The organism is Candidatus Symbiobacter mobilis CR (genome assembly GCF_000477435.1).
GTDB lineage: Bacteria > Pseudomonadota > Gammaproteobacteria > Burkholderiales > Burkholderiaceae_C > Rhodoferax > Rhodoferax mobilis.
In genome coordinates this window covers 1033628-1091298 of record NC_022576.1, presented here as the reverse complement: position 1 = coordinate 1091298, position 57671 = coordinate 1033628, and the positions used below count along the sequence as shown (strand labels likewise).

The 57671-nt window shown below is 60.8% G+C and carries 41 protein-coding genes, 1 tRNA gene and 2 pseudogenes (2 of these 44 running past the window's edge); 24 read left to right on the top strand and 20 right to left on the bottom strand.

The features are described from left to right. A protein-coding gene (locus CENROD_RS12405; protein WP_022771930.1) for a PAS domain S-box protein crosses the window boundary here: on the bottom strand, positions 1-3232 show its 5' portion. It extends 1070 nt beyond the left edge of the window; the window shows 3232 of its 4302 coding nt (coding positions 1-3232); it begins with the start codon at positions 3230-3232; its stop codon lies off the left edge, out of view. A 490-nt stretch (positions 3233-3722) separates the two neighbouring features. Beyond that, complete coding sequence (locus CENROD_RS04520) at positions 3723-3929, bottom strand: hypothetical protein (protein ID WP_022771928.1); 207 nt, start codon at positions 3927-3929, stop codon at positions 3723-3725. 261 nt (positions 3930-4190) lie between these two features. Between CENROD_RS04520 and icd the strand changes: the two genes are divergently transcribed. Then, positions 4191-5444, top strand: coding sequence for an NADP-dependent isocitrate dehydrogenase (gene icd, locus CENROD_RS04515; RefSeq protein ID WP_022771927.1), 1254 nt, complete (start codon positions 4191-4193; stop codon positions 5442-5444). Positions 5445-5519: 75 nt separating this feature from the next. Here the strand turns inward: icd and CENROD_RS04510 are convergent, their stop codons facing one another. Both CENROD_RS04510 and CENROD_RS04505 read right to left on the bottom strand, forming a co-directional pair. Continuing rightward, positions 5520-7205 carry an electron transfer flavoprotein-ubiquinone oxidoreductase gene (locus tag CENROD_RS04510; RefSeq protein ID WP_022771926.1) on the bottom strand — a complete coding sequence of 562 codons (1686 nt, stop codon included), beginning with the start codon at positions 7203-7205 and terminating at the stop codon, positions 5520-5522. Positions 7206-7295: 90 nt separating this feature from the next. Beyond that, the gene (locus tag CENROD_RS04505) at positions 7296-8189 is read right to left on the bottom strand and encodes an Rpn family recombination-promoting nuclease/putative transposase (protein ID WP_022771925.1); all 894 of its coding nucleotides are present in this window, start codon (positions 8187-8189) and stop codon (positions 7296-7298) included. A 253-nt stretch (positions 8190-8442) separates the two neighbouring features. On the opposite strand from CENROD_RS04505, the gene CENROD_RS04500 reads away from it, so the two are divergent. From CENROD_RS04500 to hpnC, 4 genes are all read left to right on the top strand, one after another. Continuing rightward, positions 8443-8519 (top strand) — tRNA-Pro (locus CENROD_RS04500). 154 nt (positions 8520-8673) lie between these two features. After that, on the top strand, positions 8674-9768 hold the full coding sequence (gene ychF / locus CENROD_RS04495; RefSeq protein ID WP_022771924.1) for a redox-regulated ATPase YchF: 1095 nt from the start codon (positions 8674-8676) through the stop codon (positions 9766-9768). Positions 9769-9849: 81 nt separating this feature from the next. After that, the gene (ligA, locus tag CENROD_RS04490) at positions 9850-12006 is read left to right on the top strand and encodes an NAD-dependent DNA ligase LigA (protein WP_041194086.1); all 2157 of its coding nucleotides are present in this window, start codon (positions 9850-9852) and stop codon (positions 12004-12006) included. A 231-nt stretch (positions 12007-12237) separates the two neighbouring features. Beyond that, complete coding sequence (hpnC, locus tag CENROD_RS04485; protein ID WP_022771922.1) at positions 12238-13116, top strand: squalene synthase HpnC; 879 nt, start codon at positions 12238-12240, stop codon at positions 13114-13116. 35 nt (positions 13117-13151) lie between these two features. Here the strand turns inward: hpnC and CENROD_RS13860 are convergent, their stop codons facing one another. The 11 genes from CENROD_RS13860 to fabI all read right to left on the bottom strand — a co-directional run bounded on the left by CENROD_RS13860 (position 13152) and on the right by fabI (position 30432). Beyond that, complete coding sequence (locus tag CENROD_RS13860) at positions 13152-14852, bottom strand: hypothetical protein (RefSeq protein WP_187292335.1); 1701 nt, start codon at positions 14850-14852, stop codon at positions 13152-13154. Positions 14853-15035: 183 nt separating this feature from the next. Beyond that, a complete protein-coding gene (locus CENROD_RS12395; RefSeq protein ID WP_022771919.1) occupies positions 15036-19361 on the bottom strand; it encodes a PAS domain S-box protein in 4326 nt (1441 codons plus the stop codon). Between the two features lie 307 nt (positions 19362-19668). Further along, positions 19669-21090 carry an MATE family efflux transporter gene (locus CENROD_RS04470; protein ID WP_238551824.1) on the bottom strand — a complete coding sequence of 474 codons (1422 nt, stop codon included), beginning with the start codon at positions 21088-21090 and terminating at the stop codon, positions 19669-19671. Further along, positions 21087-22349, bottom strand: coding sequence for an aminotransferase-like domain-containing protein (locus CENROD_RS04465; protein ID WP_022771916.1), 1263 nt, complete (start codon positions 22347-22349; stop codon positions 21087-21089). The genes CENROD_RS04470 and CENROD_RS04465 overlap by 4 nt, the downstream gene beginning before the upstream one ends. Positions 22350-22351: 2 nt before the next feature. Then, the gene (locus CENROD_RS04460; protein ID WP_022771915.1) at positions 22352-22900 is read right to left on the bottom strand and encodes a hypothetical protein; all 549 of its coding nucleotides are present in this window, start codon (positions 22898-22900) and stop codon (positions 22352-22354) included. Positions 22901-22916: 16 nt separating this feature from the next. Next, positions 22917-24266, bottom strand: a complete 1350-nt coding sequence (gene hslU / locus CENROD_RS04455; protein WP_022771914.1) for an ATP-dependent protease ATPase subunit HslU — start codon at positions 24264-24266, stop codon at positions 22917-22919. A 46-nt stretch (positions 24267-24312) separates the two neighbouring features. Further along, complete coding sequence (gene hslV / locus CENROD_RS04450) at positions 24313-24858, bottom strand: ATP-dependent protease subunit HslV (protein ID WP_022771913.1); 546 nt, start codon at positions 24856-24858, stop codon at positions 24313-24315. A 103-nt stretch (positions 24859-24961) separates the two neighbouring features. Further along, positions 24962-26806: an STAS domain-containing protein gene (locus tag CENROD_RS04445; protein WP_022771912.1), complete on the bottom strand. Its 1845-nt coding sequence runs from the start codon at positions 26804-26806 to the stop codon at positions 24962-24964. 38 nt (positions 26807-26844) lie between these two features. Then, on the bottom strand, positions 26845-27912 hold the full coding sequence (gene dksA / locus CENROD_RS13020) for an RNA polymerase-binding protein DksA (RefSeq protein ID WP_022771911.1): 1068 nt from the start codon (positions 27910-27912) through the stop codon (positions 26845-26847). A gap of 190 nt (positions 27913-28102) precedes the next feature. Continuing rightward, positions 28103-29431, bottom strand: coding sequence for an argininosuccinate synthase (gene argG / locus CENROD_RS04435; RefSeq protein ID WP_022771910.1), 1329 nt, complete (start codon positions 29429-29431; stop codon positions 28103-28105). Positions 29432-29646: 215 nt separating this feature from the next. Further along, entirely contained in the window at positions 29647-30432 is a 786-nt protein-coding gene (fabI, locus tag CENROD_RS04430; protein WP_022771909.1) for an enoyl-ACP reductase FabI, read from the bottom strand. Between the two features lie 144 nt (positions 30433-30576). Here fabI and CENROD_RS04425 point away from each other — a divergent pair, with 144 nt between their 5' ends. The 10 genes and pseudogenes from CENROD_RS04425 (at position 30577) to typA (ending at position 45434) form a co-directional block, all read left to right on the top strand. Further along, positions 30577-32400: an extracellular solute-binding protein gene (locus tag CENROD_RS04425; RefSeq protein ID WP_022771908.1), complete on the top strand. Its 1824-nt coding sequence runs from the start codon at positions 30577-30579 to the stop codon at positions 32398-32400. Between the two features lie 8 nt (positions 32401-32408). Further along, positions 32409-33437, top strand: a complete 1029-nt coding sequence (locus CENROD_RS04420; protein ID WP_022771907.1) for an ABC transporter permease subunit — start codon at positions 32409-32411, stop codon at positions 33435-33437. Positions 33438-33441: 4 nt separating this feature from the next. Continuing rightward, complete coding sequence (locus CENROD_RS14280; protein WP_051360420.1) at positions 33442-34521, top strand: ABC transporter permease; 1080 nt, start codon at positions 33442-33444, stop codon at positions 34519-34521. After that, a complete protein-coding gene (locus CENROD_RS04410) occupies positions 34518-36245 on the top strand; it encodes an ABC transporter ATP-binding protein (RefSeq protein ID WP_022771905.1) in 1728 nt (575 codons plus the stop codon). The genes CENROD_RS14280 and CENROD_RS04410 overlap by 4 nt, the downstream gene beginning before the upstream one ends. An 85-nt stretch (positions 36246-36330) precedes the next feature. Further along, positions 36331-37191: an LSm family protein gene (locus tag CENROD_RS13015; protein WP_187292333.1), complete on the top strand. Its 861-nt coding sequence runs from the start codon at positions 36331-36333 to the stop codon at positions 37189-37191. A gap of 120 nt (positions 37192-37311) precedes the next feature. Next, complete coding sequence (gene nusA, locus CENROD_RS04395; protein ID WP_022771903.1) at positions 37312-38826, top strand: transcription termination factor NusA; 1515 nt, start codon at positions 37312-37314, stop codon at positions 38824-38826. A gap of 70 nt (positions 38827-38896) precedes the next feature. Next, positions 38897-42118 carry a translation initiation factor IF-2 gene (gene infB, locus CENROD_RS04390; RefSeq protein ID WP_022771902.1) on the top strand — a complete coding sequence of 1074 codons (3222 nt, stop codon included), beginning with the start codon at positions 38897-38899 and terminating at the stop codon, positions 42116-42118. 67 nt (positions 42119-42185) lie between these two features. Next, positions 42186-42533: pseudogene (gene rbfA / locus CENROD_RS04385) on the top strand (30S ribosome-binding factor RbfA); the annotation flags it as partial. Positions 42534-42633: 100 nt separating this feature from the next. Beyond that, on the top strand, positions 42634-43599 hold the full coding sequence (truB, locus tag CENROD_RS04380) for a tRNA pseudouridine(55) synthase TruB (protein ID WP_420795898.1): 966 nt from the start codon (positions 42634-42636) through the stop codon (positions 43597-43599). Next, positions 43596-45434, top strand: a complete 1839-nt coding sequence (gene typA, locus CENROD_RS04375) for a translational GTPase TypA (protein WP_022771899.1) — start codon at positions 43596-43598, stop codon at positions 45432-45434. Before truB ends, typA begins: the two co-directional genes overlap by 4 nt. 60 nt (positions 45435-45494) lie before the next feature. On the opposite strand, the gene ruvA is transcribed toward typA, so the two are convergent. Next, entirely contained in the window at positions 45495-46067 is a 573-nt protein-coding gene (gene ruvA / locus CENROD_RS04370) for a Holliday junction branch migration protein RuvA (protein WP_022771898.1), read from the bottom strand. An 84-nt stretch (positions 46068-46151) separates the two neighbouring features. After that, positions 46152-48164, bottom strand: coding sequence for a methyl-accepting chemotaxis protein (locus tag CENROD_RS04365; RefSeq protein WP_022771897.1), 2013 nt, complete (start codon positions 48162-48164; stop codon positions 46152-46154). A 362-nt stretch (positions 48165-48526) separates the two neighbouring features. Between CENROD_RS04365 and CENROD_RS04360 the strand changes: the two genes are divergently transcribed. The 7 genes from CENROD_RS04360 (at position 48527) to CENROD_RS04330 (ending at position 54813) form a co-directional block, all read left to right on the top strand. After that, positions 48527-50332, top strand: a complete 1806-nt coding sequence (locus CENROD_RS04360; protein ID WP_022771896.1) for an NAD(P)H-dependent oxidoreductase subunit E — start codon at positions 48527-48529, stop codon at positions 50330-50332. Then, the gene (locus tag CENROD_RS04355) at positions 50329-51066 is read left to right on the top strand and encodes a 2Fe-2S iron-sulfur cluster-binding protein (RefSeq protein ID WP_022771895.1); all 738 of its coding nucleotides are present in this window, start codon (positions 50329-50331) and stop codon (positions 51064-51066) included. The genes CENROD_RS04360 and CENROD_RS04355 overlap by 4 nt, the downstream gene beginning before the upstream one ends. Further along, positions 51063-51632 carry an NADH-quinone oxidoreductase subunit B family protein gene (locus CENROD_RS04350; RefSeq protein ID WP_022771894.1) on the top strand — a complete coding sequence of 190 codons (570 nt, stop codon included), beginning with the start codon at positions 51063-51065 and terminating at the stop codon, positions 51630-51632. The genes CENROD_RS04355 and CENROD_RS04350 overlap by 4 nt, the downstream gene beginning before the upstream one ends. 71 nt (positions 51633-51703) lie before the next feature. Further along, a complete protein-coding gene (locus CENROD_RS04345; protein WP_022771893.1) occupies positions 51704-53194 on the top strand; it encodes a Ni/Fe hydrogenase subunit alpha in 1491 nt (496 codons plus the stop codon). 58 nt (positions 53195-53252) lie between these two features. After that, the gene (locus tag CENROD_RS04340; RefSeq protein ID WP_022771892.1) at positions 53253-53723 is read left to right on the top strand and encodes a hydrogenase maturation protease; all 471 of its coding nucleotides are present in this window, start codon (positions 53253-53255) and stop codon (positions 53721-53723) included. Positions 53724-53756: 33 nt separating this feature from the next. Then, positions 53757-54356, top strand: coding sequence for a hypothetical protein (locus CENROD_RS04335; RefSeq protein ID WP_022771891.1), 600 nt, complete (start codon positions 53757-53759; stop codon positions 54354-54356). Continuing rightward, positions 54340-54813: a GNAT family N-acetyltransferase gene (locus tag CENROD_RS04330; RefSeq protein WP_202961175.1), complete on the top strand. Its 474-nt coding sequence runs from the start codon at positions 54340-54342 to the stop codon at positions 54811-54813. The genes CENROD_RS04335 and CENROD_RS04330 overlap by 17 nt, the downstream gene beginning before the upstream one ends. A gap of 20 nt (positions 54814-54833) precedes the next feature. Here the strand turns inward: CENROD_RS04330 and CENROD_RS13855 are convergent, their stop codons facing one another. Beyond that, entirely contained in the window at positions 54834-55007 is a 174-nt protein-coding gene (locus CENROD_RS13855) for a hypothetical protein (protein WP_187292332.1), read from the bottom strand. A gap of 187 nt (positions 55008-55194) precedes the next feature. On the opposite strand from CENROD_RS13855, the gene CENROD_RS04320 reads away from it, so the two are divergent. Next, a complete protein-coding gene (locus tag CENROD_RS04320; protein ID WP_022771888.1) occupies positions 55195-55578 on the top strand; it encodes a type II toxin-antitoxin system RelE/ParE family toxin in 384 nt (127 codons plus the stop codon). Then, positions 55562-55864 (top strand): helix-turn-helix domain-containing protein, encoded by a 303-nt coding sequence (locus CENROD_RS04315; RefSeq protein ID WP_022771887.1) that lies wholly within the window; start codon positions 55562-55564, stop codon positions 55862-55864. Before CENROD_RS04320 ends, CENROD_RS04315 begins: the two co-directional genes overlap by 17 nt. 374 nt (positions 55865-56238) lie before the next feature. Here CENROD_RS04315 and ubiA read toward each other — a convergent pair. Next, positions 56239-57102: pseudogene (gene ubiA / locus CENROD_RS04310) on the bottom strand (4-hydroxybenzoate octaprenyltransferase); the annotation flags it as partial. A 3-nt stretch (positions 57103-57105) separates the two neighbouring features. Continuing rightward, on the bottom strand, positions 57106-57671 hold the 3' portion of the coding sequence (locus tag CENROD_RS04305; protein ID WP_022771885.1) for an NUDIX domain-containing protein. Its footprint extends 37 nt past the window's final position; only the last 566 of its 603 coding nucleotides appear in the window; its start codon lies beyond the right edge, outside the window — the gene reads right to left on this strand; the stop codon is at positions 57106-57108.

The following is a 57671-nucleotide window of genomic DNA, read 5'->3' as shown; positions in this document are numbered from 1 at the left end:
GCTGTAGGCGCGCTCGGGCAGCCTCCCAGTCGGGAGCCATCGCCACCGTCGCGCCCACACTGCGCAGGTAGACCTCGAAGAGCGTCACATGTGCCCTGTTGCGGGTGACGGCTAGGACGTGTACGCCCTGCAAGTCGGGGCGCGTGGGCGATTGGCACCCTAAGGGAGGGTCGGAAGCCAGGCACGGTAGTTCCACCGTGAATTCGGAGCCAAACCCCACGCTGCTTTGCACTTTGATCTTTCCGTGGAGTAGTTCCACCAAGCGGTGGGTGATCGATAGCCCCAGCCCTGTTCCGCCAAAACGGCGCATCGTGCTGCTGTCGGCCTGGGTGAAAGGCTCGAAGAGCTTGTCCATCACTTCCTTGCTCATCCCGATGCCGTTGTCGCTGATCGACATTTGCAACGCGGAGGGGCCTTCCGTGCGCAAGACGGGCTGTACGTTGACGACCGCGTGGCCGGACTTGCCCGAGACGAATTTGAGCGCGTTGCTTAGCAGGTTGAGCAGGATCTGGCGCAGTCGCGTGGGATCCGAAAGAATCCATTCGGGCAGTGTGGGGTCGATGAAGAGCGAGATTTGCGCGTCCTTGCCGCTGGCGACGTTGAGCATGAGCTGGGCCGCATCCTCGACCACCTCGCGCAACGGTGTAGGCACTTGTTCGACATCAAGTTTGCCCGCCTCGATTTTGGAAAAGTCGAGGATGTCGTTGAGGATGTTCAACAGGGATTTGGAGGATTTCTCGATCGTCGCGAGCATTCTTTTTTGTTCGGAGGTCAGCTCAGTCTGATCAAGGATGTCGACCATGCCGATGATGCCGTTCATCGGGGTGCGGATCTCGTGGCTCATGTTGGCCAGGAATTCCGATTTGGAATGGTTTGCGGCGTCGGCTTGCAGCTTGGCCTGATGGAGCTCGGTCGTGCGGACTTCGACGAGGTGCTCGAGGTGGTTACGGTGCTGGGTCAGCTCGTCGGCGAGTTTTCTCTTTTCCGTGACGTCGTTTTCGAGCGCGACGTAGTGGGTGACGATCCCATCGTGGTTGCGCAGCGGAGTGATCGTCGCCCACTCGGTACAGAACATGCCATCCTTATGGCGGTTGACCAGTTCCCCACTCCATGTTTTGCCCTGCAGCAGTGTGTGCCACATCTCTTGGTACACCGCAGGGGAGGTTTTCCCGGATCGCAGGAGCCGAGGGTTTTTCCCGAGTACTTCTTCGCGGCAGTATCCGGTGGATTGGACGAAAGCTGTATTTACATATTCGATGTTGGCGGCCAAGTCGGTCACTACGACTTTTTCCAGGGTCTGTTGCGCAACCATCGACAGGATGCGAATCTGGTCTTCTGAACGCTTGCGTTCAGTAATGTCTTCGTAGATTCCCAGTACACCGAATATGTCTCCCGATTCATTGCGCAGGGGAACCTTGGAAGTACGCAGCCAGATCAGCCCGCCATCGGGCGTGGACTGCGGTTCTTCGTAAAACAGTCTGGGTACGCCGGACTGAATAATGTTTTGGTCGTCTTGGCGATACGCGCTGGCTTGTGCAGCCCACCCCAGTTGAAAGTCGTTTTTGCCAACGACGTCGTCCGAAGCGGTTTCCCCCGCGTCGCGGGCAAAAGCTGTGTTGCAGCCCAAGTAGACGAGATCCAGGTTTTTCCAGAAGACCCGCATCGGAATGGTGTCGAGCACCGTTGCAAGCAGGGAGCGGGCGTCGCAAAGGGCCAGTTCGGCGCGCTTGCGCTCAGTGATGTCCTGCACGGTGCCGATCGATCGGATCGCGTTGCCCACGGCGTCGTATTCTGTATTGCACCGCTCCTGCACCCATTTGACGCGCCCGTCTCGCATCAGTAGCCGGTGTTCGATCTGGTATGGGGATTGGGTTGCAAGACCCTCGGTGTAGGTGTGGGATACCCTTTCGCGATCATCGGGGTGGATGGCTTGCAAAAAAGCGTCGTAGGAGGGAACGAACCGTGCGGGGTCGAGTTCGAACAGGCGAAAGACTTCTGGGCTCCACTCCAATATGTCGGTGTGATGGTCGAGTACCCAACTTCCCAGTTGAGAAATACGTTGCGCCTCGTGCAGGCGCGTGGCCAGGGTCTGCGTTGCGGTTTCGCTGTGGTGCAAAGAGATTTCTTGCTGGTGCAGGGTATGCAACAGGCAGTTGAAGCTCTGGATGAGTTGGCCTACTTCGTCATCGCTGGTTTGCGGCAGGGAGCACAGTGGTCGACGGGATTGCGCTGCTTCCAACAGGGCACGGAAGGCGTTGTGTACCGGGCGGAGCTGACGATGTAGCAGGAGCCAGGTGATTGCGCTGGCGAATAGGGAAGCCAACAACGTGGCCAATGCAAGGTTCCGGGTCAGGTTGTTGGCGGGGGCGAAAGCGTCGGCGGTGGGGAGTGTGGCGACCAGTACCCAGTCTGCCGCAGGGATAGTGCGGGACGCTGCCAGGGCAGGCACGCCATGGAAATCTTCCATGATGACGGCGTCGTCGGAACCCTGCAAGAGCTGGTCGAGCTGGGGCTGTACACCAACAGGAGGAAGGGATTGGTACACCAAGGTTTTGTCCGTGGCGGTGACGATCAACCGCCAACGCTCGGCGATGAGGACATATCCCCCCGATGTACCGTAGTTGCTGGACATAACTTGGTCGAGGAAATTGGCCCGCGCCAAGTCGATCACCCCGACAAACGCGCCAATTACTGTGCCTTGGTCGTCCCAAATCGGTGCAGCCATCGGGACGATGGGCAGTCGTAGGGTCTTGCTGATCAAGGGGCGGCCGACGGTGGATTTGCCTTCGTGCAGCGCAGCCGTAATGTGTTCCCGATCGGCGTAGTTCAGCCCCACGCGCGCGGCATTCATGGGCACCGAAGCGATGGCTATGCCATGGGCATCCGTAACGAAATACCCCCCGTTGAACAAGAAGGGCAGGGCCGGCCGTTCTTCGAGCATGACTTGCAGCGTGGCAGGACGTCGTAGCAACGATGGGGAAATCAGCCGAGTGACGGATTCGAGCGTATGAATCCGCTCTGCAATCGTGCGGTTGATGGCCTCTGCGTGGAGTGTGATGTCGGCTTGCTGTTGTTGTCCGAGCAACTCGCGCAGGTCGTTGTGGAGGGCGCGGCCGGCGAAAAAGGACAGGAGCCAGATGCTCAGCAAAAAGACGGCCAGCGTCAGCAAAGTGAGCCGCGTCTGGAGCGAGCGCCAGGAGTAGGGGGGGATGGGCTGGACTTGTTCGTACATAGCGTACTCGAGCCCAGATTTAGCCTGACCCAAGCTGAAATCTAGCCGGGAGCGACAGCAAAGTGATGGGCAGAAATTCCAGGGGGACGAAGCAGAAACCGGGAGCGTGGTCGGAATCTGGCTGCATTGGCGTGGATAGTGCCTGTAGAGTGGCCAAAACGAGGCCGGAAAACAGACATGGAACCCCGCACCGATGCATCAGATTGGATACTTGATTATGGCAAGGCGGCAGGGGCAGCAGCGCAAAGCAGGGAATGCAGTGCAGTACCTTAGGCACTGTCGTCTGTGGGCAAACATTGCAGACGATGCGGTTTGCGCTATCGTGCTGGCAAAAAAAAAGCAGGTTCTTCGTCGAAGAACCTGCTTTAGTAGGCTGGAACATGGATCGCGGTGATTACCGCAACCCAGCCCACCCCGGCGCTACGAACGCGGTGCGAGGGCGCTTGGCGCACTCACTCCGCACACGGCGCCATGGCCGGTTATCACCAAATTAGTGAGTAGCTGCTTCGGAAGCCTTGGCAGCAGCCTTTTCCGCCTTCTTTGCAGCCTTCTTAGCGGGCTTGGCTGCTTTGTCTTCGGCTTTGGCTTCTGCCTTGGCGGCATCGGCAGCGGGGGCAGCAGCAGGAGCGGGGGCTTCGGTAGCGAAGGCACCAGCGGCGAAAAGACCGGCGGTCAAAGCGGCGAGCAGTTTGTTCATTGCGTTTCCTTTGTAAAAAGACGAGATTGAAGTGGAAAAACCTCCGTAAAGCCGGAAGGCCGGGCCATAACGTGCCGGTTCCTCCTTCGGTTGACAAGGCCATCGGGGGAACTATGGGTGTTTCCATGGGGTGGAGGCAAGGCAGCGGCGCAGCGGATGCACACCAACCCAAGCTAGCGGAACAGGTCGATGGAGGTCGATGGGTGGGCCAAAGCCGCAAACTAGAATGAAAAATTCCCCTGACTACTTCCACCTTTCGCCATGTACCAGCATATCCAGGTTCCCCCATCGGGCCAAAAAATCACCGTTCGCGACGATGGTTCGCTCCAGGTTCCCGACCAACCCGTCGTGCCATTCATCGAAGGAGATGGAACAGGTATAGATATCACCCCGGTGATGATTCGAGTCGTCGACGCAGCCGTAGCCAAGGCCTACGCCGGTGCTCGCAAAATTCATTGGATGGAGGTCTATGCCGGTGAAAAGTCCACCAAGGTCTATGGCCCGGACGTTTGGCTGCCCCAAGAAACGCTCCAAGCCCTGCGTGAGTACGTTGTCTCGATCAAAGGTCCGTTGACCACCCCCGTCGGTGGCGGGATTCGCTCTCTTAACGTCGCGCTGCGCCAAGAGCTTGACCTCTATGTATGCCTGCGCCCCATCCAGTACTTCGACGGGGTGCCCAGCCCGGTCAAGGCCCCGCAGAAGACCAATATGGTGATCTTCCGGGAGAACGCCGAAGACATTTATGCCGGGATTGAGTACGAAGCGGAAACCGAGCAGGCTCGGCGCGTCATCGACTTTTTGCGCAACGAGATGGGAACGACCAAGATTCGCTTCCCGCAGACGTCGGGGATCGGGATCAAGCCTGTCTCTCGCGAGGGTACCGAGCGCCTTGTCCGCAAGGCCATCGAATACGCCATTGCCAACGACAAGCCCAGCGTGACTTTTGTCCACAAGGGCAACATCATGAAGTTCACGGAAGGCGCTTTCCGAGACTGGGGGTATGCGTTGGCCCGCAAGGAGTTTGGTGCCCAATTGCTTGATGGCGGCCCGTGGTGCGCATTCCCCAACCCCCGTACAGGGCGGCAGATCGTCGTGAAGGATTGCATTGCCGATGCCTTCTTGCAGCAGATTCTGTTGCGCCCGGAAGAGTACAGCGTCATCGCCACGCTGAACCTCAATGGGGACTACATCTCGGACGCGCTGGCCGCGCAGGTCGGGGGCATCGGCATTGCGCCCGGGGCCAATCTGTCGGATACGGTGGCATGCTTCGAGGCCACGCACGGCACCGCGCCGAAGTATGCGGGCAAGGATTACGTCAATCCTGGCTCGGAAATCCTCTCTGCAGAGATGATGCTGCGCCACATGGGGTGGGTCGAGGCTGCGGACACGATCATCGCCGCGATGGGCCGTGCGATCCTGAGCAAGCAAGTCACCTACGACTTTGCCCGCCTGATGCCGGGGGCCACGCAAGTGAGCTGCTCGGGCTTCGGGCAGGTGCTGATCGACTGCATGTAAGGCGAACGGGGCGGGTCTGTACCGGGGGGCCGATAGAAAGTCGGCCCATTCACATCTGCCATCCACATCAGCCATTCACATCTGCAAATAAAGCGGGCCTTCGCCGCCTTCCGGGGTGACCCACTCGATGTTCTGGGTGGGGTCTTTGATGTCGCAGGTCTTGCAGTGCAGGCAGTTGATAGCGTTGATGACCAGCGTGGTCTGCCCGGATGCATCGGTGTGGAATTCGTAGACTTGCGCAGGGCAGTACCTGGCTTCCGGGCCTGCGTAGCGTTGCAGGTTGGTTGTGACCGGGGTGTCGGCGTTGCGCAGACGAAGGTGGCAGGGCTGATTTTCTTCGTGGTGCGTGCGGCTGAGAAAGACGCTGCTGGCGCGGTCGAAAGTGAGCTGTCCATCCGGCTTGGGGTATTGCGGTGGGGTGCATTCTTGGGCTGGGCGCAGGCGGGCGTGGTCCGGGGCTTTGCGGTGGATCGTCCACGGTATGGAGCCACGCAGCACCCGCTGTTCTAGCCCGTTCATCAAGGTTCCGAGCAACATCCCGCGCTGGAACCAAGTTTTGAAGTTGCGGGAACGTTCCAAATCCTGCCGTAGCGGGCTGCGCTCGATGGCTTCGGGATAGGCGCTGAGCAAGTTGCTGCTCCGCCCTTGTGCCACGGCGTCCACAGCGGCGTCAGCCGCCATCATGGCGGATTCCATCGCGGAATGGATGCCCTTGAGGCGGCTGGAATCCAGAAAGCCCGCATCGCATCCCACCAGCGCCCCGCCGGGGAATACGGTACGGGGCAGGGACATCCACCCGCCGGTAGTCATGCTGCGTGCGCCGTAAGAGAGCCTGCGTGCGCAGACTTTGCCAGTCTCGTCTGCGAAGTGCTGGCGGATCTGCGGGTGCGTTTTCCACCGCTGGAATTCTTCGAATGGATCGAGATGGGGGTTGCGATAGTCCAGCCCTAGGATCATCCCCGCAGCGATGCGACGGTCGGCGAGGTGATACAGGAAGCACCCCCCATAGGTGCTGTTGTCGAGCGGCCAACCGGTGGTATGTACGAGTAACCCTGGTTGATGGCGTTGTGGGGGGGCTTCCCATAGCTCTTTGATTCCCAGCGCGTAGCCTTGGGGGTCGCGTCCGGCGTCGAGTTGGTAGTGCGAGATCAGCGCCTTGCCCAAATGCCCACGTGATCCTTCGGCAAACAGGGTGTAGCGCCCCAGCAATGCCATGCCGCGCTGATAGTTGGGCTTGCGGGTGCCATCCTTGGCGATGCCCAGATCGCCAGTTGCCACGCCAATCACTGTATCGGACTGGTCATAGAGCACCTCGGATGCTGCATAGCCGGGGTAGATTTCGACCCCCAGCGCTTCCGCCTGCTTGGCCATCCACCGTACCAGCGCGCCAAGGCTGACCAAGTAATTGCCCGCGTTGTGGCTGCATTCGGGCAGCAGGAAGTCGGGAACGCGGCGTGCAGACTGGGCGCCGAGGAATAGCATGGATTCCTCGGTCACGGCCTGGTGCAAGGGGGCGCCGCAGTCTTTCCAATCTGGCAGCAGCGCCGTCAGGGCGCGGGGGTCAAGCACTGCGCCAGACAGTGTGTGTGCCCCCGGCTCGCACCCCTTTTCGAGCACGGCGACGGAGAGCTCGCACCCACGCTGCGCCGCAGCTTGTTTGGCGCGGATTGCCGCAGCCAGCCCCGCAGGCCCGGCACCGACGATGACGAGGTCGTATTCCATCGATTCGCGTTCAGGCAAGGGGGGTGGGGTAGAGGGCATGGCGGGTCTTCGTGGAGGTAATAACGGGGTAGATTGTCCAAGAGTACGTGATGAGCCGCCATGCAAGCGCCAGCAGCCTACAACTACACCCTATTTGGTAGAAGTTTGCAATGAGTCCACGTCCAGCCCAACAATGTCCGCCACTTGTTGGATAGGCATGCCGTGTTGTAACAATCGTTGTGCTACTTCCAGTTTGCCTTCCAATTTTCCCTCAGCTTTTCCTTCTGCTTTTCCTTCTGCTTTTCCTTCTAATTTTCCTTCTTGCATGCCATTGGCATAGGCCAAGGAAATCGAATCTTTTTGCAAGATAATAAAGTCTTTGCGCTTGCTTTGCATGGCTAGTTCTTCGGGGGATAAGCCAGCCTCGTTGGCGATGGAAAAGGCTTGGGAGAGTTCTGGCAAGCAGCCGAGGGTTTCCGGGATATAGGCCAGGCTGCCTGCATTTTGGATGAAGTAGATCCACTTGTCCACGACATCGGCCAGTTCGGACTCGGTTTTGTGGAATTTTGGCAGTTCGATGAAGACGAGTTCGATATCCCCGTTGTAGCGCATCAGCCGGTCTTTTTCGAGCAATTGGAAGGTACTCAGGTATTCGGCGGAGTCTGCGAACATCAAGAAGTCGGTGATGGTCAAAGCGACGACGGGGTTGAGGAGGTGGTAATGGTCTCCCTTGATCAACTGCGTAGAGTAGGCTTTTGCGGCGTTGTACAAAACGCGCTGCTCGAATCCTGGCACGTTCAGCACTTGCATTTCGATGATGACGGAGGTGCCGTTGGAGAGCGTGGCCCGTACATCGACGAAAGTGTCTTTCATTCCCTGGATGAGGGGGATTTGGTAGGGGTCGACGATGGTGAGGTCGTCGATGACACCTAGGCCGTGGAACAAGTCGAGGGAATTGAGGAAGCTCAACAAGATATTTTTGGAGTTGTCACTACCAAAAACCTTTTTGAAAGCGTAGTCTGTTTTGACGTCGAGGAATTTCATGGGTTGATCTAGTCAGAATGAAAATATTTGTGCGGGAGAGGATAGAGTGCTATCTTGTTCCCATCATCTTGCAATCGCGCCATTGCAGCAATCCCAATTTATTCGGAAAGAGAGCAAGGGATGCGTAGCCATGGTGTTTGCCATGTGCGGCGCTGTTGGATCGGGATGCGCCGGTACTGTGTTGCACATAAGGTAGACAGGGGCTAGTGGCCATGATTCCATCCCAGGGGCAGTCGCTACAATGCAGTGCTTTCGGTGTGTGGCGCAGCTTGGTAGCGCACTTGCATGGGGTGCAAGGGGTCGAAGGTTCGAATCCTTTCACACCGACCATTTTTTACGATGCGCCGCTCGGGCGCATTTTTTTTGGGCTTTTCGGGTATTTTGCGCGCTTTTCTGAATTTTGTAGCATAGGCCGCGCAGCCCGCAGTGCTGGTGCGATGCGTGCCATATCTCTCATCCATCCTCTACTTCGGATAGGCAATTTATGAGTCTGCGATGCGGCATCGTCGGGCTTCCCAATGTGGGAAAGTCCACTCTGTTCAATGCTTTGACCCAAGCAGGCATTGCTGCGGAAAACTACCCATTCTGCACGATCGAACCCAATGTCGGGGTCGTTGAAGTGCCGGACCCCCGGCTCGACGCACTTGCTGCGATCGTTCACCCGCAGCGCATTGTGCGGGCGGTCGTCGAGTTCGTTGACATTGCCGGCCTCGTCGCGGGGGCCAGCAATGGCGAGGGGCTGGGCAACAAGTTTCTGGCCCACATTCGCGAGACGGACGCGATCGTCCACGTGGTGCGGTGTTTCGAGGACGAGAACGTCGTACACGTGGCCGCGAAGGTGGATCCCGTCTCGGACGCCGAAGTCATCCAGACCGAGCTATGTCTGGCCGATCTTTCCACCGTCGAAAAGGGGCTGGCTCGCTTCCAAAAGTCTGCCAAGTGTGGGCATGACAAGGAAGCCGCGCTAGTGGTGCCTGTGTTGGAGCGCTGCCAGGTGGCGCTCGACGAAGGCAAGCCGGTACGTGCGATGGAGCTGAGCAAGGAGGAACTGGCCCTGTTGCGCCCTTTTTTCCTGCTGACGGCCAAGCCTGCGATGTACGTGGCCAACGTCGATGAGGACGGCTTTGCAGCCAACCCTTTGCTCGATCGGCTGCGCGAATATGCCGCACGGCATGGGGCGCCAGTTGTTCCGATCTGCGCCAAGATCGAAGCCGACATGGCGGAGATGAGCGTGGAAGACCGGCTGGTGTTTTTGGAAAGCATGGGCTTGCACGAACCTGGGCTGCATCGTCTGATCCGTGGTGCGTACCAGTTGCTGGGGTTGCAGACCTATTTCACTGCGGGGATCAAGGAAGTGCGTGCGTGGACGATCCACGTCGGTGACACCGCACCGCAAGCCGCCGGGGTGATCCACACCGACTTTGAAAAAGGCTTCATCCGTGCGCAGACGATTGCCTTTGAGGACTTCACCGCCAACCGGGGTGAAGTTGGAGCGAAGACTGCGGGCAAGATGCGCGCCGAAGGCAAGGAATACATCGTGCGTGATGGCGACGTGCTGAACTTTTTGTTCACGGGGTAAGTGTTGGTTTTGATGGAAAACTCACACCGGTTTACCTACCCTACGCTCCTGACTCCTGTCGTGCAGAGAGACGACCGCACCATGGGCGATACCCCAGACTTCGCAGCACGGATCGAGCGATTGCGTGCGGTGCTGCAAGACCATGCGCACCGGTATTACGTGTTGGACGACCCCATCGTCCCCGACGCTGAATACGACCGGCTCTACGCGGAATTGGCAGCGTTGGAAACAGCGCACCCCCAGTGGGTCAGCCCGGATTCCCCCACCCAGCGTATCGGTGGCAAGCCGCTGGAAGGCTTTGGGCAGGTGCGGCATCGCGTGCCCATGCGCAGCATCCGCACCGAAACCGACACCACCCCGATGGGTGCGGCGCAGTTCGATCTCCGTATTCGCAAGGAACTGGGCCTGAGCGATGCCGACCCGCCAGTGGTCTACATGGTCGAACCCAAATTCGATGGACTGGCCATCAACCTGCGGTACGAGCATGGAGTGCTCGTACAAGCCGCCACGCGCGGAGACGGGGAGATGGGGGAAGATGTCACGCACACCATTCGCACGATCCGGCAGATTCCCTTGCGGCTGGCCGTTGCCCCGCAGCCTATGGCGGAGGGGGCGGAAGTGCAAGAAGTGCCGGAAGTACTCGAAGTGCGTGGCGAGGTCTACCTGCGGCGCAGCGTATTCCGCGAACTCAATGCCCGCGCGCAGCAGGAATCCGCTGCGGGAACCCACGGCGCCAAGGTGTTCGTCAACCCCCGCAATGCCGCTGCCGGTGCCGTGCGCCAGCTCGACCCCGCGATCGCTGCATCGCGCCGATTGAGTTTTTTTGCCTATGGGGTAGGCGAGGTTTCCCCCGTTTTTTGGGCGGGATGTACCAGCCAGTGGGAACTGCTGCAAGTGCTGCGGGGCTGGGGGTTCCTGGTATCCACGTTGGTGCAGCGTGCCCATGGGCATGGCGAGCTGGCTGCGCGCTACCAAGAGTTGGGTGTGCTACGCGATGCGCTCGACTTCGACATCGACGGCGTGGTCTACAAGGTCGATGCGCTGGCGTTGCAAGAGCGGCTGGGGTACCTGACCCGCGAACCCCGTTGGGCCGTGGCGCACAAATTCCCTGCCCAGGAGCAGATCACGACAGTGCAGGCCATCGACGTACAGGTGGGGCGCACAGGCAAGCTCACCCCCGTTGCGCGTTTGGCGCCGGTGTTCGTCGGCGGTGCGACAGTCACCAATGCCAGCCTGCACAACGAAGACGAAGTACTGCGCAAGGATGTGCGGGTCGGCGATCGCGTCGTTGTGCGCAGGGCGGGGGACGTTATCCCCGAAGTGGCTTATGTCGTCCTTGATGACCCGGCAGAGGCATCATGCGAACGGGGTGCCAACCCGTTCCGCATGCCGGTGCTGTGCCCCGTGTGTGCCTCGCACGTGGTGCGCGAGGACGGGGAAGTCGATCACCGTTGTTCCGGCGGCCTGCATTGCAGCGCGCAGCGCAAGCAAGCGCTGGCGCATTGGGCGCAAAAGCGTGCGCTCGACATCGACGGGCTGGGCGACAAGCTCATCGACCAGCTCGTGGATCGGGACCTTGTGCGCACCTTGCCAGACGTGTACCGCCTCGATCTGGACACCCTGTGCGGACTCGAACGCATGGCGGAACTCTCGGCATCGAATTTGCGCACGGCCATCGAAGGGTCGAAGCGGACGACCTTGGCGCGGTTTTTGTACGGCCTGGGCATTCGCCATGTCGGCGAATCGACGGCCAAAGCCTTGGCTCGGCACTTCGGCGGGCTGGATGCGATATTGCGTGCCACCGTAGAGCAGTTGCAGGCTGTTGACGACGTGGGGCCTACCGTGGCCCGGAGCGTGCGAGCGTTTTTCGACGAACACCACAACCTGACCGTAGTGCAGGCGCTGCGGGCGTGTGGGCTGACGTGGGAAGAGGGCGCGCCGGTGCAAGCACAAGCCCTGCCTTTGCAGGGAAAGACAGTCGTAGTGACGGGAACGCTGCCTACCCTGAGCAGGGAAGACGCGCACGCCCGCATCGAAGCCGCAGGCGGCAAGGCATCAAGCTCGGTAAGCCAGCGCACGCACTTTGTGTTGGCTGGGGAGAACCCCGGTTCCAAGCTCGCCAAGGCGCATTCGCTGGGCGTCCGGGTGATCGACGAAGCCGAATTTTTGGCGATGCTGGGCATGGGTGCGGAGCAGGCCGACGAGTCGGGAACCTTGATGCAAAAGACGTTGGTGTAGACGCCGATTGGGGAAAATGCAAACAAGCCAATAGGCTCCCACAATGTGCAACAACACAGTGCTTGGGCAGTGGTTTGATCAGAAGAACAGTGCCTTGGCACCAGTGTGATCAGAACCGCAGTGCTGGGGCAGCAGTTGTTCCCTTTTTTCTCCATTTTTCACGGTGGCTTCCGCATTCCCACCTGCAATGGCCTGAAATCCGTCTAGAGCTTCTGTATTTGTTGCTTCACGATGGCTGCCCCATCCCCAACCGAGCAGGCCCCTGCAATCCAGCACTACGAGAACTTCCCCGTTGCGTCGTGGCTTTGCCCCCGTTCCCTGCGCCCAGCAATCCGGGCGATCTACCACTTTGCGCGCACTGCGGACGATCTGGCCGACGAGGGCGCGTGCGCATCCAGGGAACGCCTGGCCAATCTGGCCGCCTACCGTGCGGCCTTGGAAGTCACAGCAACCGGTTCCCCCCCCGGCGGGCGCTGGCAGCAGGTATGGGCGGCGCTTGCGCCGTTGTTGGGTAGCGGGGCCATCCCCGTAGCGCCCTTCCATGCCTTGCTAGATGCCTTCGAGCAAGACGTGGTCTACACCGCGACGGGGCGCAGGTATGCCGACGATGCGGAGTTGTTGCACTATTGCGCCCGGTCTGCGAACCCGATTGGCAGGCTGTTGTTGCACCTGTACCGGGTGGAGGAACTGGACGCATTGCAGCAAAGCGACCAGATTTGCACTGCGTTGCAATGCATCAATTTCTGGCAGGATTTGCGCGTCGACATCGCACGTGGGCGGTGGTACCCCACCGCTGCTGCGATGGATCGTTTTGGCGTGACCGACGCCGACTTGGCCCCCGACAGCGATAGCGTCGCCGCCGCATGCATGGTCGCAGCCTATGTGCAGGAGGCGCGCCACATGATGGATGCAGGCAGCCCGCTATGCCACAGGCTACCGGGGCGCATCGGCTGGGAATTGCGCTGCGTGGTGCAAGGGGGCCTGCGCATCCTAGACAAGATTGAGGCCATGGGATGCATGAGCTGGCGTATCCGCCCTGTGCTCACAGCGTGGGACGTGCCCGTCATACTGGGCAGGGCCTGGGGAATGAAAAAACCCCCGTTGGCCTAGGGGCCAGCGGGGGTTTAGAAGCACAAACCGATTGGTTATTGACGGCAAGTGGCGGTTTGCCCGGGTGCGGGAGGGGGATCCAAAGGATCACAAAGGGGAAGCTGTGTTGTAGTTGTTACGGACGCAGTTGTTGTGGTTGTGGCTCCGGTCGTAGTCGTAGCCGCAGCGGTTGTGGTGGTTGGGGCTTGGGTTGTAGTTGTAGCCGCAGCGGTTGTGGTGGTTGGGGCTTGGGTTGTAGTTGTAGCCGCAGCGGTTGTGGTGGTTGAGGCTTGGGTTGTAGTTGTAGCCGCAGCGGTTGTGGTGGTTGGGGCTTGGGTTGTAGTTGTAGCCGCAGCGGTTGTGGTGGTTGGGGCTTGGGTTGTAGTTGTAGCCGCAGCGGTTGTGGTGGTTGGGGCTTTGGTTGTAGTTGTAGCCGCAGCGGTTGTGGTGGTTGGGGCTTTGGTTGTAGTTGTAGCCGCAGCGGTTGTGGTGGTTGGGGCTTTGGTTGTAGTTGTAGCCGCAGCGGTTGTGGTGGTTGAGGCTTGGGTTGTAGTTGTAGCCGCAGCGGTTGTGGTGGTTGGGGCTTTGGTTGTAGTTGTAGCCGCAGCGGTTGTGGTGGTTGGGGCTTTGGTTGTAGTTGTAGCCGCAGCGGTTGTGGTGGTTGGGGCTTTGGTTGTAGTCGTAGGTTTGGCAGTGGTGGTCGTGGTCGATGTGGTGCTGGTCATGGCCACAGAAGGGGGAGACTGCAAAGTTTCATCGAGCTTCGCTATGTCTTGCTGCAAGGCAGCAGCTTTTGCAGTGTCCTTGGCAAGGATTGCCTCCGTCTGCTCTAAGACAGCATAGGTTTTGTTCACGGCTGCCAAATGGAACTGCGCGTTGGAATCGGCCGCCAGTTCTTTGTTGACTGCATCCAGGGTCGCTTCGCCGCCCTCATTGGTTTTTGCAACGGCGTTGTAGACCAAGATGGCATCTGTATCGATAGCAGCAATGGCATCGGGAGGCAGTGCCCCAGTTAGCTTGAGGTTGGTATAGATGGCCGAGGCAATGTTCTGGGTAGATTGGACGCTGGTGGGGCTACCCACCACTGCAGCCATCGCGGTAACCAACGATTCGCCAAGTTTTTCGGGAACCGACTGCGCGAGCTGCTGCGTAGCCAGCGCTGCTACGGCAACCAGTCTGGCCGATGCTTCCGCGACATCGGGGTCGAGGTAATCTTTTTGCGCATCACCGGTATTCATGCCCAATACCGTTTCCACTTTTGTGCGGGCTGCTTCGACCGTCAACCCTTGGGTCACCAAAGCCTGCACAACGGTAGACACCGGATTCGCCGTTACGCTTTCTTCTTCAGTCGGCAGTTTTTCCAAGTAACTGGCAATAGGCAGATTGATGGCGGGGTTATAGGCCACATCCTGCGTGCCATCGGCCTTGGCGCCCAATGGCCGCATCTTGCCCTTGCCAGTAGCCTTGAGCTGCACAGGTTCCGTGCAAGTGACCGGAACCCAAATCGTCCCTTCACCTGGAGTCTGCTCGCCTATGGTCGCGGAACCCGTATCCCCGTTGCTGCAAGATGCTGTCATTGCCACCCCGACAAAGGGGCTGTTACCCGCGTTGACGACGTGAATGGCTCGGCCCGATCCACCGCCACCGCAGCCGGAAAGGGCGGCCACCGTGGCCAATGCAGCAGCAGCGATGGCGGATAGTGCAACAGTGCGCATGGGGCGGGAAACTTGCGTGGGAGAAGAGAGAGAGAACGTCACGGTTAATACTCCTGAGGTCGAAAAAATCGAAAAAAGTGCTGCGCAAAAAAAGGGGCCACACACGGGGAAGCACGTGACTAGCGCCCAAGAAAAAAGGGCTTTCGCCCATGTACGTAGGGCTTGCACCCGTAATGACTGAGTCTACGCCAGAACAAAGGCTCTTGGTAGGTGCAAGCTGTCACCTTACTCCTGCGCCCCTTCGGAATCGGTAGCGGGTTGTTCGCAATGGGGTTGAATCCATTGTTCGAATACTGCCCGCAATTTGGCGGGTTCGATGGGTTTGGTGATGAAGTCGTCCATGCCGCAAGCCCGACACCGGTCGCGATCTTCTTGCATGACGCTGGCCGTCATCGCCAGGATGGGGGTTTTGCGGCCGTTTTGGGCTTCGAGCTTGCGCAAGGCTTGCGTGGCGTCGAAGCCGTCGAGCACTGGCATTTGGCAATCCATCAGGATCAAGTCATAGGGCAGCGTTTCGCCTGCGTAGGTCGCTTCCACGGCAAGCACGGCTTCGTGCCCGTTGTTGACGATGTGTACTGTGTACCCCATTTCCCGAATTTGGAGCATGGCAACCTTCTGGTTGACCAGGTTGTCTTCCGCCAGCAGGATCCTGCCGTGTGTCTCGCCAGGGCGGGTGTGGTGAATCCGAACGGGAGGATGCACCGGTCTCGGCGTGAGATCGGCAATGGTCTTGCCATTGAGGCAGTCGAACAACTGCGCCTGGTGTACCGGCTTAATCAGGCACGCGGCATAACCCTGTTGCCGGGCCGCATCCCAGCGCGAAAGGTGGTTGGGCGGGTTCAGCAACACCAGCCGGGTTTGTGCGTGCGCGGAGATGGCGCGAACTTCGGCTGCAAAGGCCAGGCTGGCATCGTCCTTCTGCATCAGCCCGACGAGCACCAGGGAGTAGGGCGACTGGCAACGTAGCGCGCTATCCATCATTTGGATGGCGTCTGCGGAGTTGTCCGCTGCGGCATAGGCTACTCCCCAGGCTTCCAGATAGCTGGTGAGTACGTCGCGGTCGAGAGGTTGGTCATCGACGACGAGGACACAGCGCGCAGCGTTAGGCTCCAGCGTGCCGTAGGGGCAGGTGGGCTGCGCGGTGGGTTCACGCAATATGGGCAGGGTGAACCAGAACACCGAACCCGTTCCTTCCGCGCTCTCGATGCCGATCGTTCCGCCCATCAGTTGGACGAGACGCTTGCTGATGGCCAACCCCAGCCCGGTTCCCCCGTACTTGCGCGCCGTGGAGCAGTCCGCCTGGGTGAATGACTGGAACAGTTTGTGTTGAATATCCGCCGCAATACCGATGCCGCTGTCGCGCACAGCCAAGCGGAGCATCGGCGTCGTACTGTCCGGGCATCGGGTGACGCGAATATCGACCCCACCCTGATTGGTGAACTTGATCGCGTTGCCGACGAGGTTGAACAGAACTTGGCGTAATCGGGTGGGGTCCCCACGCAAATGCGAAGAGATGCGGGGGTCGATGAAGGAGCACAGCGACAACGATTTTTCCCGTGCCTTGGCATGAAGCAAATCGACGGTTCCTTCGACGACTTGTACCAGGGGCAGATCGGTGGTTTCGATGTCGAGCTTGCCGGCTTCGATCTTGGAGAAGTCGAGGATATCGTTGATGATCCGCAACAGGGTGTTGGAGGACTCATGCACAGTCTGGGTGTAGTCGCGCTGTTCGTTGCTCAGATCGGTGCCGAGCAACAGGTTGATCATCCCGATGATCCCGTTCATGGGGGTACGAATCTCATGGCTCATCGTCGAGAGGAATTCTGACTTGGCATGGTTGGCTTGGCGCGCAGCCAGCTCGGCGCGATGAATCTCGGTAATGTCATCGAAGGACCAGACCCGCCCGACGATGTTTTCCCCCACACGGTGCGGCAGTGAGGTCACGCGCACCACCCTGCCGTCGATCAGTTCGAAGGTGGCGGTACCCCGGCCTTCTGGCCTGCCAAACATGGCTTCCAGATGAACCAGAAACTGTTCCGGGTGCGCAAGCTTGGCCGCCACGTAGCCCAGCATGATGTCGCGGTTGGGGGTGGAAGAAAACTCGGGCGGAATCTGCCAGATGGTCAGGAAGCGCTGATTGGTTCGCGTGATATGCCCATCGTTGCCGATGACGAGGATGCCGTAGTCGGTCGATTCAATGGCCGCATCCAGCAGCGATACGGTATTGCGCAGTATTTCTTCGTTGCGTTTACTTTGGGTGATGTTGCGCCCGATGCCCACCAGTAGCGCAGTGCCCGTGGCTTCGTCGCGCAGAAGCGAACCGTTTGCGCACCCCCATTGGTAGCTGCCGTCCTTGGCGCGGACGCGGTATTCGACGCCTCCTTGGGGCTTTCCGGTTTCGACGATTTTTTGCATGAAAGTCATGCAGTGGGGCAGGTCTTCGGGGTGGATGAAGCAAGCCAGGTGTTTGCCGACGACTTCCTCGACCTCATGGCCGATGATCTTTGTCCATTGCGGGGAAACGTATTCAAAAACGCCGCCCGTGTTCATCGTGAACAGGATGTCGTCGAGGTTCTCGATCAGCGTTCGCAAGCGCTGGTGGCTGGCTCGGAGTTCGCTGGCGATGAGTTTGGCCTCGGTCACATCCGTGCGCACGGCAAAGTACCGTTGCGGTTCGCCGTTAGGCCCCTGGAAAGCCACGACGGTGGTATCGACCCAGAATAGGTGGCCATCCTTGGCGCGGTTGCAGACGATGCCATGCCATGCGCTGCCTTGGTTGACGACATCGAACATCGCACGGAAGAACCCTTTGGGATGCTGGCCGGAGTGGATGAGCTGGTGTGTCTTGCCTAGGAACTCTTCCTGCGAGTACCCGCAAATTTCGGTGAACTTCTGGTTGCCGTAGAGGATGCGGCCCAAGGAGTCCGTGATCGTGACGATGGCGTGCTGGTCGAGCACATGCTTCTGCTGCTCCAGTTCGTCGAGCGCACGTTGCGCAGTTTCTGCGCTACGTTGCAAGCTCAGGGTTTTTTCCTGTACCAGCGATTCGAGGTGGGAACGGTACTGCGTTGATTCCTGCGTATTTTCCTGGCGCTCGCTGATGTCGCTGGTGCTGCCGATCATCCGCAACGATTCCCCGGGCTGGAATCCACGCAAGATCACTCCCCGGTCGAAGACCCAACGGTAGCTTCCATCTTGGTGGCGCATGCGGTATTGGCAGAAATACGGGTTGTGGAGCCCTGCCTCCGCATCGCGCAGTGCTTCGCGCACCCTGGGCAGGTCTTCCGGATGGATGCGTGCTTCCCAGTCACGGACGGAGTCAAGCTCGTCTGTCTGCGCCATGCCCAGCATGCGCTTGCAGGAGTCGGAGACGAACATCGCGCCACTGGCAGGCTCGCGAATCCATAGCCCGTCAGACATACTTTGTACGGCGGATTGCCAGCGTGCGTCGTACTCTTGGAGCAAAGTCTGCACTGTTTCTTGCTGCGTGGCAGGCATGAGCACTGCATGGGGAGCTATCGCACTCTGCGCCACGGAGTGGCGATGTTTGGCAAGATTGAACAGGGCCACCACGCAAGCCAGTAGCAAGCTGAGCGTTGCGCCCAGGGCTGCGATCATCATGGGGCGGTCGGCGGTGGCTGTGGTGGCGAATTCCGGCAGTGCGCGCAACTTCAGCGTCCAGGTGCGTCCTCCGAAGCGCAGGGTATCGACGCTACGCAAACCCCTGTTGGGGATGGCATCGGGGGCGGAATCGAACAACAAAGCACCGTCCCATGGCGTGGCGCTATCGTAAATTTCCAGGTCGATGCCGGGAATGCCGCGCGGAAACAGCGTGCCCATCCAGGAAGCCATCGACATAGGCAGATCGACCCAGCCCCGCAGGTGGGCGCGCCGCCATAAGACGGAATCGGTGGTGCTGGCGCTATCGTAGACCGGGGCATACAGCACGAAAGCGGTGGCAGAGCGCTCTCCTATGGCGTGGCCCAGCCGGGGGGAGAGGGTGATTTCCCCTGTATCTCGCGCACGCTCCAGCGCGCTGCGTAATTGGCCAAGGGTGTGTTCTTCAAAGCCCCCCTCGTCCCGCAATGTGGTGGAAGTGCGATCCTGAATGAGGGAATACACATCGTGGTTGCCGGTAGCGTGTACGTGGTAATGGGCTGCGGTCACCCGCCGAAGGGAGCCAGCTTGTTCAAACCGCTCTGCCGACAACGGTTCCAAGTACCCCACCGCGCCGCATCCACGGGTAGGGGGTTCGTGCAGGATGTGCGCATAGAGGGCGTGGAAGGGTTCCTGGGCAGGCACCGTGGGCACCGTGGCCCTGTCTACCAGTGGCGCGAAGCTTTGGAGCATGGCGGCCTGGGCCAAGAGTTGGTCGACGATGCGGCTGCGAATTTCGGCTCCATGTTGTTGCAATGCTTCCCGTTGTCGGTCTTGTTCGACCCGGACGGCACTACGCCACAGCACTGCGGTCAACACCAACCCCAGTAGGAGCACCAGTACGGTGGGTAGCGTGACCAAATACCGGCAGAAAGATCGATGAAGCAAATTCATGGCAAGGCTACTCCCAGTACAGCGTAAGAACGCAGAAGACACGGGAAAAAATCGGACACGCGGGCAAGGGATGCGAGGCGGCAACCGGAGCCGCATTGACGAAAAAAAATGGCCAGAAGAAAACGCCCAGAGAACCATCGCCACTGCTCGTGCGAGACGACTTGGTGGACCAATGCAGCCAGTACAACGGGGCATGTTGCACCAACGCACCGAAAAAGTCTATAGATGATTTGTGTTGTTCGTGTTATCAGTGTTATCAGTGTTATCAGCATCGACGGCAATACAAGAAAAAAGTTACGGTAACGATTCAGACACATGGGCAAACCTTGTAGCCCGAAGCCTGTCGGGACACATGGCGAAGCAACGCGAGCAGCCCCAGCGCGGCAGTGGTCAGGCCGAAGATCAGCGCCATCCAAAACCCTCGGGCGCCCAAAGGCTGTTCCAGGCCCGCGACCGTAGAGACTCCGACCAGACCTAGCAAGTATCCAAGGGGGATGGCCACGCCCCAGAATGCGGCAAGGTGGATCACCATCGCCGGTCTGGTGACTTTGTACCCCCGAATGGCGCAGCTTGCCACGACCTGCAAGGCATCCGGCCATTGAAAGTACGCTGCCAAAAGCAACAGATCTGCGGCAAGGAGTACCACTGCGGCGTCGTCTGTATAGAGCCGGGCGATGGGCATGCGCAAGGAGGCAACCAGCAGGGCGCCCAGTGTTGCAAGGCCCAGCGCAAGGATCAAGCCCAGAGCGGATTGGTACGCAGCGCGGTCTGGATCGTTGGCGCCTAGCGATTGGCCCACGCGCGTGAGCAAGGCCAGCCCCAAGCTCAGGGGAACGGTGAAGATGAGCCAGGAAAAATTGAGCGCGATCTGGTGTGCTGCCACTTCGATGCTGCCCAACCCTGCGATGAGCAGGGCGATCAGGCTAAAAGCGCTTGCTTCCGCAAAGTAGGTCACGCCAATCGGCAAACCCAAGCGCAGCAAGGGGTGGATGTCTGCCCATCGGGGCGCTTCCCAGCGATCCAACCCGCAGGTATCCCGGTAGAGGGGGCTGCGGCGCATCCAGTACCACAGCATGGCCAGTTCCAGCGCCACGGTGCATAGCGTGGCCCACGCGCATCCCAGCCCCCCCAGCCCCGGCCAGCCGCCTACCCCGAACACCAGCAACCCGCTGGCGATGAAGTGGAACAAGAGTCCAAGTAGCGCGACGACCATGAGGGGGTAAGTCTGATTAATGCTGGTGCTATAGCCCACGAGTACCCGGTACATGGCGAGCAGGGGCAAGGCTGCACTGGTGATGTGGACAAACCCGGCAGCAATCGTCTGCATTGCAGGGTCGGGGATGATCACTGCGAAAAGCGGGACAAAAGCATTGGCCAACACTGCGGCCACGCCGCCTACGCCCAGCGACATCCACAGAGCTTGCCGTACTGTGCCCGGAATATCACCAAAATTGTTTGCACCGGAGAGGTGAGCGACCGCAGGATGCACGGACATGATGACACCCATCACGGTAATCATCAGCAAATTCCAGACTGCGGCCCCCAGCGAGACCCCAGCCAAGTCCGTGGCGGAGGCATGACCAGCCATGGCCACATCCACAACGGCGATAGCAACCATGGCGAGCTGACCGACAAGGAGCGGCCATGCCAGACGCAGTAGCTCTCGGATTTCGGTGCGCCAGGCAATGATGGGCGTGGCGAGCTGGCAGTGGTGGGGTGTGGCCGTCACGCCGGGGATGATGCAGCGCCGTGGGCCGAGTCTGCCGCATTGGTTGCATCTGTTGGGCAGTCGGCATCACGCAATGCGTGCAGACCAGCAGCGAGGCGGCGTACCCCTTCCTGGATCGTCGCGGTATCGCTGGTGGCAAAGCTGAGGCGTAGTGCGCTGGGGTCGGGGTCGTTGGCAAAGAAGGGGGCGCCGGGAACCATGGCTACCCCGTGATCCAGGGCAGCACGAACCAGCTCCTGCGCACGGCCTTGCATGGCCCCGGCACACCGCACCCAGAAGAACAGCCCGCCGCGCGGGGCCAGGAAGGACAGTTCCGCGCCGCACCGGGTTTGCAGGGCATCGGCCATGGCATACGCCCGCTGGGCATAGCTGCTGCGCATCCGCTCCAGTTGGCTGGGCAGCCTGCCCATTGCCAAGTACTGCGCGCAAATCGCCTGGGAGAGGTTGCTCGTATGCACGTCGCCGAATTGTTTGCACATCGTCGCTTTGGCCAGCCATTCGCGGGGGGCGACGAGCCAGCCCACGCGCAGCCCGGGGCTAAGCACCTTGCTGAAGCTGCCACAGTAGGCCAGCCATTCGCGACTGCCGGGAACCTGGGCGCTGAGGGCCAGCAAGCTGGCTGGGGGCGGGGCGTCGAAGTAGAGCGCGCTGTACGGGTCGTCCTCGACGACGATGGTTTGGGTGCGCGCAGCCAGTTCGAGGACGCGCAGCCGTCGTTCCAGGGTGAGCGTCGCCCCACTGGGGTTGCCAAAGCTGGGGATCAGGTACACGAGCTTGGGCCGGTGCGTGGCAAGGAGGGCTGCCAGCCGGTCGACGTCCACGCCATACCCATCAATGGGTACGCCAACGACGTTCGCGCCATGGAGCCGGAAACACTGGATCGCGGCAAGGAAGGTCGGAGATTCGACGAGCACGCAGTCCCCAGGCGAAATCAGCGTCTGGGCCAGGAGTTCGATGGCCTGCTGGCTGCCGGTGGTGACGAGCAAATCGGCAGCGTCCACTTCGGCACCTTGGGATCGAAGCATATCGGCGATGGCAGTACGCAGTGGAGGGTAGCCTTCGGTAGCCCCGTACTGCAACACCGCGCCCGCATCGTGGCCCAGGACGGCTGCGCTCGCTTGGGCGATGCCTTCTGCGTCGAAAAGCGTGGGGTCGGGAAACCCCCCCGCAAAGCTGACGATGCCGGGCTTGCCTAGCAGTTTGAACAGTTCCCGGATTGCAGAGGCTTCCACCCCTTGCAGACGGTCGGCAAATTGCATAGTCAACCCTTTATTGCATCCCGCAGGCTATCGGCAAAGACCCGATGGGTACGCCACCGGGCGTAGCCTTTCCAGATCACCAGCGTCACCACGGCCAGAATCATTCCCAAAAATGCCAGGCTGGGGTCGCGTCCTCGGGCTTGGATGAGGACGGGAATCCCACGGGCATCGACCCGATATCGGCTTTGCAGTAGATAGTCCCCATCGTCCCAGGTCGCTTCGTACTGCCAGGGCTGGTCCGCAACTTTGCGCCATGCCGTGAAAACATGGGCTGCACGCTGTGTTCCCTCTGCATCGAGTGGAAGGGGAACGAGATGGGGCTTGCTCGATCGTTCTTCGATCCAGGTGCCATACAAAACGACTCGTGTCGTCCCGGCCTCGGCGTCGCCGACGATGATGGGTTGCATTTTTCTCCACTGGCCCGCCTTGGCATCAAGCCATGGGTTGAAGGCGAACATGACCATCGTCCACAAGACGGACAGCAGCATGAACAGGCCCAGCCCAAGGATCCCCCGGCCCAGGAATCGGAAAAAACCGAATGCGAAGCGCATGGCGTTTGGGCTTCCCTCAAAGAATGTACCGGCTCAAATCCTCGTCGCGGCTCAGGTCTGCCAGGCGGGATTCGACCAGGGCGTTGTCGATCGTGATCGTTTGCCCGCGCAGTTCCGTCGCGCCGAAACTCAGCTCTTCGAGCAGGTGTTCCATCACAGTGGCCAGTCTGCGTGCGCCGATGTTTTCCGTGCGTTCGTTGACCTCGTAGGCGATCTGCGCCAGTCGGCGGATGCCGTCGTCGGTGAAGACGATGTCCACCCCTTCGGTTTGCAGCAGCGCCTGGTATTGCCGAACCAGGGAAGCAGAAGTCTGGGTCAGGATCGCGACGAAATCGTCGACGGATAGCGATTGCAGCTCGACGCGAATGGGGAACCGGCCTTGCAGCTCGGGGATCAGGTCGCTGGGCTTGCTCAGATGAAAGGCGCCGGAAGCGATGAACAGGATATGGTCGGTTTTGACCATCCCGTACTTGGTCGATACGGTCGTCCCTTCGACGAGCGGGAGCAGGTCGCGCTGCACGCCCTGGCGGGACACTTCCGCACCGTGGCTTTCGTTGCGGGAGGTGACCTTGTCGATTTCGTCGATGAAAACGATGCCGTTCTGTTCGAGCATCTGCAGGGCCTGCGTTTTGATGTCGTCGTCGTGGATCAGTCGCGCGGCTTCTTCCTCGACAAGCATCTTGAAGGCGTCGGCAACCCGGAGTCTGCGCGTTTGCCTGCGGTTTTGATGGAGCTGGCCGAACATGCTGCGCAACTGTTCCGTCACGTCCTCCATGCCTGCGGGGCCCATGATTTCGAGGTGTGGCGCAGCCTGGGCCACGTCGATTTCGATTTCCCGGTCGTCCAGCGCGCCGGAAGACAGCTTTTTGCGCAGGCGTGACCGAGCCACGCTTTCCGCACGTTGGGCAGAGGCTGTGTCTTCTTCGGTATCCGCACTGGCTTGCTCTCGCGGCGGGGGAACCAGGATGTCGAGAATCTGTTCGCGGGCAGCCTGTTCGGCGCGTTCCCGCACTTTGGCCGCTTCTTGTTGCCGGGTTTGCTTGACGGCGATATCGGCTAAGTCACGAATGATCGTGTCCACGTCCTTGCCGACGTAGCCGACTTCGGTGAATTTGGTCGCTTCCACCTTGATGAAGGGGGCCTCAGCCAGCCGCGCAAGGCGGCGTGCGATTTCGGTTTTGCCGACGCCGGTGGGGCCGATCATCAGGATATTTTTTGGGGTGATCTCGGCGCGCAGCTCGGCATCCACCTGCTGGCGGCGCCAGCGGTTGCGTAGTGCGATGGCGACGGCGCGCTTGGCCTTTTGCTGGCCAACGATGTGCCGGTTGAGTTCGGTGACGATTTCTTGGGGGGTCAAAGCAGACATGGCAAGGCAGGCCCGTGCAAAGACGGGCTGGGTTGATAGGGGGCTGTTAGAGGGTTTCGATGGTGTGGTGCATATTGGTGTAAATGCAAATCCCGGCGGCAATTTCGAGGGATTTGCGCACTACGTCCGCTGCGTCGATGCTCGTGTTGTGCAACAGCGCTAGCGCGGCAGCCTGCGCATAGGCGCCGCCGGAGCCGATGGCGACGACGCCGTGTTCCGGTTCAAGGATATCGCCGTTGCCCGTGATGATCAGCGATGCCGAGGTATCGGCAACGGCGAGCATGGCTTCGAGCCGACGCAGCACGCGGTCCGTGCGCCAGTCCTTGGTGAGTTCGATGGCGGCACGGTGCAAGTGCCCCTGGTGTTTTTCCAGCTTGGCCTCGAAACGCTCGAAGAGCGTGAAGGCATCGGCAGTCGCGCCAGCAAAACCGGCCAGCACCTTGCCGTGGTGCAGTTTGCGAATCTTGCACGCAGTGGATTTGACGACGATCGACGACAGGGTGACCTGGCCGTCCCCACCGAGGGCGACGCGCACCCCTTCCGGGCCGGTGCGGCGCACGCCGACGATCGTGGTGCCATGCAATGCTTCCATGAGAAAAATCCTTGTGTCTCTGGGGGATTGGGGTTGGAGAGGTGGTGAAGTTCGGCGGGAGAGGGGCGCAGGGTTTTTCCTGTGGCCCATGCATCGTGGGTACTCACGCGCTACGGACATAGCGGGAATGCACCTGGGCGTGATCGTGGATGCCCAGGAGAAAGAAAAACGAGGCAACGAGGCAGGCCACGTCCTGAAAAACGATACGGCACCCCGCTGTTTGTGCGGAGGTAGCCCAGTTGAGGATGCTCCCAGCCGCAGAAAAATCGACGCGGATGAGGTGCGAACACCGCACGTACAGCGTGGTTCCCGGTTGCAGGTCGTCATCCAGGGGCAAAAGCGCTTGCGCCATGTCCCCGGACAGTTCGCCGCCCAATTCGACCGTGACGGTGGCAGCCGCAGGCGAGGATGCAGGATGTTGTCCCTGTGGGGATTTGCCTGGTTGTAGCGTGGCGCGGTGTCGCTGTGCTTCGGCGCCTGCGAGCAAAAACCCGGATTCGGAAGTCGGCATGGTGTCGACATGTTGGCACCGAGCCTCTGCCCACGGCTGCGGGGATAGCTCGTAGGTCACGCAGTAGTCCAGCGCTACCAGCTCGTAATCATCCTGTTTGCCGAGGATGCGCAGGACATCGAGTCGCAGGTTCCACCAGCATGGGTCGATGTCTGGGGCACCAGAAGGGGTGTTTTGCTGTAACACCTGTAGCAGGCGTTGCGCAGCGACGCAATGCACGACAAACGCCTGCTCGCACAGCCATGCACAGTACTGGGCAAGCTGTGGCGCGGCGGCAGGGACGATCTGCGTCAGTCCTGTCCAGTCCAGCACGTGTTGCACCGCGCCGGAAGTCAACATGGCATGGAGCTCGGCCACTCCATCGGTATCAAGCAAGGGGGGGCAGCGCCAGCGCGTGACATGTCGTGACCCGGCAACCGGGGAGGAAACGGCGTGGCGGGTTTGGCAAGCATCGTTCCAACGGTCGGGGACGGAAAACCACGTGGGCGCAGTTTGCCCGGATTGCCGGGCGTAGTCGATGGCCAACGATTCGAAACGGTGGCGCGCGCCGGTACAGCGGTGGATATCGAACAGCGCAGCAAACCACCACCCATTGCGCTGGGCGTCCCGGTTGCCCGAGCGCAGCGCCGCTTGCAGAACATCAATGGCTCCATCGTCGTCGCCGTTCGCGTAGCGGACTGCGGCTTCCTCCAGCTCGGGATCGGTGACGATGGGGGGGGGATGGGATGGCAGGGGTTCGCGTGGCGGGGTTGCTGGGGCAGGGGGTGTTGTCGCGATATTCCGGGCTGGGCTTGGTTCCTCGAATTGGATGTCCTGTGCCAAGGTGGCACTGCCCATGACTGTCGGGATGTCATCGGCCTCGGGATCTGGTTGTGGGGGGTGGAATTGGGTCGAGGCGTAAATGGCGGAAGTGTCGAGCGCGATTTGCGAGGTATCGCGGGTGAGGCTCGGTTCGAAATGGGGCGCGGGGCGGGGTGCGGGTGGGCTTGTTGCAGGAGGGCGCGTAGGGGGCGCGGCATTTTGCGGGGCGGCGTCGGGCTGTGTGGGCTGTGCTTTCCACCATTGCCGGGACATCTGGGCTTCGATTTCGTCGATCTTCTTGAGGGTGCTCGTCCTGCCGTCGAGATCGGAGAAGTCCGTACTGTTCTGGAAAAAGGACGCTTGTGCAACCAGCTCCGGGGTGTAACCGGGATCGTTGCGGCGCAACTTGCGCAAGTAGTCGAACTCGCGTTTGCGGATGGCGTCGTCGTGGCGCTTGCGCTCGACAACGTCCTTGAGCGCCTGCCGGTGGTTGACGGCAGGGGGGTCAATAGTCGACGTGGGGACAGAATCCACCTGGGACTGGATCTTGTCGAGATCCGCCCAATCCGTGGTGGGGTTGCGGACGAACTTGGCAACTTTGGCGAGTAGTCCCGGAGGATTGGCAGGGCTAGCCATGCTGGCGATGCGGACAAAGATGCATGCGCGGCGGAGTTTCAGTCTCCGAACATCTTTTGCTTGAGTTCCCGCCGTTGCTGCGCTTCGAGGGACAGGCTCGCAGTGGGCCGTGCAAGCAGACGACGCACCCCGATGGGTTCTCCGGTTTCTTCGCAATACCCGTAGGACCCGTTATCGATGCTCGCGATCGATTGTTCGATTTTTTTGAGCAATTTGCGTTCGCGGTCACGGGTGCGAAGTTCCAAGGCATGCTCTTCCTCAATCGTCGCCCGGTCGGTCGGATCAGGGACGATGACGGTTTCTTCCCGCAGGTGCTCGGTCGTTTCCCCAGCGTTACTGAGGACATCGGCCTTCATCCGCGACAGCTTGTGGCGGAAGAACGCGAGCTGTACGTCGTTCATGTATTCCGCCTCGGGCATGGCCAGCACTTCCTCATCGCTCAGCTCTTGCGCGGGCTTGGTCTTCCAACTATCGGAGAGCGGCGCGGTGGGTTTGGCCGCAGGCTTTTTGCGGGGCGCAGCTTTGGCAGGGGGGACAGGTTCGGGCTTGTGCTCCGGCGTAGGCACGGGCACGGGCACGGGCTTCGGTTCAGGTTTGGGCGCGAGTGCGGGCTTGGGTTGGGATGTGGGTGCAGCGGGTGCAGCAGGTTCTGGCTCGACAGCAACGGGGGCTGTAGCCGGTACTTTCGCTTTGCGCGCCGGTGCTTTGGGTGGGGCTTTGGTGGGAGCCTTCGCGGATGCGCCCTTTGCCTTGCTCTTGGTAGAGGGTGCATCGGCTGTAGCGGCTACAGCAGTCGCAACCTCGGGCTGCGGTTCTGGAGCAGGCGCGGTGAGAGGCGTATCAGGATGCGTATCTGGGGGCGTATCAGGCGGCGTACTGGTCTGCGTTGCCTGCACTACCGGCGCTTTGGCTGTTTTGGCGGCTTTTGCTGCTTTGGGCTTGGATGCAGACTTTTGGGCCGGAGGCGCGGTGACTGGCGCAACCTCCACAGCGATAGGGTCGGGGGGCGTGACAACCTGTGCTGGGGGTACAGCTTTGGCGCGTGTGCGTGGTGTACGCACCGCAGGCGCAATGGCGTCGGATTCAGGAAGAGCGGGTGCTTTCATCGTGGCGCTCCAATAGTGCGTAGTGCGCGAAAGGAAGACCGCGAAAGGAACCGTGGCAGGCTTATCGATGCACAAACCACGAACCCTGCAGGCAGCCTTGCGTCGAAGGGCGCGCGAGTGTACAAGTGAACGGTAGTTGCGGTGGTTTTCTGGTTTTCCACGGCAGCCAAGATGTGTGCATACCCTAGCACTACTCCCAATGCAACGATGGAATGGCGCCCCCACTACCTTGCGCCAACAGTCCGGCATTGGCGTAGGCGCCCAGCTTGGCGCGGGTGTCCTGGATGTCGAGATTGCGCATCGTGAGCTGGCCAATGCGATCTGCCGGGGAAAAGGAGGATTGCCCCTTTTCCATCGTCAACCGTTCGGGCTGGTAGCTGAGGTTGGGGCTGCGGGTATCGAGGATCGAGTAGTCATTGCCCCGGCGTAGTTCCAGCGTGACTTCCCCGGTTACGGCGCTGGCCACCCACTTCTGCGCGGCTTCCCGCAGCATGATGGCCTGCGGGTCGAACCATCGTCCCTGGTACAGCAGCCTGCCCAGCCGACGGCCATGTTCCCGGTATTGTTCGATGGTGTCTTCGTTGTGGATGCCGGTGATCAGCCGCTCGTAGGCGATGAACAGCAGGGCCAATCCAGGGGCTTCGTAGATGCCCCGGCTTTTGGCTTCGATGATGCGGTTTTCGATCTGGTCGCTCATCCCCAAGCCGTGCCTGCCGCCGATGCGGTTGGCTTCGAGCAGCAACGCCACCAAGTCGGGGTATTCGACGCCTTGGAGCGCAACAGGGCGGCCTGCTTCGAAGCGCACCGTGACTTCCTCGGGGGCGATCGTCACGTCACTTTTCCAGAAGGGTACGCCCATGATCGGTTCGACGATGCGGATGCCATGGTCGAGCCGCTCCAAATCTTTGGCCTCGTGCGTGGCCCCAAGCAGGTTGGAATCCGTGGAATAGGCTTTTTCCGTACTCATCTTGTAAGAGTGACCGTGCTGGGCCAAAAAAGCCGACATCTCTGCACGCCCGCCCAGCTCGTCGATGAACGCTGCATCCAGCCAGGGCTTGTAAATTTGCAACGCAGGGTTGGTCAGCAGCCCGTAGCGATAGAAGCGTTCGATGTCGTTGCCTTTGAAGGTGCTGCCATCGCCCCAGATCGACACCCCGTCTTCGCGCATCGCGGCGACGAGCATTGTCCCCGTCACTGCCCGGCCGATCGGTGTGGTGTTGAAGTACGTCAGCCCGGCGGTGGAGATGTGAAAAGCCCCACATTGCAGCGCCGCAAGGCCTTCGCTGGCAAGCTGGCTCCGGCAATCGACCAGCCGCGCCTTTTCGGCCCCATAAGCCATGGCTCTGCGCGGGATGTCGTCGTAGTCCGTTTCGTCGGGTTGACCCAGATGGGCCGTGTAGGCGAAGGGGATGGCGCCTTTGTTGCGCATCCACAGCAAGGCTGCACTGGTATCAAGACCACCCGAAAAGGCGATGCCGACTTTTTGCCCGATGGGAAGAGATTGCAGAATGGTGCTCATGGCGAGGGGAAGAGGAAAAGGGTGCGATGGGAGACACCCACGGTGTGGAAGGGAGGGAAGGGGCTACGGGATGTACCCGTCTCTGGGCCGTGCATGGGCAGGGCCACATCGCGACTGCTGTCGCTCTTACAACGCATGGCTGCGCTGCGCCTGATGCACCGTGATGGGTGCATGCTGTAGGGGCGACGGAAGTCGCGATCAGCGCCTGGAGGACATCAACCGTCGACGACGGCGACGGCCATCTGGCTGACCCCGCAATCGACGTAGGAAATCTGACCGGTCATGCCGGAAGAAAGGTCGCTGAGCAAGAACGCCGCGACGTTGCCGATTTCATCGATGGTCACGTTGCGCTTCATGGGGGACGCGGCGGCGGAAATGCCTAGCAGCTTGCCGAAGTCTTTGATACCGCTGGCGGCCAGAGTTTTGACGGCCCCGGCACTCAGCCCGTTGACGCGGATCCCCCTCGCACCCAGAGCATCGGCTAGGTAGCGCACGGAGGCTTCCAGCGAAGCCTTGGCCAGCCCCATGGTGTTGTAGCTGGGGACGACCCGCACCCCGCCCAGGTACGTCAGTGTCAGCAGGGAAGCCGTGTCGCTGAGGTAAGGCAGGGCAGCCTTCGCCATGGCGGGGAAGCTGTAGGTGCTGATGTCGTGCGCAATGCGGAAGTTCTCGCGGCTCAGGCCATCGAGAAAATTGCCGGCGATGGCTTCCCGGGGGGCAAAGCCGATGCTGTGGACGAAACCGTCGAAGGTAGGCCAGTGCTGGGCCAGTTCCCGAAATAGGCGATCAATGTTCGCGTCGTCGCCGACATCGCAATCGAAAACGAGCGAGGAACCGAATTCCCCGGCAAATTCGCGGATGCGATCTTCGAATCGTTCCCCGGCATAGCTGAAAGCCAACTCGGCGCCCTGGGCATGACAGGATTTGGCGATGCCATACGCGATCGATCGGTTGGACAAAACCCCGGTAATCAACAACTTCTTGCCGACGAGAAAACCCATTTCGACCTCTTTCAATCTCTGGAGCGAGCGTGGAATCACCAGGGAAACCCCGGCGTGGCACCTCCGCGAACAGCGCTTGGGGGGCGCTTCCCCGCGCTATGCGGGGCGGGCGATGCATGACCTATGCTGGTGCAGAATTGTCGCATGTACCGTTGGATTGGGCCGTTGCTCCTCACCCTGGGCACCGCATGGGCGGGGCACGGCTATTCCTGGTGGGAAACGCTGCGGTACCCCCCGGACTTCAGCCATGTCGGCTATGTACAGCCCAATGCGCCCAAAGGGGGGGAGCTACGGCTGGCCAGCCCTTTGCGTGTCTCGTCCTTCGACAAACTCAACCCCTTTACCTTGCGGGGCAGCGCACCGGCATACCTGTCCACCTTGCTTTTCGATACCTTGCTTGCCGGAACGTATGACGAGGTGGGAACCGGATACGGCTTGCTGGCGCAAGATGTGACGATTGCGCTGGATCGCCGATCCGTCACCTTCACGCTGCGACCGCAGGCGCGGTTCCACAACGGGGATGCTGTGTTGGCTTCCGACGTGCGTTACAGCTTTGAGATGCTGCTCGGGCCCCATGCCTCCCCGGTCTACCGCACGGTGCTCGCTGACTTGGAAGGGATCGACGTCGTGCAGCAGCGGGTGGTGCGTTTTCGTATGCGCAAGCCCAACCGGGAATTGCCCTTGACTATCGGCAGCATGCCGATCTTCAGCCCGGCTTGGGGCAGGGTCGCGGGCGTGACCAAGCCCTTCGACCAGATCGTGATGGATACCCCGGTCGGTAGTGGGCCGTATCGGATCGGCGCCCTGCGTGCAGGCCGCGACATCGTGTACGTGCGCGACCCCCAATACTGGGGCCGCGACCTGCCGATACGCCGGGGTACGGCCAACTTTGACCGGATCGTCGTCAAGATTTACCAAGACAACACTGCCAGGATCGAGGCGATTCAGGCAGGGGAAATCGACTGGATGCGTGTCTTTTCCGCTGCGGACTGGGCGCGGCGGATGCGGGGCCGGCGCTTTGATGCGGGCGAGCTGGTTCGACAGGAGTTCGGGCACCGGTTGCCCAGCGGGTTTCAGAGCTATGTGCTCAACACCCGCCGTCCCTGGTTTCGCGATGTTCGCGTGCGCCAGGCGCTGGGGTTGGCGCTGGACTTTGCATGGATGAATCGGCAGCTTTTCCATGGCGCGTACCAGCGGGTGCAAGGGCTGTTCGGTAACACGGACTGCCAAGCCACCGGTACGCCCACTACCGAGGAACGCGCTGTGCTGGGGCCATGGCGCAGCCATATCCCCATTGCCACGTGGGGCACGATGCCGGGTGAAGGGGAAGGCCAAGTGCCGCTACGCCAGCGTTTGCTCCAGGCACGGGATCTCTTGCAGCAAGCCGGGTGGATGGTGCGCCAGGGCAGGCTGCGCAATGCCGAGGGGGTACCGTTCGAGGTCGAGTACCTCGACAGCAGCGAAGGCAGCGCGCGCGTCGTGTCGGCATGGGTGCGCAACCTCGACAAGCTGGGGATTACGCTGCGTCCCAGGTTCGTCGATTTCGCCATCTACCAGCAGCGATTGCAGCAGTTCGACTTCGACATCGTTTCACTGGCCTATGCTGGTTCCCATTTCCCTGGTCAGGAGTACGAAGATCTGTTTGGCTCGGCTGCCGCAGTGACGGAGCATTCGGGCAATCTTTCCGGTATCGCCAACCCTGCTGTCGATGCCCTGCTGCACCAGATGATCCACGCGCCCTCGCAAGCAGCGATGCGCACCGCCTGCCGTGCGCTAGATCGGGTGATTGCCCACAGCCACGTGCTCCTCCCCCAGTGGTTTGCCTCGGCACACCGGGTGGTGTATGACCGCAGCAAGCTCGCGCACCCGGCGCAGATTCCCCCGTATTCCCCGGGAGAAGCTTGGGCCATCGATACCTGGTGGGCGGTGCCGGACCAGGATGCTGCATCGCCAGCAGGAACCCGGTAGCCACAACCATGTGGGGCTATGTCCTGACCCGGCTGCTGTGGATGGTTCCCACCCTGTTGGGGGTGATGACGCTGACCTTCGTCATCATCCAGTTCGTTCCCGGTGGGCCGGTAGAGCAGTATTTGGCTGAAGCGCGTGCTGTGCCGGGGGCGGAAACAACTGCGATGGGCTACCGGGGCGCTTCGGGCGTGGATCCGCAGCGGCTGGAGCAGATTCGTGCCCTGTATGGTTTCGACAAACCGGTAGGGGAGCGGTACCTCCTCCTCCTCGGCCAGTGCGTTCGCTTCGACTTGGGGCAGAGTTTTTTCCGTAACGAGAGCGTTGCGCGGCTGTTGTGGCAGAAGCTGCCCGTGTCGATCAGCCTGGGCATGTGGACGTTTTTTCTGACGTATCTCATCGCCGTTCCGCTGGGTATCGCCAAAGCGGTGCGCGCAGGGTCGCGTTTCGATGTGGGGAGTACGCTGCTGTTGACTGTCGGGTACGCGATTCCGGGCTTCGTGCTGGGTGTCGTCCTGCTCGTAGTGTTTGCGGGAGGGTTGCAGTGGTTCCCGCTGCGCGGTTTGGTCTCCGAAGGGTGGGAGTCCCTATCGTGGGGCGCCCGGATCGCAGACTATCTTTGGCATATCGCCCTACCCATCACCGCGATGGTCGTTGGCAACTTCGCGACCACGGCCATGCTGACCAAAAACGCCTTTCTCGACGAGATTCGCAGGCAGTATGTGGTCACCGCCCGCGCCAAGGGCCTGGGGGAACGGCAGGTGTTATGGAGACACGTGTTGCCCAATGCGCTGATCCCCTTGTTGACAGGGCTGCCCGCCGCGTTTGTGGGGGCGTTTTTCACGGGGTCTTTGCTGATCGAGACGCTGTTTTCCCTCGACGGGCTGGGTTTGTTGGGGTACGAAAGCGTGATCCGCCGGGACTATCCCGTCGTATTGGGAACGCTGTATTTCTATACCCTGCTGGGGCTGCTGGCCAAGCTATGTTCCGACCTATCCTATTGCTGGGTCGATCCGCGAGTTCGATTCGATGGCAACTGACTGGATGGACAAGAGCGGTGCAAGCCGCGAAAAGGCCTCTGCGCAGCAAGTTGCCGCAGTGGGGCGCAGTCCCGGTAGACGCGCTTGGGAGCGATTCCGGCGTCACCGCTTGGGATACGCCAGCCTATGTATTTTTGCGATGCTGCTAGTGGTGTGCAGCGTGGCCGAGCTGTGGAGCACCGACCGGCCCTTGCTCGTGCGCTACCAAGGGGAGTGGTTTTTCCCGGTATTTGTCGAGTACAGCGAGAAGACGTTCGGAGGGGACTTCGATACCCCTGCCGACTACCTCGACCCCTATGTGCGTTCGCGCATCACCCAGGGTGGCCATTGGGCGCTGTACGCGCCGAACCCGTATGGAGCGCGGACGATCGACGTGTACTGCACGCAGCCATTCCCTGCGCCGCCTTCCGCCAGACATTGGCTGGGCACTGATGACAGAGGGCGTGACCTGCTCGCGCAGTTGCTCTATGGGTTGCGCACCAGCGTATTTTTTGCGCTGGCGCTGACGGTGGTCGGCACCCTCCTAGGGGTGGCGGCGGGAGCCTTGCAAGGTTTTTTGGCGGGCAAAGTCGATCTGCTTTTCCAGCGGTTCCTGGAAATTTGGAGTTCTCTGCCCGAGCTGTACCTGCTGATCCTGCTGAGCGCGTTCTTTACCCCCAGCGTGGGACTATTGCTGTTGCTATTGAGTCTGTTTGGCTGGATGGGGTTGTCGGACTACGTTCGTGCGGAGTTTCTGCGCCAGCGCAGGCTGGACTACGTTCGCGCTGCGCAGGCTCTGGGGGTAGGCCCATGGCGTATTGCGCTGCGGCATCTGCTGCCCCACTGTCTGTCCCCCGTTTTCGCCTTTTTGCCGTACCGCATGGGCGCGGGCATTCTGGCGTTGACCTCGCTGGACTTTCTGGGGCTGGGTACCCCGCCGGGAACACCGTCGCTGGGGGAATTGCTTGCGCAGGGCAAAAGCCACCTCGACGCATGGTGGATTTCGCTGGGAGCCTTTGCCGTGCTCGTGCTGACGTTGCTGCTGCTCACCTTTGTGGGCGAGGCGTTGCGGGACTCGCTGGACCCCCGAAAGGCGATGCGGTGACGGCTCCCCTGCTGGATGTGCGTGGCCTGACGGTGCGGTTTGGCGGCCAGACAGTCGTCGATCATGTCTCTTTTGTTCTCGAAGCTGGGGAGAGGCTGGCACTGGTCGGCGAATCGGGATCGGGCAAAACGCTCACTGCACTATCGCTATTGCGACTTGTGGCCGATGCCCAGATCGACGGCAGCGCCTGGTATGCCGGGCAGGATTTGCTGGCCTTGCCCGAGGCCGCTTTGCGTCATGTGCGTGGGTCGCAGATCGCGGTCGTCTTCCAGGAACCGATGACCGCGCTCAATCCCTTATGGACTGCGGGCGAACAGATTGCTGAAGTCTTGGTACCCATTGCGGGGTATTCCCGAAAGCAGGCCCGCGCAGCCGCAGTTGAATGGTTGCGCGAGGTCGATGTCGACGATCCCGAACGGTGTGCGCGTTCCTACCCGCATCAGCTCAGCGGGGGGCAACGCCAACGGGTGTTGATTGCGATGGCATTGGCTGGGAGTCCGCGCATCCTTCTTGCCGACGAACCGACGACGGCGCTTGATGCCACGTTGCGCTGCAAGATGATTGATCTGCTCTCGGTCTTGCAGCAGAAGCATGGCATCGCCATCGTGCTGATCACCCACGATTTGCCTTTGGTGCGGCGTTTTGCCGACCGCGTACTCATCATGGGCGCAGGCCGCATCGTGGAAGCAGGCCGCCCGCAGGATGTGCTGCAACGGCCCGGCCACCCTTTGACACAGCGTTTGCTTGCGGGGCAGCTCCCGCCGCGACTTGCCGACGTTGTGCCTATTGAGGCTACGCCTGGCAACGAGAGGCCCCCCGCAGTAGTGCCCGCCAAAGAAGCCCTTATCCCGGAGTTCCATGCCCCGGAAACGCCCCCTGTGCTGGAGGCTAGAGGGGTATGCGTGGAATACGCCACACGCATCGCCGGATGGCGGGGGTGGTTTCGCAGTGGCGTTGTGCGCGCTGTCGATGCCGTCGGGTTTCGCTTGCTCCCACGCAGCACGCTGGGCATCGTTGGGGAATCGGGCAGCGGCAAATCGACTCTCGCCTTGGCGCTGCTCGGGCTAGTGGGGTATAGGGGCGAAGTGCGTGTTTGCGGCCAGCCATGGAACCGTTCCCGGTTGGAGGACCGAAACCTGCGCCACCACATCCAGGTGGTTTTTCAGGATCCGTATTCGTCGCTGTCTTCGCGGATGACTGCGGAGGAACTGGTCGCGGAAGGGCTGCGGGTCCACGCGCCGGGCCTTGATGCCCGCCAGCGCAGGGAGAAGGTGCGCGCAGCGTTGCGGGAAGTGGGACTCGATACCGGGAACGATGCGGCCATGCTGGAACGGTATCCGCACGAGTTTTCCGGCGGGCAACGTCAGCGACTGTCGATTGCGCGGGCATTGGTCATCGACCCGGACATCCTCGTCCTCGATGAGCCGACGAGCGCCCTTGATGCAGGCGTGGCCCGTGACATCCTCGAATTGTTTGCACGCCTCCAGCGGGATAGAGGCATGGCCTATGTGCTGATCACGCACGACATGGCTGTTATCCGCGCGATGGCGCACCACGTTCTGGTGATGCAATCCGGCAGGATCGTCGAATCCGCCCCCATCGCAAACCTGCTGCACCATCCGCGCCACCCCTGTACCCAGGCACTGCTCGATGCCAGCTTTGGGCCGGATATGGAAAAAAACGCTTCCGCTAGAATGGCGGACTACGACCAAAGGGGCGGGTGATTTCCGCCCCTTTTTTTTGGTTTTTGGTTTTCGCATTCCGGTTTTTTGCAAACGAATCGTGGTATCGCAAGTGTTGGAAAGCAAGGTGGCACAGACCGTTTCCGGGCTGGGTTATGACTTGGTCGAGTTGTCCCGATTGGGGGGTGGGTTGCTGCGCGTGACTATCGATACCGCATGGGAATTCGACGGAGCGCAGACATCCTCCTCGTCCTCCTCTACTTCTACTTCTACTTCATCTTCCACGTCACCTTCCGCTACACCATCGATCCCTAGGTCGATCACGGTAGACGACTGCGAGCGGGTGACAAGGCAGTTGCAGTATTTGTTCGAAGTCGAAAACGTGGACTATCAGCGGCTCGAAGTGTCCTCGCCGGGGATGGATCGGCGTTTGCGCCAGCTTCGGGATTTGTTCCGGTTTGAAGGCAGCGTCGTCGATATCGTGCTCCGTCCTGTAGAGGGTTCCCCACCGGGGGGACGCAGGAAATACCGGGGAGTATTGCATCGCCATCAGAGTCACGAGAGTTTCGAGAGTCGTCAAGAGAGTTGTCAGGAGAGTCGCCATGATGTCGGAGTTTCTGCTCCCGATATTGCTGTCTCTTCCGATACCACTGTTGTTGCGGACATTGCTCCCATGTCAGGAGCCACTGCACACGGGATGAATGCAAACGGGATGCATACACAGACAACGGCTGTTGTGCAGGATGTGCATTCGGAACCGGAAATGTTATGGGAGGTGCAATGGCAAGAAGCCGTCGACCACGGACGTCGACCCCAGGCAAAACCTGGCCGTGCCGGGAGCAGAGTCAGCACCAAGGCGGCGGCCAACGCGCCTGTGCAGCGCGTGGCTTTTGCATGGCGAGAGGTGCTCGAAGCCCGGCTTGCGTCGGTGGCCGACTTCCGGCGGCGCGCTATAGCGCCATCGGATCGGTCCTTTGGATCGGTATAAAGCTGCGTCGTGCATGATGCAGCGTCGTGACAGCGTCGTGAGTGACAGTGTCGTGAATAAGGCAGCGTCGTGATCAAGCGTCGGAACGACGATCAGAATGGTGAGAGTGTGGGAGGGGCCATGAATCGGGAAATGTTGATGTTGATCGACGCCATCTCGCGCGAGAAAAGCGTCGACAGGGAAGTGGTGTTTTGCGCTGTCGAGCAGGCTTTGGCGCAGGCAACCAAAAAATCGTTCCCCGTCGATGCGGACATTCGCGTGTCGATCGTCCGGGATACTGGGGAATACGAAACATATCGGCGTTGGCATGTGGTGCCGGACGAAGCCGGGTTGCAAATGCCGGAGCAGGAAATCCTGCTTTTCGAGGCACGCGAACAAATCCCCGATATCGAAGTGGACGAGTACATCGAAGACCGTGTCGAATCCGTCCCTATCGGGCGGATTGGCGCCATGGCGGCCAAGCAAATCATCTTGCAGAAGATTCGTGATGCAGAGCGGGAGATGCTCCTCAACGACTTTCTTTCCCGGGCCGAGAAGATTTTCGTCGGCACCGTCAAAAGAACGGACAAGGGGGATGTGATTGTCGAATCCGGCAGGGTGGAAGGGCGGATTCGTCGCTGCGAAATGATCCCGAAAGAAAACTTTCGTCTGGGGGATCGTGTTCGTGCCTACATAACAGAAGTCGACCCCACCTTGCGTGGCCCGGCCATTCTGCTTTCGCGCGCAGCCCCGGCGTTCATGATCGAGCTATTCCGCAACGAGGTGCCGGAAATCCAGCAAGGATTGCTCGAAATCAAGTCCTGCGCCCGTGACCCCGGTTCGCGCGCCAAGATCGCCGTCCTTTCTTACGACAAGCGCATTGACCCTATCGGCACCTGCGTTGGGGTACGCGGTTCTCGCGTGGCGGCAGTGACCAACGAACTGGCTGCGGAGCGCGTCGACATCGTTTTGTGGAGCGACAACCCGGCGCAATTCGTCATCAGCGCCCTGGCGCCGGCCATCGTGTCCAGCATCGTCGTCGATGAAGAGCGCCACTGCATGGATGTCGTTGTCGACGAGACCCACTTGGCCGTGGCCATTGGGCGCGGGGGGCAGAACGTTCGCCTTGCGAGCGAGTTGACCGGGTGGAAGATCAACATCCTTGACCTTGCGGAATCCGCGAAGAAGCAGGAAGACGAGGTCAACTCTTTTCGAACGATGTTCATGAAGAAGCTCGACGTCGACGAAGAAATGGCAGACCTGCTGATCGACGAAGGATTTACCAGCCTGGAGCACGTGGCTTACGTGCCACTCGAAGAAATGCTGGAAATCGATGGGCTTGACGAAGACACGGTGCTGGAACTGCGTTCCCGCGCCAAGGATGCGCTGTTGGACATGGAAATTGCCAACCAGGAACGCCAGCACTACGTGGCCCATACCCTCGAAGAGCTGGAAGGAATGACCCCGGCGTTGCAGGCAGCGTTGCACGATCAGGGGATTGATGCCATTGACGATCTTGCCGATCTGGCTGCGGACGAGCTGATGGAAATCACCGGACAATCCCAGGAAGAAGCGGCGCAATTGATTCTTCGGGCGCGGGAGCATTGGTTTTCCCCCGAGGTAGCTAGGCCCTCTGCCGGGGAAATGAGCCATTGAGGGGTGCGCGAGCACTCCCGTGTGGTTGGTGATGGGCTGGTGAATTACTACGGAAAGGGAATGAGATCCAATGTCCAGCATGACGGTCGCCGAGTTGGCCAAAGAACTGCACAAGTCCACTGAGACCTTGTTGGCACAGCTTCGGATGGCGGGGGTGGTCAAGACCCAAGCCACGGACACGCTGTCGGAATCCGACAAGCAGCAGTTGCTGGGGTACTTGCAATCGAGCCACGGCGTGGCTCCTGTCGAGCGCAAGAAAATCACGATGGTGCGGAAATCGACCACGGAGATCCGCCATTCCGACTCTAACGGCAAGGCGCATACGATCCAGGTCGAGGTGCGCAAAAAGCGGACGTTCATCCGTCGCGACGACGTTGCAGAATCTGCTCCCGCTCCTGTTTCTGTAGAACTGCCTAGCGCAGTGCCGGAGTTTTCCACACCTGTGGAACCCATTGCACCTATTGAACTTGCTGCACCTGCCGTTCCTGCGATGGTCCCGGAGCCTGTAGCGTTTTCTGCTCCTGCTCCTGCTCCTGCTCCTGCCCCTGTTGCGCCCCTTTCGTCTATAGCCACAGACACGGAAGAGCAGTCCAGTCGCTCGCAAGAAGTGCAACACCGATCTGATCTCGTCCGTCGGCAGCAGGAAGATTTGGCCCAGCGGCGCCAGGCGCAGGAAGCAGCAAGACAGCGCGTCATCCCGGTTGCTGCGGAAGCGGCGACGAGTGATCCAGCCCTTCGGGAATCTGGCGCTGGCGAGCAACAAGCGTCTGTTTCCTCGCCGTCGGCTGTCGATGCGATGGCTGCTAGTGTGATGGCTGCTGGTGCGATGACTATCGATCCCGTGGCTTCGGAAGCGGTGGATCGTGGAGCCGAAGCCGAAGCTGGCGCCGAAGCCCAGGATGCAGGAGCGCACGCAGCCACCAACGCAACCCCTGGTGCAGTGATGGCAGCGGATGTCGATGCACCATCGGCACTTACGGCCCCCGGTCTGCCGGAAGTGCCCGCAGCCCATGCAGTGGCACAGGCAAAAGAAGCAGCGGCAACCTTGTCTGCTGCGGTTCCTGCACAGGCAACAGCGCCCCAGCCAGCGCCCAAGAGCACCCTGGCCGACCAGATGCATCGCCGCCGCAAGGCGGAGGCGGAAGCCGCAGAAATTCGCAGGATGATGTTGTCCCCGGGGCTGAAAGTCGCGCCCAAAAAGCCCGAGGAACCCAAACCGCCTGTTGCGGCAACCCCTGCGACGGCGCCCAAGCCCGGCATCAAGGGAACGCTGCACAAGCCCCCGGCCAAAGCGGGAGCTAAGCCTGCATCCTCCACCGGAACCTCGACGACGACGCCTGGCAAGGAAGTCAAATCTGCCAAGCTGGCCAGCAGTTGGGCGGCAGACCCCGCTCGCAAAAAAGCGCTACCCACCCGGGGAGATACCGGCATGGGCGCGGGCCGTGCAGCAGCAGGTTGGCGTGGCGGGCCGCGTGGCAAGCGCCATGCCAATGAACGTGAAGTCGAACAGGCTCCTGCGCAGCAGCCCGAATTCCGTGTGCTGACCGTTCACGTTCCCGAAACGATCACTGTGGCGGAACTGGCGCACAAGATGTCGCTGAAGTCTTCGGAACTGATTCGCCAGCTCATGAAGTTGGGGCAGATGGTCACCATCAACCAGTCCCTCGATCAGGACACCGCGATGATCCTCGTCGAGGAAATGGGGCACGAGGCCGTGCAAGCTGCGCTCGACGACCCCGAGGCGTTCACCGATGAAGAAGTCGCACGCCAACATGCAGAAGCCTTGCCCCGCGCCCCCGTCGTTACCGTTATGGGCCACGTAGACCACGGCAAGACTTCGCTGCTCGACTACATCCGCAGAACCAAAGTGGCTTCCGGCGAGGCCGGGGGCATCACCCAGCATATCGGCGCCTACCACGTCGAAACCCCCCGGGGCGTGGTGTCCTTTCTCGACACCCCTGGTCACGAGGCCTTCACCGCCATGCGTGCCCGGGGCGCACGTGCCACAGACATCGTCATCCTTGTCGTCGCCGCCGACGATGGGGTGATGCCGCAGACCCGCGAAGCCATCCAGCATGCCCGTGCCGCCAAGGTGCCGATCGTCGTTGCGCTCAACAAGATCGACAAACCCGGCGCCAACCCCGAGCGCGTCAAAAACGAGCTGGTCACCGAAGGGGTGATCCCCGAAGAATTCGGTGGCGACTCTCCCTTCGTCCCCGTGTCCGCCAAAACAGGGCAGGGCATTGACGAATTGCTGGAGCAAGTCCTGCTGCAAGCCATCGTGCTCGAACTCAAGGCTCCCGTCGATGCCATGGCCAAGGGGCTGGTTATCGAAGCACGCCTGGATCGTGGTCGTGGGCCAGTGGCCACGGCTTTGGTGCAGAGCGGCACCCTCAAAACGGGGGACATCGTCCTTGTTGGCCAGACCTATGGCCGGGTACGGGCGATGCTCGACGAGAACGCCAAGGCCGTCAAAGCTGCGGGGCCGTCGATTCCGGTCGAGATACAGGGGTTGTCAGATGTGCCCCATGCTGGCGACGAATTCATGGTGTTGTCCGACGAGCGCCGTGCCCGCGAGATTGCCACCTATCGTGCTGGCCGCTTCCGCCACACCAAGCTCGCACAGCAGCAGGCGGCCAAGCTCGAAAACATGTTTGCGCAGATGTCTGCCGACGAGGTCAAGGTGTTCTCCGTTGTCGTCAAGGCCGACGTGCAAGGCTCGCAGGAAGCGCTGGTGCAGTCGCTGCAAAAGCTCTCCACCGACGAGGTGCGCGTCCAGGTCGTCTACGCCGGCGTTGGCGGAATCAGCGAATCGGATGTCAACCTGGCGCTGGCTGCCAAGGCTGTCGTGCTGGGCTTCAACGTCCGGGCCGATGCCCCAGCGCGCAAGCTGGCTGAATCCGCAGACATCGACATCCGCTACTACGACATCATTTACGACGCCGTCGACGACCTCAAGCTTGCCATGTCCGGGCTGCTCTCTCCGGATCGCAAGGAAGAAATCATCGGCACGGCGGAGATTCGCCAAATCTTCCGCGTGGCCAAGGTCGGCGCGGTGGCGGGGTGCATGGTCACTTCGGGCATCGTGCGCCGCACTGCGCAGTTGCGTCTGCTACGCGCCAACCTGGTGATTTACACCGGGGAACTGGATTCGCTCAAGCGCTTCAAGGACGATGCGCGGGAGGTGCGAGAAGGCTTCGAGTGCGGGCTAAACATCCGCAACTACAACGATATTCAGGAAGGCGACCAGCTCGAATTCTTCGAGGTTCGCGAAGTTGCCCGGACGCTGTAGTCGCCTTACTCAGTCGCCCTACACAGTTGCCTGCTCAGCCCGCCCATCTGCCCACCTGAATACCCCCGTGCGCCCCAAGCCCGCAGCCCCTCATCGTTCTTCCCGCGTTGCCGACCAGATTCGGCGCGACCTGGCGGAGCTGATTGCGCGCGAGGTCAAAGACCCTCGGGTGCGCTTCGTCACGATCCAGGGCGTGGAGGTCTCTCCCGACTACGCCCACGCCAAGGTGTATTTCAGCCAGCTTGAAGGCGACCCTGTGGCTTGTGCTGCGGGGCTGAACCAAGCTGCGGGCTTTTTGCGCAATGCATTGTTTCGGCGTCTGCACATCCACACCGTTCCCACGCTGCACTTCGTATTCGACGCAACGCCCCGGCACGCCGCAGCCTTGCAAGAGTTGATCGCCGAAGCGATGGCCTTGTCATCCCATGACGACAGCCCTGCTGGCGCAGACTCCCCCAGCGCCAGCTCCTCCCCCAGCGAGGGCACGGACGACGACCCTGCGTCTGCCACCGCGTCTGCGTAGGATGCGCCCGCGTCGGGAAAGGCACCCCGTCCACGGGGTGTTGTTGTTGGACAAGCCTGTCGGGATGAGCAGCAATACCGCGCTGCAAAAGGCACGGTGGTTGCTGGGCGCTGCCAAGGCTGGGCACACGGGAACCCTTGATCCCCTGGCCAGCGGCGTGCTCCCCTTGTGTTTGGGCGCGGCCACCAAATTCGGCCAACGCACGCTCGACGCCGACAAGGCATACCAAGCCGAGCTGCTGCTGGGGCAGACCACGACCACCGGCGATAGGGAAGGCGACGTTCTGCGCACACGCCCGGTGGCGGTGCAGCCCGATGAGGTGGACAGGGTGCGGGCGTCTTTTCTGGGTGCGATCACGCAGATTCCACCGATGTACAGCGCCCTCAAAAAAGAGGGCAAGCCGCTGTACCAGTACGCTCGGGAAGGGGTCGAGGTAGACCGTGCCCCCCGCCAGGTACACATCTATGCGCTGGATCTGACGTTCCAGTCCGGCGAACCGCTCGGGGAAGCAGGGGCAGTAGGGAATTTCCCCACGCTGTCGATGTTCGTGCGCTGTAGCAAAGGCACCTATGTACGTACCTTGGCCGAAGACATTGGCGAGGCCTTGGGGTGTGGGGCGCACTTGCGCTCGCTGCGCCGGGTGCAGGCGGGGGGGTACGACGTGGCGCAGTGCATCACGCTTGATGCCCTCGAAGCCACGCCTGCAGCGGAACGTGGTGCGTGCCTGCTCCCGGTGGATACGCTGCTGACCGGGTTGCCGGTCATCCTGCTTGACGCTGACGAGGCAGACCGCTTCCTCCATGGCCTGCCCCGCTCCGGGCCATGGCCAGACGCAGTACTCGTCGCTGTCTATTCTTTGGCCCGCGTCCTATTGGGTACGGGCAGTGTTGTCGATGGCAGGCTCTTGCCCCAGCGCCTGCTCAATCTTGAAGAACTTGGGCCGTATTCCACTCTATGAACACTGTACGCAACCTTGCCATCATCGCCCACGTAGACCACGGAAAAACCACCCTGGTCGATCAGCTCTTGCGCCAAAGCGGCGCCTTCCGCAGCAATGAAAAAGTGGCGGAGCGCGTCATGGACAACAACGACCTTGAGCGCGAGCGCGGCATCACGATCCTTGCCAAGAACTGCGCCGTGGCATGGAAAGGCACGCACATCAACATCGTCGATACCCCCGGCCACGCGGATTTTGGCGGCGAGGTCGAGCGCGCTCTGTCGATGGTCGATGGGGTCATCCTGCTCATCGATGCCGTCGAAGGCCCCATGCCGCAGACGCGCTTCGTCACCCAAAAAGCCCTGGCGCGTGGGCTGTTGCCCATCGTCGTCGTCAACAAGGTTGACCGCCCCAGCGCCCGTCCGGATTACGTCGTCAACGCGGCCTTTGATTTGTTTGTCAAGCTCGACGCGAGCGAAGAACAACTCAACTTCCCCGTCGTCTATGCATCGGGGCTGCAAGCCTGGGCGTCGCTCACGCAGGGCGAACCGGGGCAACCGTGGGGCGAGAACCTCGACCCGCTGTTCGACACCATCCTTGCGCACGTCCCGCCGAACCAAGGCGACCCCGACGCTCCCTTGCAGCTTCAAATCAGCTCCCTCGACTACTCCACCTACGTCGGGCGTATCGGCATTGGGCGCATCACCCAGGGCACGCTGCGCGCAGGGCAGGATGTGCTGGTCATGGAAGGGGCGGATGGCGCAAGCAGCCGCTCCCGCGTGCAGCAGCTTTTGACCTTCGAGGGGCTGGATCGTGTTCCCGCCGAGTCTGCCGGGCCGGGAGACATCGTCCTCGTCAGTGGAGTCGAGGGGGTCAATATCGGCGTGACGTTGACCGACCCCGCCAACCCGATGCCGTTGCCGATGCTCACGGTCGATGAGCCTACGCTGATCATGAACTTCTGCGTCAATACCTCGCCTTTTGCGGGCAAGGAAGGCAAGTTCGTCACCAGCCGCCAGTTGCGCGACCGGCTGTGGCGAGAGCTGGAATCGAACGTGGCCCTGCGCGTGCGGGAGACTGATGAAGAAGGCATCTTCGAAGTGAGTGGCCGGGGCGAACTGCATCTGACGATCCTGCTCGAAAACCTGCGCCGTGAAGGCTACGAGCTGGCCGTTTCCAAGCCCCGCGTGGTGTACCACTGGGTAGACGGGGACCGGCACGAACCCATCGAACTGCTGACTGTCGATGTCGAAAACGCCCACCAGGGCGGGGTGATGCAGGCATTGGGCCAGCGCAGGGGGGAACTGGTACACATGGAAAGTGAAGGCCATGACCGCACCCGGCTGGACTACCGCATCCCCGCGCGGGGGCTGATCGGTTTTCAAAACGAGTTTTTGAATCTGACCCGGGGAACGGGGCTGATGAGCCACATCTTCGATGGCTACGAGCCGTACAAGGGCGATATCGAATCCCGCAAAAACGGGGTGCTCATCAGCGCGGAAAGCGGGGAAGTGATGACCTATGCGCTAGGCAAGCTCGACGACCGGGGCCGGATGTTCGTCAAGCCGCAAGATGCCGTCTACGAAGGGATGATCGTCGGCGTCCACAACCGCGATAACGACATCGTCGTCAATGCCGTGCGAGCCAAGCAACTGACGAATTTCCGCGTATCCGGCAAGGAAGACGCGATCAAAGTGACCCCGCCGATCCTGCTGACGCTCGAATACGCGGTCGAGTTCATCGAGGACGACGAGCTTGTCGAAATCACGCCAAAGTCGATTCGCCTGCGCAAACGCTACCTTAAGGAGCACGAACGCAAGCGTGCCAGCCGCGTAGGGCAGGGGGAAGGCGCGTAAATGTGGAGCGGCGGAGGATGGGCTGTGGAGGGGATTAAGGGACTGTCTGACTCGGCCCCATCACTTCGCCAAGGCTTGGAGTGCCTTGCGAATCCCGTCGCTGACCGATACCCCTTCTGGTAACGATTGCAAGGCTGTGCTGGCTTCGCGGTCGGAGTAGCCTAGCGAGAGCAGCGCTTGCAGGATGTCCGACTTGGTGGCATCCCCTCCGGGTACGGGCGCAGTGGCGGCATCGCCAAGCCTGCCTTTCAGTTCGAGCAACAGCCGTTGCGCGGTCTTTTTGCCGATTCCCGGCACCTGCATTAAAGGGCCGGTGTCTTGCGTGGTGACGGCGCGCGAAAGATCGTCCGGAGACATGCCGGACAGCACGCACAGCGCCGTTCTCGGCCCGACCCCGGTAATACGCAGCAGTTCCCGGAATGCGCGACGCTCCGCAGTCGTCGCAAAGCCATAGAGGGTGTGCGCATCTTCGCGAACCACCAGGTGCGTGAGCAGGCTCGTCGTCTCCCCACAGGCGGGCAGCACGTAGAACGTGCTCATCGGCACCTGCACTTCGTACCCTACCCCGTGGCAATCGAGCAAGATGTCTGGCGGGTTTTTTTCGGCAAGGATGCCGGTGAGTTTTCCGATCATGGGGTGACTGTGCTAGTCGCGAAACGGCTGCTCGAAGCTCCCCTTGCCCAGCAGGAAAGGGGTTGGGGGTGAGGGGATAGGCTTCTAGGCGCTCAAAGCACGCAGCTTGGGGCGGGAATGGTCGCTATCTCCGACCCTGAATGCCGAGACCATCCGTACCAGCTCGTCGGACTGGTTTTGGAGTTCGACAGCCGTGGCAGCCATTTTTTCGACCAAGGCTGCGTTTTCCTTCGTCACCTGGTCGATGTGGTGTATGGCTCCGCCCACCTGCTCTACACCGTGACTTTGCTCGCCGCTGGCGGCGCTGATCTCGCCCATCAGATCGGTCACTTTGCGGATGCTGTGGACTACCTCGGTCATCGTGGTGCCTGCCCGGTCGACTTGCACCATGCCTTGTTCCACCCTTTCGACGCTGGTATTGATGAGGGCTTTGATTTCCTTGGCCGCCTGCGCAGCGCGGCCTGCCAGCGACCGCACCTCGCTCGCCACCACGGCAAAGCCGCGACCTTGTTCCCCGGCGCGCGCTGCCTCGACGGCGGCATTCAGGGCCAGGATATTGGTTTGGAAGGCAATGGCATCGATCACGCCGATGATGTCGGCAATCTTGCGCGAAGCGGCATTGATGCCTTGCATGGTATTGACCACCTCGGAAACCGCCGTACCGCCTTGGGCGGCGACTTCACTGGCGCCCAGGGCGAGTTGATTGGCTTGGTGAGCGCCATGGGCATTGTGTTGGACGGCTTGCCGTAGTTCTTCCATCGAAACGTCGGTTTGTTCCAGGGAATTGGCTTGGGCTTCGGTTCGGGCACATAAGTCACTGTTGTCCTGCGCTACAGCATGGCTGGCAGTAGCGATGCCGTGGGAGATTTCGCGTACAGACTGAACGACGCCGCTCAACCCTTGTCCGATGTTGTTGATCGCGAGCATCAACTGGCCTACTTCATCCTCGCTTTCGACGCGCAGCGTCGTCTGCAGATCGCCATTGGCGATCGCTTGGGCAGCCAAGATGACCCGCCCCATGGGCGTGAAGATCATTCGACGAATCATCCAATTCAATCCACTGGACAGCAAAAGAATCAATACCAAGCCCACCAAGGCATAACTGTTACGCATGGTGGTGACTGCGCCCGTGTATTCGTCCAAATAGGTACTGCCGACGATCACCCAATTCCAGCTCGGCAAGTAGGCATACGCTGCGATTTTGTCGCGTGCTTGCGATTCCCCCATTTCCTGATTGATCCAGGGATAGCGGATGATGCCGTTCTTCTTTTCCAAAATCTCTTTGATGAATTCTCTCCCATCGGTGTCTTTGGTATCGAGCATATCTTTCCCCTCCAGTGAGGGGTGGAGCACCATCTTGCCATAGCGGTCACCCGATCCAGTATCGAGGACATAGTAGTAACCGTTTTTTCCAATTTTCATTTCGCGCATTGTGGATTTCAGGCTCACGAGGTAATCAGTGAAATCGAGGCCGATAAAACTCAGCCCGATCAATTGGCCTTGCTCGTCGCGAATGGGGTCGTATCGCGTCATGAACTGTTTGCCAAACAGCGTTGCCAGTCCTACGTAGGTTCTGCCTTCGCTCACGATTTTGTAGCCAGGGTGGGCCTGGCCGAGCAAGGTGCCGATGGCGCGGTTTCCTTGTTCGTTTTTGAGCGATGTGGTGATGCGAATGAAATCGTCTCCCGTCTTGGCGAATACAGTGGCCACGGCTCCGGTATTGGAAGTGTATTGATCCACGAGCGCAAATTCGGCATTCAGGGGCTGGCCATTGAGCCGCAGCGTAGGCGCTGGGTGCCCCCCGACATCCATGGTTGTAGGATCGAGTTCGAATGTCCCGGCCAAACTTGACTGCCAAGCTTTGGCTAATAATGCGGTTCGGCTTTGGAGTTCCTTGTCGGCAGAATCGATCAATTCGACCAACAACTTGGTTTTCTCAGTCACATCGGAAATGGAGCGTTCTTCGATCATTCCCATCAAGGAATAAGAAATGCTCCCGATCAGCAAAGACAAAACGATGGCGACGAAAACGAAATTGCTTATTGCGAGTTTTGCGCCAAGCCCCAGGTTTTTCCAAGTCGTTGCAGTGTTTGACATACGTATCTTTCCTGATCGCTCAATGGGGTGGAAAAAGAGGAACGAGAGCCGGTTCGTACGAAGGAAGAAGCAGACACGGCCATGGCCGCACGCATTGCAGTACAACCTGTGACCGGCAAAGGTTGCACGACCGTCTACCCCTCATGGTATCCCGATGTAGCACGGTGTAGCAGGAAATATCCATGACGGTGCATTGCCATTCGAGCCTTTGGCGCGCTGTGAAAGCGCTGTACTGCGTAATGCGTAAGTTGGTGTCATCATGCATCCTGTTTTGCGCGCCAATCCCCGTCAACCGTCTCGCTACACTGAACCATCGACTCCGAACACCGGTACGTACACCGGCATTTCCAGGGATGTTTGCGATGAACCATGCTTCGACCCCCCCTAGTGTGAATGCTGTGGATGCTGTGAAGGCCGTGGATGCGGCGCCCCTGCTGGAGCACTACCACCACGACCCCCACGCTCTCGTGCAAATTTTGCGCGAGTACCAGGCACTACAGGGCTGGCTTCCCCGCTCCGCGTTGGAAGATATTGCCCGGGGCTTGCGACTTACGCTGGCGCATGTGGAAGGGGTTGCAGGGTTTTACCGGTTTCTCCATACCGAGAACGTGGGGGAGTACCGCATCCTGTTCAGTGACAACATTACTGACCGGATGCTCGGCAGCGAAGCCCTGATGGCCGACCTATGCCAGCGGCTTCATGTGGTGCCCGGCAAGATGCGTGCCGACGGACGGGTAAGCGTGGACACCACCTCCTGCACCGGGCTATGCGATCAAGGGCCTGCCCTGCTGATCAACCACCAGCATGTGGTGACGCAACTCTCGCCGACGCGGGTCGAGCACCTTGCTGCGTTGATCGAGCAGCGCGTTCCGCCACAGCAGTGGCCGACGCAGTGGTCTGCAGTGGACGAGTCGATTCGCCTTGCCGATGTCAAGCTCGGCGAGCAACCCGTCCCCGGCCAGGCGCTGGCTGTCGTGCGGGCACGCGGGCCATTGGCGATGCTTGAAGAAATCAAGCGTTCCAAATTGCGTGGGCGGGGCGGGGCAGGGTATGCCACCGGAACCAAATGGCAGCTTTGTCGCAACGCCGTGGGGCAGGCGCACTATGTGGTGTGCAATGCCGACGAAGGCGAGCCGGGGACCTTCAAAGACCGGGTGCTGCTGAGCCGTTGCGCCGACGCCGTCATCGAAGGAATGACCATCGCCGCCATGATCGTCGGCGCCAAACAAGGGCTGATCTACTTGCGCGGCGAGTACCGCTTCTTGCTCGATCACCTGGAATCCGTCTTGCGCAGCCGCCGCGAAAAAGGCCTGCTGGGGCCGGAGTTCGACATCGTCATCCACCTCGGCGCTGGCGCCTACGTCTGCGGCGAAGAATCCGCGCTGATCGAGTCGCTCGAAGGCCAACGCGGTGTTCCGCGCATTCGCCCGCCTTTCCCGGTCGAATGTGGGTACTTGGGCCAGCCTACGACGGTCAACAACGTCGAAACTTTTTGTGCAGTCACGCACATTGCCTTGCATGGCGCGGCGTGGTGGAGCAGCATCGGCACTGCGCAATCGACCGGAACCAAGATCCATTCCGTCAGCGGTGACTGCGAGCGCCCGGGGATGTACGAATACCCCTTCGGCACACGCATCGGCCGCATCCTGGAAGACTGCGGAGCGAGAGATACCCAGGCCGTGCAGGTCGGTGGGCCTTCGGGGGTTTGTCTGTCGGCGTCGGAGTTCGGGCGGCGCATCGGCTTTGAGGACGTTCCTACCGCCGGGGCGTTCATGGTGTTCGACCGCTCGCGCGACATGTTCGAGGTAGCGCGCAACTTTGCGCACTTCTTTGCGCACGAAAGCTGTGGCTTCTGCACCCCATGCCGCGTGGGCAACGAGCTGGTCGTGCGCAGGCTCGACAAACTGTCCCGTGGCCATGGATCGACGCGAGACATCGATGAGCTGCGCGAGCTGGACAAGCTGATGCATGGCGCCACCCATTGCGGCCTGGGTGCTGCGGCGTGCAACCCCTTGCGGGACACGATTGCCAAATTCCGCCCGGCGTACGAAAAGCACCTGCATTCCCTGCACTTCGTCCCCGGTTTCGACTTGGACGCAGAGCTATCCCAAGCCCGCCTGGTCACCGCACGTGACGACGATGGTGCCCACCTGGAGACGATGCTATGACCAGCCACCGTATCGACGCATTAAGCCCGGGCGTGTTTTCGCTCGATGGCAGAGACATTGAATTTGGCCCTGGCGACACGATCATGCAGGCCGTCACCCGCGCTGGCGGGTACATCCCGCATCTGTGCTGGATGGAAGGCTTCCACCCCCATGGCTCGTGCCGTCTCTGCACCGTCAAGGTCAATGGGCGCATGGGTGCGGCGTGTACCGTGCTCGCCAGCACCGGGCAGATCGTCGAAAGCGATACCGAGGAATTGCGCACCCTGCGCCGTACCTTGCTACAAATGCTCTTTGTAGAAGGCAACCATTTCTGCCCCTCCTGCGAAAAGAGCGGCAACTGCCGTTTGCAGGCCACAGCCTATGAGGCCGGAATGACCGGCCCGCATTTCGAGGAGTTCTACCCCCAGCGCAAGGTCGATGCCAGCCACCCTGACCTGCTGCTTGACCTCAACCGCTGCATCCTGTGCGAGTTGTGCGTGCGCGCCAGCCATGACCTTGATGGAAAGGATGTTTTTGCCGTCAGCGGGCATGGCATCGACGCGCACCTAGTCGTCAACAGCCCCAGTGGGTTGTTGGGAGACAGTGCCCTCCTTGCCACGGATCATGCTGCGAAGGTTTGCCCCGTCGGGGCGCTGCTGCCCAAGCGGCAAGGCTTTGCCGTTCCGATTGGCAAGCGAAAGTTTGACCTGAAGCCCATTTCCGCGTCTTCCCCATTCGACGAGGCACCGCAATGAACCGCAAGTCCCCCCCACTACACGCGCCGCGCAAGCGTAGGTTGGCTACGGTATCGCTGGCCGGCTGCTTTGGATGCCACATGTCCTTTTTGGATATCGACGAGCGCCTGCTTGATCTGCTGGAATACATCGAATTCGACCGCACCCCACTCACCGACATCAAAACGATTGGGCGCTGTGACCTGGGCATCATCGAAGGCGGCCTGTGCAATGCCGAAAACGTGCAAGTGCTGCGCGAGTTCCGGGCGCATTGCAAGACCCTGGTGGCTGTAGGTGCTTGCGCAGTCAACGGGGGGCTGCCCGCGCAGCGCAACCAGCATGACGTAGGGCTGCTGCTGCGGGACGTCTACTGCACACAAACTGGTGTGTCCAAGGGGAGCCGCGTTCCCAGTGACCCGGAATTGCCCTTGCCGCTCAACCGGGTGCATCCGGTGCATGAGGTGGTACAGGTCGATCACTTTCTGCCTGGGTGCCCGCCCAGTGCAGACGCTTTTTGGGCATTTCTGAACGATTGGCTGGCTGGGCGTACCCCGCAATTGCCCACTGCGCTGATTCGCTACGACTAGCCCCGATACAGCACCGAATCTGCGAAATACGGCGCCAAGATCGAATATTGACCGACAACGAGGACTTCCCCATGGTTTTTGCACTGGAAACAGCCCCCAGCCCCGCAGGATTGCGGCGGGTCGCCATTGAGCCTGTCTCCCGCGTCGAGGGGCACGGCAAGGTCACGTTGCTGCTTGACGAGCGCAACCACGTTGTGCAGGCACGGCTGCATATCGTCGAGTTCCGTGGCTTCGAGAAATTCATCGAAGGCAGGCCGTATTGGGAAGTGCCGGTAATGGTGCAGCGCCTGTGCGGCATCTGCCCCGTTTCGCACCATCTGGCTGCGGCCAAAGCCTTCGACCGCGTGGTGGGCGCGGCCCCCATCACCGCCAGCGCCACGGCAGTGCGGCGGCTGATGCACTACGGGCAAATGTTGCAATCGCACGCGCTGCATTTTTTTCATCTCTCGTCGCCCGACCTGCTCTTCGGCTTTGATGCCGACGTGGCCAAGCGCAACGTGGTCGGCGTAGTGCAGGAGCACCCGGACATCGCCAAAAAAGGGGTAATGCTGCGCAAGTTTGGCCAGGAAGTCATCCGCATGACTGCGGGCAAGCGGATTCACGGAACGGGTGCGATTCCCGGCGGGGTCAACAAGTTGCTGACCGCCGAAGACCGGGATACCCTGCTGCGCGACGTGGGGCAGATGTTGCAGTGGGCGCAGGATGCGGTGGACATCGCCAAGCAGCTTCACGCGATGAACCCCTCGCTGTACCGGCACTTTGCGCATTTCCGCTCGAACTGGATGTCGATCGTCCGCAGCGATGGGGCGATGGACTTGTACGACGGCTTGCTGCGCGTGCGTGACGACAACGGCAAGATCCTCTACGACGGCGTCGAAGACCAGCGATACCTCGACCTGATCGAAGAAGGCGTGCGATCCTGGAGCTATATGAAGTTTCCGCACCTGTGCAGCCTGGGGCCGGAAAAGGGCTGGTACCGCGTAGGCCCGCTGGCTCGGGTGCAAAACTGCGACTTCATCCCCACCGAGCGCGCTGAAGCCGAACGCAAAGCCTTCGTTGCCTGGGGGCAGGGGGAGGTGATCCATTCTTCGCTGGCGTACCACTGGGCACGGATGATCGAAATGCTCCATTGCGTCGAAGTCATCCGCGACCTGCTGCAAGACCCCGCCCTACTCTCCGGCGACAAAGTGGTGACCGGAACGCGCCATCGCAGCGGGGTAGGGGTACTCGAAGCCCCGCGTGGAACGCTGATCCATGACTATGACGTGGGCGACGACGACCTGGTGACGCGCTGCAACCTGATCGTCTCGACCACGCACAACAACCAGGCGATGAACGAGGCCGTGCGTTGCGTTGCGCGTGACCACCTCGACGGGCACGAAATTACCGAAGGGCTGCTCAACCATATCGAGGTAGCAATTCGCGCCTACGACCCCTGCCTCTCATGCGCAACGCACGCGCTGGGCAAGATGCCGCTCGAAGTCACCCTTGTCGGCGCGGATGGCACGGTGCTGGATCGGGCGTATACAGCGGCGGCCTGTGCCGATACGCTGACGGCGTAAGGGTGGGGGGCGGATAGTCGATGGATAGTCGATAAATCGTCGATATAAGCTGCTAGCAATGCGCATAGCGCCGTTACTGGTATTGGCTTGGGGCAATCCCGCCCGGGGCGACGATGCGCTAGGCCCCAGTTTTTTGGAAGCACTGCACAACGTTTTGCCGCAGCGAGAACAGGTCGAGCTGCTCGAAGACTTTCAATTGATGCCCGAACACGCGCTTGATCTCCTTGGCAGGGAGCGGGTGTTGTTCGTCGATGCCAGCGCCACCGCAGCCGCCCCCTTCACCACACGCCCCCTGCACGCCGCGCAGGATGCCAGCCACACCACCCACGCTTTGTCGCCAGAGGCGGTGCTCCAGGTCTATCTGACCCTGCAAGGCCACCCCGCGCCGCCGAGTACGCTGCTGGCCATCCGGGGCGAACAGTTCGAGCTGGGGCAAAGCCTAAGCCCCAGCGCCCAGGCCCATCTGCAAGCCGCCGTGCAATGGGCGGTGGAGCAGTGGGCAGTGGAGCAATGTGCTATAGAGCAATAGAGCAGTAGGTAGGCAATCCCTAGCCATTCCCCTATGCGATTCTTATCCCCCACATTGCTCTGCACATTCCACCAAACCCTGCGCATCGCAGCTTGCATGGTGGCATGGCATGTCCACGCTGCGCCCACCTCCCCGCTGGCCCCCGGTGATTTGCTGGTGGAATTGCGGCCCCATGCGATGGCGGCAGGCTATGTCGTATCGACCGAATCAGCGGGAACGTTGATGGAGGACGGGGCCGTGGCGCTGCGGGTGCGCAATGGGGAGACAGCGACCTTCGAACGACGCACGCTGCACCCTGCGTCACGGGTGGATGCCGTGCAGGGCGGGGATCGCGCGCCGGGGGTGCGCAGCACGCTGCATTGGCTACCCGCAGGCCAGAAGATCGTGGTGCAGCCCCGTTGGCCTGGCGGAGCACAGCCCGCGACGGTGGAAGTGGAAGTGCGCTCGGATACCCTGGCTGCGGGAACGGGCGTGTTGCCGGAGCCTACGCAACACAGCGTGCAAACCACCGTGACCGTTCCGCTGCACAAGTGGGTAGCCATTGCCTTGCCACAGCGTTCCCCCGCCGGGAGCTATTCGAGCGAAGAAGCCGCACAACCGATTGGGCTGCAATTGCGTGTTTCGCAACCGTGATTCGGACAAAGTGCGTATCGAGCAGGCAACCGCAGCGGATATCACCGCGTTGAGCGATTTGCTTTCGGTGTTGTTCTCGCAAGAGGAAGAATTCACGCCCAATGCACAGGCTCAGCATTTGGGGCTGGCTCGAATCATTGGCAACCCCGATATCGGGGTTGTGTTGGTTGCAAGGCAGGGTAATCACATCGTTGGAATGACCAATCTCTTATTCACCATATCTACTGCACTCGGCGACAAGGTTGCGTTGCTAGAAGATATGGTTGTGTTGCCTGCTTGTCGTGGAACGGGGATTGGCACGATGCTTCTTTCTGCGGCCATTTCTTTCGCACGAATGCAAGGCTGTCAGCGCATCACATTGCTGACGGATCGATGCAATGCAGCGGCTCAGTGGTTCTATGCGAAGCAGGGCTTTGTCGTGTCCAGCATGGTTCCCATGCGCCTATCGTTGGCATGAACCCCCAGAGTTCCATCGCATCAGCGCGGCGCATCCATTCCCGTTGCAGGAGCGACGGCAGGAGTGAATCTCCCGTGGCCCATGGCCAGCATCAGCCCCACGAACAGCGTGCATCCGAGCCAGTGGTTGGCGCGGAAGGATCGGAAGCATTCTTCCCGTCTGCGGGTGCGTAGCAAGCGGTAGTGCCAAGCCACTTGGCTTACCGTCCTGAAGGGCGGGGGTCCCAAACCGGAGTTTGTTTTTCGATGAGCCAGAAAATCAGTCAGCAGCCGCTGGCGAACCGTTTTGAGCATTTGGTCCACGTGATTCGTGGCGAACGCTTCTTGCCAATGTGGGGACTTGGAAAAGTATGCCCGTTATGGGTATAGTTTGGAGACCAAGATGAGGCGCATCCTCAAGCGAAAGGATTTTGCGCGGTGGCAGGTGGGCGAAAAGCTGTCCGATGCCGCCTTGTGCAAAGCGGTGCTGGAGATGGACAACGGTCTGGTTGACGCGGACTTGGGTGGCTTTCTCTACAAGAAGCGGGTTGCCCGCCCCGGCTGCGGCAAGAGCGGCGGCTACCGCACGCTGCTGGCGGCCCGGATCGGCAGCCGCTATGTGTTCCTGCATGGGTTCCCCAAAAGTGACAAGGCGAACATCACGCAGGACGAGAAGAAGGCGCTGCAATTCGCAGGCAAGGTGTTCTTGGAACTGTCCGCCGAGGCTTTGTCGAAGGCGTTGCAGTCGGGCGTGTTATGGGAGGTGCATTGTGAGCAAGATCATTGAATCCCTGCGTGGCGATCTGGCTGCGCTCCACGAAGCGGGAGCGATCAGCAAGGTGACGATGCGCCAGTTCGACGCGATCTGCCCGCCGCCGGTGCGGGAATTCAGCGCTGCCGACATCAAACGCCTGCGTGAAGCCTTGCAATTCAGCCAGCCGGTGTTCGCTCTGCATTTGCATACATCGGCCTCGACCGTGCGCAAATGGGAGCAAGGCGACACCCGTCCCACGGGACCGGCCCTCAGGCTGCTCAACGTCATCGCTGATAAAGGCCTGCAAGCCATCATCTGATTAGGACGCACTGGACATCCTGATGTTGGTATCGCTGATGTACCGCAAGCTGGATGGCATCACGCCACATGGATGGGCGACTTGTGCAGGCATTCACTAACGCCCCGCCGTTGCGCTTTGCGTTAGCCCTTTTGCATTTCTGGATGCGCTTTTAGCCATTCGCGCAGAGCGTTGTTGATGCGTGTTTGCCAACCTGCACCGCTACCTTTACACGCGCCGATCACAGGAACAGCTCCCTCTCTGGGGGTGAACACCAGCATGCACAGATGCTCACCAATAAAACCGAGGGCCTGGAAGCGTCTTTCCTTGTAGTCTTGGCGTAGATCTTCAACGATCAGCGCTCCACGAGTGAATCCCCCGTTGCCCATGGCCAGCATTAGCCCCACGAACAGCGTGCATCCCAGCCAGTGGTTGGCGCGGAAGGATCGGAAGCATTCTTCCCGTCTGCGGGCGCGTAGCAAGCGGTAGTGCCAAGCCACTTGCGCACCGGCGGCTATCACGGCCACCCAGCCCCACGCGGAGCGCACTTGCAGGGCAAAGAGCAGCGCCCAGCTTGCCAAGTACAGGGCGTAGCAGCCCATCACTGTGGCGACATCCCACCTACCCAAGGTGATGGCTGAGGTGCGGATGCCGATCCGCAGGTCATCGTCGCGATCGACCATCGCATAGGCGGTGTCATAGGCCAGCACCCAGCATAGGTTGCCTATCGCCAAAATCCACGCGGATGCGTCGAGTTCTTGGCCCACCGCTGCGTAGGCCAGAAAGATGCCCATTCCGAACGCCACGCCCAGCACTGCCTGGGGCATCGACACATAACGCTTGGAATACGGGTAGAGCAGCGTTACCGCCAGGGCCGCGCAAGCCCAGAGCACTGTGTGCAGATTCGTGGTGCAGACTAAGGCAAAGGCGATGAGCGCCAGCACGGCCCCCACAGCCAGGGCTTCCCGTACGCTCACATGCCCTGTCGTAACAGGGCGGCGCGCAGTGCGTTGCACGTGCCGGTCGAATTCCCGGTCTGCCACATCGTTGACGCAGCACCCCGCACTGCGCATCAGGATCGTGCCGAGCACGAACACGGCCAGCAAATGCCAGCCGGGAAAACCACCCGCAGCCAACCACAACGCCGATAGCGTGGGCCATAGCAGCAGCAACCAGCCCGCAGGGCGATCCCAGCGGAGGAGGTCGAGGTAGAGCATGGCGCGTTGCGACCAATCGGGGGGCAAGGCGGGGTAGGGCATGGATCACCCCCCCATTGCCAACAACTGCCCCACGGCCAACCGGCTCCAGCCTTCGAACCGCAAGTCCTGGGCGATCTCCTCCATCGCATGAAAACCGAGCGCGGCGAGTTTTTCCCCATGGCTGGGGGTGGGTTCCATCGCTGCGCACCATGTTGCGCGGTACAGCACGCCGAGGTGTACCCGGCCGACCGGGGTGGAGTCTTCGTAGATCCAGCCGTAGGGATGGAGGTCGCAGATGTCATGGGGCGCCGCGCCCAGTTCTTCGGCCAGTTCGCGCAACAGGGCGTTGTGCAAGGTCTGGCGCACATCCAGCGGGGTGGCGGCATTCCCTGCGTCTTCCCGGTCCACGTGCCCACCCACCCCACAACTGCGCAGGGTATCGAGCCGGGCGTCTCCCCCGCGTCGCTGGTAGCACCAGGCGCGGTGTTGCCCATCAAGCAACACCAGGTAGACGATGGGTTGCAGGATTCGTTCGTCATGCTCGACTTCGCTGCGTTCCCGCCAGACCGGAGGGGCCAGCCAATCCCAGACTTCGGGGGGCAGGGGCGCAGCGCCGTGGGGCAGTGTGG

What these genes read in the sequence shown, in the direction of transcription:
- infB (WP_022771902.1), top strand. Translation starts at nt 38,897, where the DNA reads ATGTCCAGCATGACGGTCGCCGAGTTGGCCAAAGAACTGCACAAGTCC.
- CENROD_RS04350 (WP_022771894.1), top strand. Translation starts at nt 51,063, where the DNA reads ATGAACCGCAAGTCCCCCCCACTACACGCGCCGCGCAAGCGTAGGTTG.
- CENROD_RS04420 (WP_022771907.1), top strand. Translation starts at nt 32,409, where the DNA reads ATGTGGGGCTATGTCCTGACCCGGCTGCTGTGGATGGTTCCCACCCTG.
- icd (WP_022771927.1), top strand. Translation starts at nt 4,191, where the DNA reads ATGTACCAGCATATCCAGGTTCCCCCATCGGGCCAAAAAATCACCGTT.
- fabI (WP_022771909.1), bottom strand. Translation starts at nt 30,432, where the DNA reads ATGGGTTTTCTCGTCGGCAAGAAGTTGTTGATTACCGGGGTTTTGTCC.
- hslU (WP_022771914.1), bottom strand. Translation starts at nt 24,266, where the DNA reads ATGTCTGCTTTGACCCCCCAAGAAATCGTCACCGAACTCAACCGGCAC.
- CENROD_RS14280 (WP_051360420.1), top strand. Translation starts at nt 33,442, where the DNA reads ATGGACAAGAGCGGTGCAAGCCGCGAAAAGGCCTCTGCGCAGCAAGTT.
- CENROD_RS04510 (WP_022771926.1), bottom strand. Translation starts at nt 7,205, where the DNA reads ATGCCCTCTACCCCACCCCCCTTGCCTGAACGCGAATCGATGGAATAC.
- CENROD_RS04320 (WP_022771888.1), top strand. Translation starts at nt 55,195, where the DNA reads ATGAGGCGCATCCTCAAGCGAAAGGATTTTGCGCGGTGGCAGGTGGGC.
- CENROD_RS04465 (WP_022771916.1), bottom strand. Translation starts at nt 22,349, where the DNA reads ATGCAATTTGCCGACCGTCTGCAAGGGGTGGAAGCCTCTGCAATCCGG.
- dksA (WP_022771911.1), bottom strand. Translation starts at nt 27,912, where the DNA reads ATGAAAGCACCCGCTCTTCCTGAATCCGACGCCATTGCGCCTGCGGTG.
- CENROD_RS04355 (WP_022771895.1), top strand. Translation starts at nt 50,329, where the DNA reads ATGACCAGCCACCGTATCGACGCATTAAGCCCGGGCGTGTTTTCGCTC.
- CENROD_RS04425 (WP_022771908.1), top strand. Translation starts at nt 30,577, where the DNA reads ATGTACCGTTGGATTGGGCCGTTGCTCCTCACCCTGGGCACCGCATGG.
- CENROD_RS04365 (WP_022771897.1), bottom strand. Translation starts at nt 48,164, where the DNA reads ATGTCAAACACTGCAACGACTTGGAAAAACCTGGGGCTTGGCGCAAAA.
- typA (WP_022771899.1), top strand. Translation starts at nt 43,596, where the DNA reads ATGAACACTGTACGCAACCTTGCCATCATCGCCCACGTAGACCACGGA.
- hslV (WP_022771913.1), bottom strand. Translation starts at nt 24,858, where the DNA reads ATGGAAGCATTGCATGGCACCACGATCGTCGGCGTGCGCCGCACCGGC.
- CENROD_RS04505 (WP_022771925.1), bottom strand. Translation starts at nt 8,189, where the DNA reads ATGAAATTCCTCGACGTCAAAACAGACTACGCTTTCAAAAAGGTTTTT.
- CENROD_RS04340 (WP_022771892.1), top strand. Translation starts at nt 53,253, where the DNA reads ATGCGCATAGCGCCGTTACTGGTATTGGCTTGGGGCAATCCCGCCCGG.
- CENROD_RS12395 (WP_022771919.1), bottom strand. Translation starts at nt 19,361, where the DNA reads ATGAATTTGCTTCATCGATCTTTCTGCCGGTATTTGGTCACGCTACCC.
- ruvA (WP_022771898.1), bottom strand. Translation starts at nt 46,067, where the DNA reads ATGATCGGAAAACTCACCGGCATCCTTGCCGAAAAAAACCCGCCAGAC.
- CENROD_RS04360 (WP_022771896.1), top strand. Translation starts at nt 48,527, where the DNA reads ATGAACCATGCTTCGACCCCCCCTAGTGTGAATGCTGTGGATGCTGTG.
- CENROD_RS04460 (WP_022771915.1), bottom strand. Translation starts at nt 22,900, where the DNA reads ATGCGCTTCGCATTCGGTTTTTTCCGATTCCTGGGCCGGGGGATCCTT.
- CENROD_RS04445 (WP_022771912.1), bottom strand. Translation starts at nt 26,806, where the DNA reads ATGGCTAGCCCTGCCAATCCTCCGGGACTACTCGCCAAAGTTGCCAAG.
- hpnC (WP_022771922.1), top strand. Translation starts at nt 12,238, where the DNA reads ATGGCTGCCCCATCCCCAACCGAGCAGGCCCCTGCAATCCAGCACTAC.
- nusA (WP_022771903.1), top strand. Translation starts at nt 37,312, where the DNA reads ATGAATCGGGAAATGTTGATGTTGATCGACGCCATCTCGCGCGAGAAA.
- ligA (WP_041194086.1), top strand. Translation starts at nt 9,850, where the DNA reads ATGGGCGATACCCCAGACTTCGCAGCACGGATCGAGCGATTGCGTGCG.
- ychF (WP_022771924.1), top strand. Translation starts at nt 8,674, where the DNA reads ATGAGTCTGCGATGCGGCATCGTCGGGCTTCCCAATGTGGGAAAGTCC.
- CENROD_RS04345 (WP_022771893.1), top strand. Translation starts at nt 51,704, where the DNA reads ATGGTTTTTGCACTGGAAACAGCCCCCAGCCCCGCAGGATTGCGGCGG.
- argG (WP_022771910.1), bottom strand. Translation starts at nt 29,431, where the DNA reads ATGAGCACCATTCTGCAATCTCTTCCCATCGGGCAAAAAGTCGGCATC.
- CENROD_RS04335 (WP_022771891.1), top strand. Translation starts at nt 53,757, where the DNA reads ATGCGATTCTTATCCCCCACATTGCTCTGCACATTCCACCAAACCCTG.
- CENROD_RS04520 (WP_022771928.1), bottom strand. Translation starts at nt 3,929, where the DNA reads ATGAACAAACTGCTCGCCGCTTTGACCGCCGGTCTTTTCGCCGCTGGT.